General features: G+C 59.9%; 55 protein-coding genes, 2 tRNA genes and 1 pseudogene (1 of these 58 only partly in view). 23 read left to right on the top strand and 35 right to left on the bottom strand.

What is annotated here, in order from left to right; all coding sequences use genetic code 11:
* From lonB to G485_RS0107580, 8 genes are all read right to left on the bottom strand, one after another.
* On the bottom strand, positions 1-476 hold the 5' end (the start) of the coding sequence (lonB, locus tag G485_RS25540; protein ID WP_035155208.1) for an ATP-dependent protease LonB. The gene continues 1,309 nt to the left of window position 1, outside the view; the window shows 476 of its 1,785 coding nt (coding positions 1-476); its start codon is at positions 474-476; the stop codon falls past the left edge of the window.
* Between the two features lie 254 nt (positions 477-730).
* On the bottom strand, positions 731-1,012 hold the full coding sequence (locus tag G485_RS0107610; protein WP_027092074.1) for a TetR/AcrR family transcriptional regulator: 282 nt from the start codon (positions 1,010-1,012) through the stop codon (positions 731-733).
* 246 nt (positions 1,013-1,258) lie between these two features.
* Positions 1,259-1,750, bottom strand: a complete 492-nt coding sequence (locus G485_RS0107605) for a PCYCGC motif-containing (lipo)protein (protein WP_027092073.1) — start codon at positions 1,748-1,750, stop codon at positions 1,259-1,261.
* Positions 1,751-1,769: 19 nt separating this feature from the next.
* Positions 1,770-2,867 carry a flavodoxin-dependent (E)-4-hydroxy-3-methylbut-2-enyl-diphosphate synthase gene (gene ispG / locus G485_RS0107600; RefSeq protein ID WP_027092072.1) on the bottom strand — a complete coding sequence of 366 codons (1,098 nt, stop codon included), beginning with the start codon at positions 2,865-2,867 and terminating at the stop codon, positions 1,770-1,772.
* A 121-nt stretch (positions 2,868-2,988) separates the two neighbouring features.
* Positions 2,989-4,248 (bottom strand): ATP-dependent protease ATP-binding subunit ClpX, encoded by a 1,260-nt coding sequence (gene clpX / locus G485_RS0107595; RefSeq protein WP_027092071.1) that lies wholly within the window; start codon positions 4,246-4,248, stop codon positions 2,989-2,991.
* 11 nt (positions 4,249-4,259) lie between these two features.
* On the bottom strand, positions 4,260-4,850 hold the full coding sequence (gene clpP, locus G485_RS0107590) for an ATP-dependent Clp endopeptidase proteolytic subunit ClpP (RefSeq protein WP_027092070.1): 591 nt from the start codon (positions 4,848-4,850) through the stop codon (positions 4,260-4,262).
* A 186-nt stretch (positions 4,851-5,036) separates the two neighbouring features.
* Entirely contained in the window at positions 5,037-6,329 is a 1,293-nt protein-coding gene (tig, locus tag G485_RS0107585; protein WP_027092069.1) for a trigger factor, read from the bottom strand.
* Between the two features lie 111 nt (positions 6,330-6,440).
* Positions 6,441-7,355, bottom strand: a complete 915-nt coding sequence (locus G485_RS0107580) for a hypothetical protein (RefSeq protein ID WP_027092068.1) — start codon at positions 7,353-7,355, stop codon at positions 6,441-6,443.
* Positions 7,356-7,551: 196 nt separating this feature from the next.
* On the opposite strand from G485_RS0107580, the gene G485_RS0107575 reads away from it, so the two are divergent.
* A tRNA-Gly gene (locus tag G485_RS0107575) sits at positions 7,552-7,625 on the top strand.
* A 56-nt stretch (positions 7,626-7,681) separates the two neighbouring features.
* Here G485_RS0107575 and G485_RS0107570 read toward each other — a convergent pair.
* Positions 7,682-7,885, bottom strand: coding sequence for a hypothetical protein (locus G485_RS0107570; RefSeq protein WP_027092067.1), 204 nt, complete (start codon positions 7,883-7,885; stop codon positions 7,682-7,684).
* Between the two features lie 325 nt (positions 7,886-8,210).
* On the opposite strand from G485_RS0107570, the gene G485_RS0107565 reads away from it, so the two are divergent.
* From G485_RS0107565 to G485_RS31210, 4 genes and pseudogenes are all read left to right on the top strand, one after another.
* Positions 8,211-8,287 (top strand) — tRNA-Arg (locus tag G485_RS0107565).
* 339 nt (positions 8,288-8,626) lie between these two features.
* Positions 8,627-8,851: an alpha/beta-type small acid-soluble spore protein gene (locus G485_RS0107560; RefSeq protein ID WP_027092066.1), complete on the top strand. Its 225-nt coding sequence runs from the start codon at positions 8,627-8,629 to the stop codon at positions 8,849-8,851.
* A 175-nt stretch (positions 8,852-9,026) separates the two neighbouring features.
* A pseudogene (locus G485_RS25535) lies at positions 9,027-9,320 on the top strand (EamA family transporter); the annotation flags it as partial.
* Positions 9,321-9,385: 65 nt separating this feature from the next.
* Positions 9,386-9,508 carry a YhjD/YihY/BrkB family envelope integrity protein gene (locus G485_RS31210; protein ID WP_276203343.1) on the top strand — a complete coding sequence of 41 codons (123 nt, stop codon included), beginning with the start codon at positions 9,386-9,388 and terminating at the stop codon, positions 9,506-9,508.
* Positions 9,509-9,568: 60 nt separating this feature from the next.
* On the opposite strand, the gene G485_RS29765 is transcribed toward G485_RS31210, so the two are convergent.
* From G485_RS29765 to G485_RS0107535, 3 genes are read right to left on the bottom strand one after another with little or no spacing between them, the layout of a single operon-like run.
* Positions 9,569-9,706 carry a hypothetical protein gene (locus G485_RS29765; protein WP_156922191.1) on the bottom strand — a complete coding sequence of 46 codons (138 nt, stop codon included), beginning with the start codon at positions 9,704-9,706 and terminating at the stop codon, positions 9,569-9,571.
* Complete coding sequence (locus G485_RS25530; protein WP_051318093.1) at positions 9,696-10,058, bottom strand: hypothetical protein; 363 nt, start codon at positions 10,056-10,058, stop codon at positions 9,696-9,698. The genes G485_RS29765 and G485_RS25530 overlap by 11 nt, the downstream gene beginning before the upstream one ends.
* Before the next feature lie 19 nt (positions 10,059-10,077).
* Positions 10,078-10,410 carry a hypothetical protein gene (locus G485_RS0107535; protein WP_027092065.1) on the bottom strand — a complete coding sequence of 111 codons (333 nt, stop codon included), beginning with the start codon at positions 10,408-10,410 and terminating at the stop codon, positions 10,078-10,080.
* Positions 10,411-10,634: 224 nt separating this feature from the next.
* Here G485_RS0107535 and asnB point away from each other — a divergent pair, with 224 nt between their 5' ends.
* Positions 10,635-12,488, top strand: coding sequence for an asparagine synthase (glutamine-hydrolyzing) (gene asnB / locus G485_RS0107530; RefSeq protein ID WP_027092064.1), 1,854 nt, complete (start codon positions 10,635-10,637; stop codon positions 12,486-12,488).
* Positions 12,489-12,576: 88 nt separating this feature from the next.
* Here asnB and G485_RS0107525 read toward each other — a convergent pair whose 3' ends face one another.
* Positions 12,577-13,212, bottom strand: coding sequence for an XTP/dITP diphosphatase (locus tag G485_RS0107525; RefSeq protein ID WP_027092063.1), 636 nt, complete (start codon positions 13,210-13,212; stop codon positions 12,577-12,579).
* Complete coding sequence (gene rph, locus G485_RS0107520) at positions 13,209-13,955, bottom strand: ribonuclease PH (protein ID WP_027092062.1); 747 nt, start codon at positions 13,953-13,955, stop codon at positions 13,209-13,211. The genes G485_RS0107525 and rph overlap by 4 nt, the downstream gene beginning before the upstream one ends.
* Positions 13,956-14,120: 165 nt before the next feature.
* Between rph and G485_RS0107515 the strand changes: the two genes are divergently transcribed.
* From G485_RS0107515 to G485_RS0107500, 4 genes are all read left to right on the top strand, one after another.
* On the top strand, positions 14,121-15,401 hold the full coding sequence (locus G485_RS0107515; protein ID WP_027092061.1) for an ISNCY family transposase: 1,281 nt from the start codon (positions 14,121-14,123) through the stop codon (positions 15,399-15,401).
* 235 nt (positions 15,402-15,636) lie between these two features.
* On the top strand, positions 15,637-16,968 hold the full coding sequence (locus G485_RS0107510) for a spore germination protein (protein WP_027092060.1): 1,332 nt from the start codon (positions 15,637-15,639) through the stop codon (positions 16,966-16,968).
* 48 nt (positions 16,969-17,016) lie between these two features.
* Positions 17,017-18,117, top strand: coding sequence for a hypothetical protein (locus tag G485_RS30365; RefSeq protein WP_027092059.1), 1,101 nt, complete (start codon positions 17,017-17,019; stop codon positions 18,115-18,117).
* Positions 18,118-18,131: 14 nt separating this feature from the next.
* Entirely contained in the window at positions 18,132-19,211 is a 1,080-nt protein-coding gene (locus G485_RS0107500) for a Ger(x)C family spore germination protein (RefSeq protein WP_027092058.1), read from the top strand.
* Here G485_RS0107500 and G485_RS0107495 read toward each other — a convergent pair.
* Positions 19,208-20,293: a GerMN domain-containing protein gene (locus tag G485_RS0107495; RefSeq protein WP_027092057.1), complete on the bottom strand. Its 1,086-nt coding sequence runs from the start codon at positions 20,291-20,293 to the stop codon at positions 19,208-19,210. The genes G485_RS0107500 and G485_RS0107495 overlap by 4 nt on opposite strands.
* A 207-nt stretch (positions 20,294-20,500) precedes the next feature.
* Here G485_RS0107495 and G485_RS0107490 point away from each other — a divergent pair, with 207 nt between their 5' ends.
* The gene (locus tag G485_RS0107490; RefSeq protein WP_240489093.1) at positions 20,501-20,998 is read left to right on the top strand and encodes a phosphatidylglycerophosphatase A family protein; all 498 of its coding nucleotides are present in this window, start codon (positions 20,501-20,503) and stop codon (positions 20,996-20,998) included.
* Positions 20,999-21,122: 124 nt separating this feature from the next.
* Here the strand turns inward: G485_RS0107490 and G485_RS25525 are convergent, their stop codons facing one another.
* Positions 21,123-22,106, bottom strand: coding sequence for a bile acid:sodium symporter family protein (locus G485_RS25525; RefSeq protein ID WP_205620125.1), 984 nt, complete (start codon positions 22,104-22,106; stop codon positions 21,123-21,125).
* 69 nt (positions 22,107-22,175) lie between these two features.
* Positions 22,176-23,219: an MBL fold metallo-hydrolase gene (locus G485_RS0107480; RefSeq protein WP_027092055.1), complete on the bottom strand. Its 1,044-nt coding sequence runs from the start codon at positions 23,217-23,219 to the stop codon at positions 22,176-22,178.
* Between the two features lie 252 nt (positions 23,220-23,471).
* On the opposite strand from G485_RS0107480, the gene G485_RS0107475 reads away from it, so the two are divergent.
* The 6 genes from G485_RS0107475 to G485_RS25510 are packed head-to-tail and all read left to right on the top strand — an operon-like array spanning position 23,472 to position 30,309.
* Positions 23,472-24,842, top strand: a complete 1,371-nt coding sequence (locus G485_RS0107475) for a YheC/YheD family endospore coat-associated protein (RefSeq protein ID WP_027092054.1) — start codon at positions 23,472-23,474, stop codon at positions 24,840-24,842.
* The gene (locus G485_RS25520; RefSeq protein WP_084423185.1) at positions 24,817-26,028 is read left to right on the top strand and encodes a YheC/YheD family endospore coat-associated protein; all 1,212 of its coding nucleotides are present in this window, start codon (positions 24,817-24,819) and stop codon (positions 26,026-26,028) included. The genes G485_RS0107475 and G485_RS25520 overlap by 26 nt, the downstream gene beginning before the upstream one ends.
* Positions 26,009-27,388: a YheC/YheD family protein gene (locus G485_RS0107465; RefSeq protein ID WP_027092053.1), complete on the top strand. Its 1,380-nt coding sequence runs from the start codon at positions 26,009-26,011 to the stop codon at positions 27,386-27,388. The genes G485_RS25520 and G485_RS0107465 overlap by 20 nt, the downstream gene beginning before the upstream one ends.
* Entirely contained in the window at positions 27,385-28,551 is a 1,167-nt protein-coding gene (locus G485_RS0107460; RefSeq protein WP_420805734.1) for a YheC/YheD family endospore coat-associated protein, read from the top strand. Before G485_RS0107465 ends, G485_RS0107460 begins: the two co-directional genes overlap by 4 nt.
* 4 nt (positions 28,552-28,555) lie before the next feature.
* A complete protein-coding gene (locus tag G485_RS25515; RefSeq protein ID WP_051318091.1) occupies positions 28,556-29,074 on the top strand; it encodes a GNAT family N-acetyltransferase in 519 nt (172 codons plus the stop codon).
* Positions 29,075-29,079: 5 nt separating this feature from the next.
* The gene (locus G485_RS25510; protein WP_169732300.1) at positions 29,080-30,309 is read left to right on the top strand and encodes a YheC/YheD family endospore coat-associated protein; all 1,230 of its coding nucleotides are present in this window, start codon (positions 29,080-29,082) and stop codon (positions 30,307-30,309) included.
* A gap of 156 nt (positions 30,310-30,465) precedes the next feature.
* Here G485_RS25510 and G485_RS0107445 read toward each other — a convergent pair whose 3' ends face one another.
* On the bottom strand, positions 30,466-31,143 hold the full coding sequence (locus tag G485_RS0107445) for an HAD family hydrolase (protein ID WP_027092051.1): 678 nt from the start codon (positions 31,141-31,143) through the stop codon (positions 30,466-30,468).
* A 165-nt stretch (positions 31,144-31,308) separates the two neighbouring features.
* Here G485_RS0107445 and G485_RS0107440 point away from each other — a divergent pair, with 165 nt between their 5' ends.
* Together G485_RS0107440 and G485_RS0107435 are read left to right on the top strand one after the other, a co-directional pair.
* Positions 31,309-31,740 (top strand): flagellar basal body-associated FliL family protein, encoded by a 432-nt coding sequence (locus G485_RS0107440; RefSeq protein WP_027092050.1) that lies wholly within the window; start codon positions 31,309-31,311, stop codon positions 31,738-31,740.
* Positions 31,737-32,822, top strand: a complete 1,086-nt coding sequence (locus G485_RS0107435) for a phosphodiester glycosidase family protein (RefSeq protein ID WP_027092049.1) — start codon at positions 31,737-31,739, stop codon at positions 32,820-32,822. The genes G485_RS0107440 and G485_RS0107435 overlap by 4 nt, the downstream gene beginning before the upstream one ends.
* 92 nt (positions 32,823-32,914) lie before the next feature.
* Here the strand turns inward: G485_RS0107435 and G485_RS0107430 are convergent, their stop codons facing one another.
* From G485_RS0107430 to G485_RS0107405, 6 genes are all read right to left on the bottom strand, one after another.
* The gene (locus tag G485_RS0107430; protein WP_027092048.1) at positions 32,915-33,922 is read right to left on the bottom strand and encodes a substrate-binding domain-containing protein; all 1,008 of its coding nucleotides are present in this window, start codon (positions 33,920-33,922) and stop codon (positions 32,915-32,917) included.
* Positions 33,919-35,697 (bottom strand): sensor histidine kinase, encoded by a 1,779-nt coding sequence (locus G485_RS0107425; protein WP_027092047.1) that lies wholly within the window; start codon positions 35,695-35,697, stop codon positions 33,919-33,921. Before G485_RS0107425 ends, G485_RS0107430 begins: the two co-directional genes overlap by 4 nt.
* On the bottom strand, positions 35,694-37,310 hold the full coding sequence (locus G485_RS0107420) for a response regulator (protein WP_027092046.1): 1,617 nt from the start codon (positions 37,308-37,310) through the stop codon (positions 35,694-35,696). Before G485_RS0107420 ends, G485_RS0107425 begins: the two co-directional genes overlap by 4 nt.
* Positions 37,311-37,472: 162 nt before the next feature.
* Positions 37,473-38,513 (bottom strand): ABC transporter substrate-binding protein, encoded by a 1,041-nt coding sequence (locus G485_RS0107415; RefSeq protein ID WP_027092045.1) that lies wholly within the window; start codon positions 38,511-38,513, stop codon positions 37,473-37,475.
* Positions 38,514-38,559: 46 nt separating this feature from the next.
* Positions 38,560-39,561, bottom strand: a complete 1,002-nt coding sequence (locus tag G485_RS0107410; protein WP_084423190.1) for an ABC transporter permease — start codon at positions 39,559-39,561, stop codon at positions 38,560-38,562.
* Between the two features lie 12 nt (positions 39,562-39,573).
* Positions 39,574-41,076, bottom strand: coding sequence for a sugar ABC transporter ATP-binding protein (locus tag G485_RS0107405; protein ID WP_027092043.1), 1,503 nt, complete (start codon positions 41,074-41,076; stop codon positions 39,574-39,576).
* Between the two features lie 181 nt (positions 41,077-41,257).
* Between G485_RS0107405 and G485_RS0107400 the strand changes: the two genes are divergently transcribed.
* Entirely contained in the window at positions 41,258-42,061 is an 804-nt protein-coding gene (locus tag G485_RS0107400) for a stalk domain-containing protein (protein WP_027092042.1), read from the top strand.
* A gap of 86 nt (positions 42,062-42,147) precedes the next feature.
* Here the strand turns inward: G485_RS0107400 and G485_RS0107395 are convergent, their stop codons facing one another.
* From G485_RS0107395 to moaA, 9 genes are all read right to left on the bottom strand, one after another.
* Positions 42,148-42,717, bottom strand: a complete 570-nt coding sequence (locus tag G485_RS0107395; RefSeq protein ID WP_027092041.1) for a manganese catalase family protein — start codon at positions 42,715-42,717, stop codon at positions 42,148-42,150.
* 12 nt (positions 42,718-42,729) lie between these two features.
* Positions 42,730-43,053: a spore coat protein CotJB gene (locus tag G485_RS0107390; protein WP_084423184.1), complete on the bottom strand. Its 324-nt coding sequence runs from the start codon at positions 43,051-43,053 to the stop codon at positions 42,730-42,732.
* A gap of 5 nt (positions 43,054-43,058) precedes the next feature.
* On the bottom strand, positions 43,059-43,280 hold the full coding sequence (locus tag G485_RS0107385; protein ID WP_027092039.1) for a spore coat associated protein CotJA: 222 nt from the start codon (positions 43,278-43,280) through the stop codon (positions 43,059-43,061).
* 188 nt (positions 43,281-43,468) lie between these two features.
* Complete coding sequence (locus tag G485_RS25505) at positions 43,469-44,857, bottom strand: hemolysin family protein (RefSeq protein WP_084423182.1); 1,389 nt, start codon at positions 44,855-44,857, stop codon at positions 43,469-43,471.
* A 65-nt stretch (positions 44,858-44,922) separates the two neighbouring features.
* A complete protein-coding gene (gene yfkAB, locus G485_RS0107375) occupies positions 44,923-46,083 on the bottom strand; it encodes a radical SAM/CxCxxxxC motif protein YfkAB (RefSeq protein ID WP_027092038.1) in 1,161 nt (386 codons plus the stop codon).
* Between the two features lie 124 nt (positions 46,084-46,207).
* On the bottom strand, positions 46,208-47,308 hold the full coding sequence (locus G485_RS0107370) for an HD-GYP domain-containing protein (protein ID WP_027092037.1): 1,101 nt from the start codon (positions 47,306-47,308) through the stop codon (positions 46,208-46,210).
* 161 nt (positions 47,309-47,469) lie between these two features.
* On the bottom strand, positions 47,470-48,315 hold the full coding sequence (locus G485_RS0107365; protein ID WP_027092036.1) for an undecaprenyl-diphosphate phosphatase: 846 nt from the start codon (positions 48,313-48,315) through the stop codon (positions 47,470-47,472).
* 30 nt (positions 48,316-48,345) lie between these two features.
* Positions 48,346-49,791: a bifunctional metallophosphatase/5'-nucleotidase gene (locus G485_RS0107360; RefSeq protein WP_027092035.1), complete on the bottom strand. Its 1,446-nt coding sequence runs from the start codon at positions 49,789-49,791 to the stop codon at positions 48,346-48,348.
* A gap of 107 nt (positions 49,792-49,898) precedes the next feature.
* Positions 49,899-50,903, bottom strand: coding sequence for a GTP 3',8-cyclase MoaA (gene moaA, locus G485_RS0107355; protein WP_027092034.1), 1,005 nt, complete (start codon positions 50,901-50,903; stop codon positions 49,899-49,901).
* A 128-nt stretch (positions 50,904-51,031) separates the two neighbouring features.
* On the opposite strand from moaA, the gene G485_RS0107350 reads away from it, so the two are divergent.
* The 3 genes from G485_RS0107350 to G485_RS0107340 all read left to right on the top strand — a co-directional run bounded on the left by G485_RS0107350 (position 51,032) and on the right by G485_RS0107340 (position 53,999).
* Positions 51,032-51,796: a molybdenum cofactor biosynthesis protein gene (locus G485_RS0107350; protein WP_276203342.1), complete on the top strand. Its 765-nt coding sequence runs from the start codon at positions 51,032-51,034 to the stop codon at positions 51,794-51,796.
* Entirely contained in the window at positions 51,793-52,842 is a 1,050-nt protein-coding gene (locus G485_RS0107345; protein WP_027092032.1) for a ThiF family adenylyltransferase, read from the top strand. Before G485_RS0107350 ends, G485_RS0107345 begins: the two co-directional genes overlap by 4 nt.
* Positions 52,843-52,961: 119 nt before the next feature.
* Positions 52,962-53,999 carry an HD-GYP domain-containing protein gene (locus G485_RS0107340; protein WP_027092031.1) on the top strand — a complete coding sequence of 346 codons (1,038 nt, stop codon included), beginning with the start codon at positions 52,962-52,964 and terminating at the stop codon, positions 53,997-53,999.
* A 112-nt stretch (positions 54,000-54,111) separates the two neighbouring features.
* Here the strand turns inward: G485_RS0107340 and G485_RS28270 are convergent, their stop codons facing one another.
* Both G485_RS28270 and G485_RS30360 read right to left on the bottom strand, forming a co-directional pair.
* A complete protein-coding gene (locus tag G485_RS28270) occupies positions 54,112-55,224 on the bottom strand; it encodes a C40 family peptidase (protein ID WP_051318090.1) in 1,113 nt (370 codons plus the stop codon).
* A gap of 688 nt (positions 55,225-55,912) precedes the next feature.
* The coding region (locus G485_RS30360; protein WP_169732299.1) for a hypothetical protein at positions 55,913-56,259 on the bottom strand (347 nt) is incomplete at its 5' end.

Below are 56,259 nucleotides of genomic sequence, written 5' to 3'. Positions count from 1 at the left end.
GCGCCCTGGTAGATCGGGTCGTGCACCGAGCCGATCAACGGGTCGGCGATGCCCCGCTCGTCGAACCGGGCCGTCGTGGCGTCGATCTCGGTAAATTTGGCGTCCAGCCGGAACGGCGAAGACGGATTGCGCTTCGCCTCCTCCAGAATGACGCGTGCGGCCGCCGTCTTCCCTACGCCGGGAGGGCCGTAGACGATAACGTGCTGCGGATTGCTGCTGCAGAGAGCCGCTTTCAGCGCGCGCAGCCCTTCCTTCTGGCCGACGATATCGTTCATCGAGACGGGCCGCGTCTTCTCGGCGAGCGGCTTCGTCAGCGAGATGGACCGCAGCTTACGGAGCTTATCCATCTCCTTGCGCGATTCCCGATCGACGGCGGTACGGTTATTTTTCTGATTGCGCAGAAGATTCCAGAAATATACGCCGATAACCACGGCAAAAAAAACTTGCACCAACATAAGCAAAGTGCTGAGCGTCATACGATCCATCCTTTCCGTACCGTCCCGTGTTGGCCGACCTCTGGAACGGCGCAAAAAAACCGGTACCCGGGCTCATACTTGGTAGTATTGCCCGAATACCGGCCAATATAGTCATCCGAATCTACAATTGCCGTCAAACCCGAAGCCAACCGGAGCCAATGGCGGCGGCCAAAAACAGCACTTGCATCAACGTGCGGGGAAGCAGCGGCGTGACCACTCGAATCCCCCTTATCCTATATTTGTCTTGGCGATCATCAGATAAAGCACAACCACCGGCAGCAAGGTGGCCACCGTTCCGAACACGGCCCATTGCCTGGAGGCTTTGCGGTAGGCTTCGGTTCTATTCCCGACCGAAGCAGCATTCCGAGCAGATCGTCTTTCCCTTTCACATAGTGGAAGATCGCGCCCTTGGACAAACCGGATCGTTCCATAATGTCGCTGAAGGTCGTCTTCATGCATCCCTTCTCCCGAATAAGCTGCCTGGCCGTGTCCAGCAAAAGCTGCAGCGTCTGCTCCCGTTTCAATTCGCGTCTCATGATTCCTCCTTGCCGGCGCTGCAGATGTATTCTCATAAAGACAGACCGATGGTCGGTTTGTAAACTGGGGCATATCTCTTTTTTTTCAGCCCCATCCCATTATCCCTTTCATTCAGTTGCGCCGCGTCTCTGAACGGAGGGGATAATGGGATGGCCCCCCTGAAAGCGGCTATTATCCCTGGAAGGTCATGAAAAAAACAAAAAAAGAACACCCGAAGGTGTTCCAAGTTTGGTTCGTATGGCCGGTCAGGCTTGAGGCATCGGAGTGTCTGTCGGAGCCGCATAGCCTTCCTTGTAAGTGTCGTCCACGAATTTGCGAATTTCCAGAACGGAATGGCCCTGCCGCTTCATGCTCGCCGCCTGGAGCGCGATCTGCTGGCAAACGCCGCAGCCGGTGCCGTGATCGTCCCAGATGACCGTGCCGTCTTCCCGCACGCCGGCGATGAAGCAATCCAGATTGCTCTTGTGCCCTGCCGTCTGCCCGCAACCGCAATAGCACGGGATGTAGATCAGCGTGTCTTGGAGCTTGGCCGCGGCTGCATAGGCAAGCCGAACCGTCTCCGGCAAGCCGTCCAGGAAGCCGGGCATGTCCGCAAGGGAAGCCGTCTCTTCCTGTCTATCGCCATTAGGCATAATATGTGCGGCGCTCGCATCGTCCTTGCTGTTATCCTTACCGCAAGCCGCAAGCAACACGAACAAGGCCAGGCCCGTCAGCAGCCAAAACATCCGGTTCTTCATCATCGGCTTCTCCCCAGACTTAATGCTTCCGGCCCGGAATGACGCCCGTCTCGTTGTAAACGGCGACGATGTTGTCGATCTCCTTCTTCAGCTCGCTGACGAGCTCCTTCTCGGGCACTTTGCGGATCATCTCGCCGTAGCGGAACAGCATCCCTTCGCCGCGGGCGCCCGCGATGCCGATGTCGGCCTCCCGCGCTTCGCCGGGACCGTTGACCGCGCAGCCAAGCACCGACACTTTGATCGGCACTTTCACTTTGGACAAATACTCTTCCACTTCGTTCGCAACCGCGAACAGGTCGATGTCAAGCCGCCCGCACGTCGGGCAGGAGATCAACGTCGGGGCGTCCGATATGAGGCCAAACGTCTTGAGCAGTTCGCGGGCGACCTTGATCTCCTCGACCGGATCGGCGCTGAGCGAGATCCGCATCGTGTTGCCGATGCCGGCGTTCAACAGAACGCCGAGTCCCGCCGCGCTTTTCACCGTGCCGGAGAACAGCGTCCCCGCCTCGGTAATGCCCAGATGCAAAGGATATTTAATGACTTCGGCCGCCTTCGTGTAAGCGGCGATGGCCATGGGCACGTTGGAAGCTTTCAGGGATACGATAATGTCGTGAAAATCGAGCTCTTCCAAAATGCCGATATGATAAAGCGCGCTCTCGACCATCGCTTCGGGCGTCGGATAGCCGTATTTTTCGAGCAGGTGGTTCTCCAGCGACCCGGCGTTGACGCCGATCCGGATCGGAATGCCTTTCTCCTTGCACGCCTTGACGACCGCTTCGACTTTCTCGCGGCGGCCGATGTTGCCGGGGTTGATGCGGACTTTGTCAATGCCGTTCTCGATGGCGAGCAGCGCCAACCGGTAATCGAAATGAATGTCGGCTACGAGCGGAATGGAAATTTCGCGTTTGATCGCTTTGATCGCCTCGGCCGCTTCCTTGTTGTTGACGGTCACGCGTACGAGCTGGCATCCGGCTTCTTCCAGCCGCTTGATCTCGGCTACCGTTGCCGCGACGTCCGCCGTCTTGGTCGTGCACATGCTTTGAAGTATGACCTGATTGTTCCCGCCGATCGTCAGGTTCCCCACCCGAACGGGAACGGTCTCAGTGCGCAAGTACATTTCTCCCAATCTCCCCGTATATGCCAAATCCCACCCTGCCGCCGCATAAGCCAGGCAACAGGGTGGAACCGGCAGACTTCGAAAGCCGTTCGCCGGCCCGCGGAATCGATCCGCCCGCCGCTTACGCGCTTTCTTCTTTTTTCTTGCCTTTCTTCGTGGTCAGCTCCGGAGACACTTTCTCCTTGACGACCTTCTCGGTGATGACGCAGCTGGTCACGTCGTCGCGCGAAGGCACTTCGTACATGACGTCCAGCATAATGCCTTCGATAATGGCGCGAAGGCCGCGGGCGCCCGTATTGCGCTTGATCGCCTCGCGGGCGATCTCTTCCAGAGCGCCGGTGTCGAACTCCAGCTTGACGTTGTCCATCTCGAGCAGCTTCTGGTATTGCTTGACGAGAGCGTTCTTGGGCTCCGCCAGAATTCGTACCAATGCCGGTTCGTCAAGCGGCTCGAGCGCGGAGATGACCGGCAGACGGCCGACGAACTCCGGAATGAGGCCGAATTTGAGCAGGTCTTCCGGCTGCACCAGGGACAGGTACTCGCCCGGCTTCAGCTCCTTCTGGCCTTCCAGAGCCGCGTTGAAGCCGATGACCTTCTTGCCGATCCGGCGCTTGATAATTTGCTCCAGGCCGTCGAACGCGCCGCCGCAAATGAACAGGATGTTCGTCGTGTCGATCTGGATGAACTCCTGATGCGGATGCTTGCGGCCGCCTTGCGGCGGAACGGATGCAACCGTGCCCTCCAAAATTTTGAGCAGCGCTTGCTGAACGCCTTCCCCGGACACGTCGCGGGTAATGGAAGGGTTCTCCGATTTGCGGGCGACTTTGTCGATCTCGTCGATGTAGATGATGCCGCGTTCGGCCTTCTCCACATCGTAATCCGCCGCTTGAATCAGCTTCAGCAAAATATTTTCCACGTCTTCGCCCACGTACCCCGCTTCCGTCAACGAGGTGGCGTCGGCGATCGCAAACGGAACATTCAGAATCTTCGCCATCGTCTGGGCAAGCAGCGTTTTGCCGGAACCGGTCGGACCGACCAGCAGAATGTTGCTCTTCTGAAGCTCCACGTCCTCGATCTTGCTCTGCGAATTGATGCGCTTGTAATGGTTGTATACGGCGACGGACAGCGACTTCTTCGCTTGTTCCTGGCCGATGACGTATTGGTCGAGAATGTTGCGGATATCCTTAGGCTTCGGAATATCCTTCAGATCAAGCTCTTCTTCGTGGCCCAGCTCCTCCTCCACGATCTCGGTGCAGAGCTCGATGCACTCGTCGCATATATAGACGCCGGGACCGGCGACCAATTTACGGACCTGATCTTGCGACTTGCCGCAGAAAGAACACTTCAGTTGACCTTTCTCGTCGTTAAATTTGAACCCCATGGGATCACTCCTTAACCGTTAATGGGAGAAGCGATGACCTTGTCGACCAGACCGTAGGCGCAAGCTTCCTCCGCGGTCATGAAATTGTCGCGGTCCGTGTCGCGCTCGATCTTCTCATAGGATTGACCGGTGCGCTCCACGTAAATACGGTTAAGCTTCTCCTTCGTCTTGAGAATCCAGTCGGCGTGAATCTTGATGTCGGCCGCTTGCCCCCTGACGCCTCCGAGAGGCTGGTGAATCATGATTTCGCTGTTCGGCAAAGCGAAGCGCTTGCCCTTCGCGCCCGCGGTAAGCAGCAACGAACCCATGCTTGCCGCCATGCCGACGCAAATCGTGCTGACGTCCGGCTTGATGAATTGCATCGTATCATAAATTCCCATTCCGGCCGTGACGGAACCGCCGGGGGAGTTGATGTACAGGCTGATGTCTTTCTCCGGATCATCCGCAGCCAAGAAAAGCAGTTGGGCGATGATGGAATTGGCCACATCGTCATCAATGGCGCTGCCTAGAAAAATAATGCGGTCTTTCAACAACCGGGAGTAAATATCGTACGAGCGTTCTCCCCGGTTCGTCTGTTCGACGACGATCGGTACCAAGTTCATGTGACCAACCTCTTTTCTTTATTGGACTTTTGAAGTTTCGGTAATATTCTAACACGTTCAATCCGCAATGTCATGTTGGCGGTCACCCGGTACTCCTCAATTGGGCTTCCGGCCTTATGTAGAGTGAAAAAGAAGGCACGCGGCTTGCACGTGCCTTAACCCTATGTTGGACTTTCAGCCTTGAAATTAAGCGGCTTGCTTGCTGTTGTCTTCAAGGAACTTGACGGCCTTGCGGACTTCCAAGTCGGACTTGAGCGTGCTCAGGTAACCGTTGGAAGCGAACAGGTTGCGGAGCTCGTCCGCCGAGCGGTTGTAAACTTTGGACAGGTTGTTCAGTTCTTCTTCGATGTCTTGTTCGGTTACTTCCAGGTTCTCCGCTTTGGCGATCGCTTCAAGCACCAGGTTGTTGCGAACGCGCTTGGAAGCGTCCGGTCTCAGCTGCGCGCGAAGCGCCGCTTCATCTTGACCGCTGAACTGATAGTACACGTCGAGGGTCAAGCCTTGCATGCGGATGCGGTTCTCGAATTCCTTCAGCATGTTGTCGACTTCGGTGTCGATCATCACTTCCGGAATGTCGACTTCGGCATTGGCCGCGGCCAGATCGACAAGCGCGGCCTCGCGGGCCGATTGGGCTTCTTTAGCTTTACGCTCTTTCAGCTTGCTCGCCAAATCCTGTTTGTATTCATCCAGCGTATCGAACTCGCTGATGTCCTTCGCGAACTCGTCGTCCAGCGCCGGCAGGTTCTTGCGCTTGATCTCGTGCAGCTTCACTTTGAATACAACCGGCTTGCCGGCCAGATTCTCCACGTGATAATCTTCCGGGAAGGTAACGTTGATGTCCTTCTCTTCGGCAATGTTCAAGCCGACGACTTGTTCTTCGAAGCCGGGGATGAACGATCCGGAGCCGAGCTCCAGCGAATAGCGCTCGCCCTTGCCGCCTTCGAACGGAACGCCGTTCTCGAAGCCTTCGAAGTCGATAACCGTAACGTCGCCCATTTGCGCCGGACCTTCGTCCACGACGACGAGCTCCGCATGGCGCTGTTGGAGGCGCTCCAGCTCTTGGTTGATTTCTTCTTCCGTCACTTCAGTATCGGCAAGCGGAACGTCCAGGCCCTTGTATTCGCCCAGCTTCACTTCCGGTTTAACGGTCACTTTCGCTTTGAACTTGAACGGCTGGCCTTTCCCGAATTGCTCGACGTCCACTTCCGGACGGTCGACCGGGACGATGCCGGTTTGGTCGACGGCTTCGCTGTACGCGCTCGGCAGCAAAATGTCGATGGCGTCTTGGTAGAGGCTCTCTACGCCGAAACGAGCTTCGAAAATCTTGCGCGGCACTTTGCCTTTGCGGAAGCCCGGAACGTTCACCCGGTTGACGATTTTGCGGAACGCTTTATCGAGCGCTTCCGCGACCTTCTGCTCCTCGATCTCGACCTCGAGCAGGCCGACGTTTTGCTCTATTTTTTCCCAGTTCGCTTTCATGTCAGCTATTCCCCTCCGAAACCGCTTGCCGACTTGATCGGCAGCTTAACATAAACCATTCTATTATAATCAACCTTCGCTATCATTTCAAGGGTTGTCCCCTCTGACGCATCACGCGTCAGGCTGCAGATCCCCCGCGTACAACCGGAGCCATCGGAGCGCTTGCTCGTAGCGGAACCGCAAATCCCCGGTAATGCCATACTGTTCGCGGACCGGTTCGTCGCTCGCCGGACCGTGCAGCTTCTCCACCAGAAATTGATGCAGCGCCGCGGCCCACAAATCCGCAGCTCCATCGTCGTCCTCCGTGATCCAGTCGTAGACCGGACTGCCATAAGCCACCTGGACGCATTCCTTCCACATCTCCTCGGCGAAATAGGACAGCGTCGGATCCGACACCTCCGCGGCCTGCTTCACCCTGGCCAGCACGTTCGATACGGCCGGCGGGAAGTCCTCGAACTTCATCGGCGTCGTCTCGGCCTCTACGGACAGCGTCGCGCCGCCCCGCCGGAAAAACACGGGACCGGTCGCGCCCAATTTGTTCAAGAGCTGAAACGCGCGAAACTGCACGGCCGGATGACATTCCCGTTCCGCCAGCCAAGCGCGGATACCCGGCTCGATGTCGGGATGCTCCAAATAATAAAGCTGCCCCAGCGCCAGCAATTGATCCTCGGGTTCCTCCTTCTCCCTCAGGGAAGCCAGAAGCCTGGGAATATAGTCCGCGTCCTTCCCGGAACGGTCGTACAGCCGCCGCTGCAGCGCTTCCTCGGCGTCCTCCTCATCCTCGTTCCACGGCTCGCCGGCGTCGGCTCCGTTCCCGGCATCCGGGAATGCGGCTTCCAGCCAGCCGAGCAGAGCCAGCCATTCGGTATGGTGCCGTTCGGCCTCCCCGCCGCATTGGAGCAGGAACGAGAGCAGCGATTTGGCTTCGCCGTAACGTTCCGTCTCCAGCATTCTCGTCAATTGAATCTGATAGTAGTCCAACGTCTTGGGAAACAAGACCAAGTTATCTTTGTTGGAATCATTCACGCGGTGAACCCCTTCCTGTTGGCGCGGCGGCCCTCGGTGGCCGATTCACCCGCATTATACCATGAACCCCGCGGAAAAAGGAAAAGCCCGGAAGAGGCTTCTCCGAACACACCCGGATCATCCCGGCGAAACGCCTGCCGTTCGGGGTTGATTTCCAAACGGCGTCTGTGCTATATTTCTTATTGTTATCCTACTTGCGGGTGTAGTTCAATGGTAGAACGCCAGCTTCCCAAGCTTGAGGCGTGGGTTCGATTCCCATCACCCGCTCCATCCTACGATTACGTTAAGCCTTTGCTTGCGCAAAGGTTTTTTTGTTTGTTGTCCGGTCAGGAGACGCGCCGAACGACAGGGATCGCGGCCAAGATGCGCCTCGTCGCCAGCGTCCGCAAAGCGCGCCTGCGCCAATCCAGCACCCGGGCTTTGCCGTTCCTCACCGAATAGACCGTGACGACCGTCTTCGTCGTCCGTCCCTTGCTGTCCCGGTAAACGATCTGGACGGGCCAACGTCCGATCGCACGCTCGATAACCACCCTTATCACTCTCCGACAAGAACATTTGTTCGTTCCCATTATAATCCGTTCGCGTCAAACGATCAAGTGATCCGTTTTCCAACTGTGTCAACGCCCAGTCCTTGGGCATAGGTTGAACCGTCAAAGTTTGGGGGTTATCACGATGACGTTCGGCCCGCTTGGACCCGCATCGTCCGGAAGAGTAAGACGTTCGCAAAAGGAGCCTCCCGCCGCCGGAAGGCTCCTTCTGCTTATCGCTTCAATCGATTTTCTTTGAAGGGGCGCGAAAATTTCCAAATTTGCACTTGAGTCTTTCCGCTCGAATATGATAATATAATCAAGCTGTGTCCCAGTAGCTCAGCTGGATAGAGCATACGCCTTCTAAGCGTACGGTCGGGGGTTCGAATCCCTCCTGGGACGCCATTTGATTCATTTTGAACGCGATTGACGATGACGCGAATATCCCGAAAGCCCGGCAGCATTATGGGTTTTCGGGATTTTTTGTTTGTTGGCGGAGCAGGAGGATCTTGCGGCGGATACGGTGGATCCGGAGCTATTGCTTTTGTACTTGTGCTCTTCATTTTGCTGGTCATTATCCTCGCTGCAGGAACACCACGTCCGACACTCGAGGCCGAGTGTCGGTTTCTTTATGGGCGGCGCGAATACGCGAAAGGTCGCTTCGAAGAAATTCGGCAACCCCTTGCATAGGAGGAAACCGAAGGAAGCATAATAGGTCCAGAAACGGTGGAGGTGATCAAAAACATGGCAAACGACCGCAGCTCCAATCAACTCGTCGTTCAGCAAGCGAAAGCCGCTCTGGACCAGCTAAAATTTGAAGTCGCCCAAGAGCTGGGCATTCAAATTCCGCAAGACGGTTACTACGGCAATATGGTGACTCGCGATACCGGACGCATCGGGGGGAACATCACCCGTCGCCTGGTTCTGATCGCCGAGCAGCAACTGGCGGGCCAAAGCAACTGGAGATAACCAAGCGAGAGCAGCGAGGGCCACCCCTCCTGCTCTTTTGCTTTATTCAAGGGGAGAAATCATGATATGGGGGGAGGCATTCCCTTCTCTTCGTCGAAGAAAGAGAAATCACTTTTTTCTAGAAGAGGGGGGACTCCCATGATCTAGTTGCTTTACGGGCTGCTGTCGGGCCGTCATGGCCGCACTGGTGGCGATCTTCGGCAAGATCGGGCTGAAAGACATCGACGCCAATTCGGCGACGGCTTTCCGCTCCGTCATTATGGCTTTATTTCTTCTTATCGTCGTGGCCGTCCAAGGGAAATTCAGCCAGTTGGGCGAAATTTTGTCGCACCGCAAGGCGCTGACGTTCATCGTTCTGAGCGGAAAGGCAGGGGCGCTGTCGTGGCTGTTTTATTTCCTCGCCCTGAAGTACGGGAAAGTATCGCAAGTCGGACCGATCGACAAGCTTAGCGTCGTGATCGCCGCGCTGAAATAACGGTCAAGCAGGCCGAGGCTCGTTCATAAACTTGAAAGAGAGGGTCATATACACGCAGATTGACCTGGCACGAAGCGATGCCGGGATCAGCCTTCGCCTCCGTCGGGTGGATCGTCTCCTCTCTGCTTTTCTCGTTCTACGTCAACAACTTCGGCCAAGTATCGGCGGCGAAGGGAGACTAGCCTCACGGCAAAAAAGCCCCGGGCGAAGCCGTTCGGCTCCTTCCCGGGGCTGGCCGCCGCCTAACGGTTGTGCGGCGTGGCGGGCGCGTTTTGCGCGGGATGCGGTTCGCTCTGGCTCGTCTTGATCGTCTGCTCGGCGAACTCCTCGCCGCGCTTCGCATAGGAATTGCCTTTGTTCTTCTTGAATTTATCGCCCATGGGCCGAAGCCTCCTTCAAATGGATGTCCAATTGGCGCTGCAGATCCCCATACTCGAGCAGCCGGCGGCCGAACTGCACGCGATCCTCCGCTCCGCCATGGCTCGGGCCCGCGAACATTTGCGCCGTGACGTCCTCGTATGCCGCGTGCAGGCTGTTATCGAACCAATCCGTCTCCGCGTCCGCGCCGTTCGCGATGACGCGGACGAGCTGGTAGTGTCCGTTGCCCTCTCTGCGGAAGTAGGCGAGCAAACGTGGCGCGCGGGCAGCGTCCGTCTCCACTTCGATTTCGGCGTAGCGCTGGCTGCCCCGCTCCAGCACCTGGCGGAACGACGCACGGCGTATCGTCAACATGAATGCGGCCTGCCTCCTGTCAGTCGAGAAAATGGTGATCTTCGATATGGCGTTTCGTCTCTTCCGTCCCCAGTTCGTACAGCAGGCTGTAAATGCCCTTCAAGTGGCCGGCGTACGCCTCGTTGGTCTGCTCGTCTCCTGCCGTCAGCCAGCCGGTGAAGTGAAACGCAGACGCCTCTTCGGCGCTCGCCAGCTCCTCGAACTTCTCCTGAAGCTTGTTCAGCTCCTCCTCGTTGGCGCGAATGGCGAACTCGAAAGGCGCCGCCTCCTTGTCCTCCAGAATTTGTCCCGCGCCTACGGCGACGTAATACGTTTTGCGCTCGTCCCCGATGACCCTTCCCTCCTTTTCCACGACTGCGAATCCCGGTCCGTTCTTTCCGTATTTTCTCCCGCCCGCCCGCTTTTATGTCACTTCCCGAAAGACCGCTCCCGAATTTCGCCCGGACTTTGAGTCAAAACGGCCGCCGGCGGAATATGGTGAATCCGGGGCAATTGTCTCGGTACGATTTGGTTGGAAGCAGACAAGATGACCATTCGGGGCAGCATCCGCGGCAAATTCGTAAGGAGGAAACGGCAATGTGCGGAATTACAGGTTGGGTGGATTGGCGAAACGATCTGACGACACAGGCCGACATCGTGGAGAAAATGACGGAGACGATGTCGCTTCGCGGACCGGACGCGGCGGGAACGTGGCTGTCCAGGCATTGTGCGCTCGGGCACCGGCGGCTCAGCGTCATCGATCCGCAGAACGGGGCGCAGCCGATGGTGCGACCGGCCAAATATGCCGACGATCAACGATGCGTCGTCGTTTATAACGGCGAACTATACAACGCGCTTGAGCTGCGCAAGGAACTCGAGAAGCTCGGCTACGCGTTCCGGACAACTTGCGACACGGAGGTATTGCTGCTCGCGTACGTCGAGTGGGGGCCGGAATGTCTGGGCAAATTCAACGGCATCTTCGCGTTCGCGATCTGGGATACGGAGAAAGAGCGGCTGTTCATGGCGCGGGACCGGCTGGGCGTCAAACCGCTGTTCTACCGGCGGGAGGAAGGGCGTCTGCTGTTCGGTTCCGAGCCCAAGGCGATTCTGGCCCATCCGGACGTGCCGGCGGAGATCGACCGGGAAGGCCTGGCCGAGCTGTTCATCATCGGTCCCGCGCGCACGCCCGGCCACGGCATCTGGCGCGGCATGTCGGAGCTGAAGCCGGGGCACAGCCTGATTTACGACCGCGACGGCATGCGGCAGTCGGCCTATTGGCGGCTCGAGAGCGTTCCGCATGAGGACGACGAGCCGGCGACAGCCGAGCGCGTGCGGGAGCTGCTGACCGACACGGTCGAACGGCAGCTCGTCTCCGACGTGCCGGTCGGCACGCTGCTGTCCGGAGGACTCGACTCCAGCGCGCTTACGACGCTGGCCGTCCGTTATTATGAGAGAACCGGCCAAGGCCGGGTGCAAACGTATTCCGTCGATTACGTGGATAACGACAAGTTTTTTAAAGCTCACGACTTTCAGCCGAACCCGGACGCCCCCTGGATCCGGCGGATGGTCGGCTACCTCGGCACGGATCATCATCCGGTGCAGTTCGATACGCCGGAGCTCGTAGAAGCGCTCGAAGCGGCCGCGCTGGCGAAGGATTCCCCCGGCATGGCCGACATCGACGCTTCCCTGTATTTGTTCTGCCGGGAGATCAAGAAGGGCGCGACCGTCGCCATCTCCGGGGAAGCGGCCGACGAAGTGTTCGGCGGCTACCCGTGGTTCCACCGCCGGGAGGCGCTGGAGGCGAACACATTCCCCTGGTCGCTCGCTCCCGAGCTGCGGGAGAGCGTCATGTCGGCGGAAGTGCGCGAAATCGTCCGGGCGCGCGATTACTTGGGCGACCGCTACGCCCAGGCGCTCGCGGAAGTACCGGAGCTGCCCGGCGAAGACGAGGACGCGCGGCGCATGCGGCGCATGTCTTACTTGAACATTACGCGGTTCATGCCGACGCTGCTCGACCGCAAGGACCGGATGAGCATGGCCGTCGGACTGGAGGTGCGGGTGCCGTTCTGCGATCATCGGCTCGTGCAGTACGTGTTCAACATCCCGTGGAAGCTGAAAATGGCGGGCGACCGCGAGAAAGGCATCCTGCGCAAGGCGCTGGAAGGCGTGCTGCCCCACGAAGTGCTGTACCGCAAAAAAAGCCCCTACCCGAAAACGCACAACCCGGGTTATTTGAACGCGGTTCGCGGCCTTCTGCTGGAGCGGCTGGACGATCCCTCCTGCCCGCTTCTGCCGCTTATCGACGCGGGCAAAGTGCGGGAGATCGCCGCGCAGGCGGACCCCGGCTCGCACCTGCCTTGGTTCGGACAGTTGATGTCCGCTCCACAGCTGTTCGCTTACTTGCTGCAATTCGATTTCTGGCTGCGGCATTACAAGGTGAAGTTCGTCTGAAAGGCCTGGCTAACGAACGTTTCAGAAAAAAGAAGCTTCCCGCCGCACGGATCGCGCGGACTCGGAAGCTTCTTTTTCGTGGCGTCCGTCACAGCTTCGCAAGCAGACGGCGCAGCGCAAGACCGCGATGGCTGATCCGGTTTTTCTCCTCGAGCGAAATCTCGGCCATCGACTTGCCGTATTCCGGGAGGTAGAACAGCGGATCGTAGCCGAACCCGCCGGAGCCGCTCGCGCGGTCCGCGATAAAGCCTTCCACCGTTCCTTCGGCGACCGTTTGGGCGCCGGTGGCCGGTTCGTACAGCACAAGCGAGCATACGAACCGCGCGGAGCTGAGCAGCTTGGCGCCGTCCGGCCCGGCTCCGGCACCCTCCGCCGAGGCGCCGAGCGCCGACAGTTCCCGCAGCAGCTTCGCGTTGTTTGCGGCGTCTCCCGCCCCTTCGCCGGCGTACCGCGCGGAATAAACGCCGGGAGCGCCGCCCAGCGCGTCGACGCACAAGCCGGAATCGTCGGCCAGCGCCGGCAGCCCCGTCGCCTCCGCCGCCGCCTTCGCCTTGATCAGCGCGTTCGCCTCGAACGTATCTCCGGTCTCTTCGATCTCGGGAACGCCTGCGACTTCGTTCAAATCTTTGACGCTGACGCCGAGCGCGGCGAACGCTTCCCGGAATTCCCGCGTCTTGCCCGCGTTGCGGGTCGCGATCAGGAGCGTATCCCCCCGTCCGATCATATCTCTGCGCCTCCGATCCGGGTTCCGGCTACGCCCAGAACGTCCCGCTGCAGCGCGATCAGCCTGCCGATCCCTTCCCCGGCCAGCTCCAGCATCTCGTTCAGCTCGGTCCGGGTAAACGGCGATTCCTCGCCGGTGCCCTGCACCTCTACGAAAGCGCCGGCCCCCGTCATGACGACGTTCATGTCCACCTTCGCCTTGGAATCCTCCTCGTAGTTCAAGTCCAGCAGCGTCTTCCCGTTCAGCACGCCGACGCTCACCGAAGCGAGATAGTCCGTCAGCGGATACTTTGCGAATTTCCCCGCTTCCGACAGCTTATGTACGGCCAGCGCCAAGGCGATGAACGAGCCGGTGATCGATGTCGTCCGCGTTCCCCCGTCCGCCTGCAGCACGTCGCAATCGAGCGTAATCGTCCGCTCGCCCAGCGCTTCCAGGTTCACGACCGAACGAAGCGCCCGCCCGATCAGCCGCTGGATTTCCATCGTCCGGCCGCCCAGCTTGCCCTTGATCGACTCGCGCTGATTGCGCGTCTGGGTCGCGCGCGGCAGCATGGAATATTCCGCCGTTACCCAGCCCTTGCCCTGACCTTTCAAGAACGGGGGCACCTTCTCGTCCACCGTGGCGGTGCACAACACCTTCGTGTCCCCCATCTCGATGAGCACGGACCCTTCCGCGTATTTATTCGGATGAAGCGTTGCGGCAAACGGCCGCAAGTCGCGAAGCTGCCTTCCGTCGGATCTCATGGTATGTCCTCCTGAATTTCGGTTCTCGAGTATATCCCTCCTATTCTACCAGAGAAGCGGGCGAAAAGCACCAAAGGCGGCAAGCAAGTGTCGTTGTTCTGTGATATTGTCAGGGTGTAACTGTTCCGAGAAAATGTCAGTATGGATAAGAAGGAGCAGGTTACCTTGACACGAGAAGAACTGAAGCGTGCAATGGTTCTAGACAAATGGATCAGTGGGCATCTAACGGAAACCGATGTTGCTTCTGCTTTGGGAATCTCCGTCCGTCAAGCGTATCGGCTGAAAGCCAAATACGTCCATGGAGGTGCACAAGTGTTGGCCCATCAGAATCGGGGGCGAAAACCGATTCACACGCTGTCGGACGAACTCAAGCAGCGGGTGGCGGATTTGTACCGCGGACCGTATCACGGCAGCAACGCTGTCCATTACGCCGAACTGTTGCAGGAACGGGAAAACATTAAGCTTAGCGTTTCTTCCGTCCGTCGTATCCTCATCGAACATGGTCTAAAGCTGCCACGCACCAGACGGTCTTTCGTCAAAACTCACCGGCCTCGAACTCGGAAGCCACAAGCCGGCATGCTCTGGCAAATCGATTCCTCCCCTTTTGCGTGGTTGGAGGATCGAGGTCCGTCGTTGACCTTGCATGGGATCATCGACGATGCAACAGGTGAGGTGCTGGGTGCTGTGTTTCGTCCAACCGAAACGTTTGAAGGCTATGCCTTGGCGATGATGCAGGCTCTGCGCAGCAGAGGCGTTCCGATGGCTTTGTATAGCGACCGCCATACGATCTTCCGTTCCCCTCAAGAAGCTTTGACGCTGGAACAGGAATTGGCGGGAGAAACCAAGCCCTTATCCAACTTCGGGAAGGCTGTGGCCGATCTGGGGATCACCCACATCAAGGCCTTATCACCCCAAGCCAAGGGAAGGATTGAGCGGCTATGGCAAACCTTCCAGGATCGTCTGGTGATCGAACTGCGCTTGTTAGGCGTCTGCTCCGAACAGGAAGCCAATCGGGTTCTACCATCCTTGCTAAAGAAGCACAACCGTCGCTTTGCCGTCAAACCGCAGCAAGTCGAGTCTGCTTATCGCCCGCTTCCCAACGAACTAAAGCTTGAACATGTATTTACACGCCGCGAAATACGCAAAATGGGAGGCGGACAAACCTTTTCTTGGAACGGTAAATGCTACACTCCAACACCTGTAAAGGGCTTGCCATTATGGGAACCCAAGGCTGTAATCGAAGTTCGGGAAACGATGCAAGGCGAGGTGCTGATTTGGCATAACAATCGGGCTTGGATTTGCACGGAAACCACTCGCCAAGCGAAACCCGTCGCAAATGTCGCAAATAAAAAGAGCGAGCCTGCGACGCCACGCAAGCCCGCTGCGGATCATCCCTGGAGAAAGGGATTCACCAATACGCGCTTTCAGCGTAGCATAGCTCGTTAGAGCAACGCAAGTGGCAGATGGGGTTTACCGACGACGATGGAGGCCCGCTGTAAACCCATCTTCTTCAACCACTAACCATGACATTTTCACAGAACATTTAACCTGACATTTTCATTGACGCTTGACACAAAGGCGGCAAGCAAGCCCAAAGAAGCGTCTTCCGCCTCCGGTATGATTTTCCTGAAGCTGGGCAACCTATTCGCGATTATTTCCAGGCGGGAAGGAGACGAACCCCGTGCTCGACCAAATCAAGCAACAGCTTGGCGATCCGGCCGATCTGCTGGCCAAGACGCTGGACAACGGCTATACGAAAATGGAATTCTGCTTCTTTCCGAGCATGTGCGACATTAATCAGGTGAAAGACGCCATCATGGTCCCGTTCTCCTACCGGTTCGATCCCGACGAATTCCGGCGCATGCTGAAGAGCAGCCCCGGCTTCGTGCGCGCGGACAATCCCGACGAATGGGTCGCCATGCTGCTCAAAGGCTGCACGCTGATTCAATACGAAGGCGCCGTCTACGCCATGGAAGCGATTCGCAAAATGGAGACGAAGCCCGGCAATACGGAAGTGGAGGCTTCTCTGCAAGGGCCGCAGTCGTCGTTCACCGAAGATTTGGACATGAACATGAATTTGATCCGCCTCCGCTACAATTTGCCTACGCTGGCGGTGGAGAAAATGGAAAAAGGGGACGTCTCCAAAACCCGGTTTATGATTCTGTACGACCGCGACAAAGTGGACCGCAAACCGCTCGACGAGCTGCACAAACGGCTGGAGACGATTCAGATGAAGCTGCTGCAGGCGGCCGGCCAGCTCGGGATGTACCTCGGCAATTCCCGGTTCAGCCTGTTCCCCGTCACGATCCAGACGGAGCGTCCGGACCGGGTGGCCCAATTTCTCGAGCGGGGCAAAATCGCCATCATGGTCGACGGCAGCCGATTCGCCATCGCCCTGCCCGTCCGGTTCTTCGACTTCATGCATGCGATGGACGACGATTACGAGCCGTTCTGGATGGGGCGAGTCATCATCCTGTTCCGCTATATCGGCATGCTGCTGTCCATGACGCTGCCTTCGCTCTACATTGCCGTCTCTTCCTACAATCCGGAGTTTTTCCGGGTACAGCTCGCCTTCTCCATCGACGGAAGCAGGGCGGCCGTGCCGTATCCCGCTTTCATCGAAGTGTTTATCATGCTCTTTATGATCGAGGCGCTGATCGAGGCCAGCATCCGGTTGCCCCGGTTCGTCGGTTCCACCGCCGCGACCGTCGGCGGTCTTATTCTCGGCCAGGCCGCCCAGCAGGCGGGGCTCGTCAGCAGCATCATGATCATCGTGACGTCGGTCGTCGCGATCTCGAACTTCGTCATTCCGAACAGCTCGTTCAGCTATTCGATTCGGGCTTTGAAATACTTGTTCGTCGTCGTCTCCATCTTTTACGGCATGATCGGGGTCATCGTAACGATGTTTCTCGTCATCGTTTATTTGTGCCATTTGCGCAGCTTCGGCCAGCCTTACCTGGCGCTCTTTATGCCGAGCGAAAAGGAACACCAGTCGCACAAAAAATCGGGGTGATGGTTTCTGAACCGCTACTTTTACTATCATTTCATTTACGTCGGGTTTATGAACATCATGCTGTTCGTTCCCCACATCCTGGTGAAAGACCGCTTCGACGGTGCCGTCATGAGCCTGCTCGTCGCCATCGCTTGCGGATCCGTCGTCTCGATGGTCACGATATGGTGCTATCAGCAGTTTCCGGAAATGGGCCTGCCTGAAATTTTGCATCGGTATTTTCCCGCGTGGATCGCCATCCCGCTTATCGTCCTGGCCGGCGTTGCCTGGTCGACCGCCGGGATTCTCGTCGTCTACAGCTTTACGCGGACGATGGGCATTTTCTTCAACCCCGAGACGAACGAATTCTACTTTCTGTTCATCGTCGTCTTCGCCTGCGTATTGGCCGGTTCCCGATCTTCCCGATCCGTTCAGTTCACCCTGGAAATTCTTTTTTTAATCATCGCTCCATTGGGACTGTTCATTCTGTTCAAGGCGGTGACCGATGATCAGGTTAGCTGGGACGCCATGCGGGTGGTGGCGGGCTACGTGTGGAAAGCGCCGACGTTGAAATCGGTAGCCGCGGCCTCGTTCCTCTTCAGCGGCTACCTCAACATTCAGCTCTTCAACCGGATGAATCCGTCCGGCTACAAGCTGAAGTATCGATGGAGCATCCCGCTTCTCGGGGCGTTCTTCGCCTTCTTCACCTTCTTCATCCCGATCGGCTTCCACGGAACGATGGCGGTCGAGCATTACGTGTTCCTCTGGAGCGTTACCGCGGATTCCATGGTCATGAAGTACGGGTTCGTCCAGCGGGTGCTGTTTACGTTCCTCATCCTCTTTGCGGTGCTGTCGCTCATGTTCGTCATGAACGCGTTCCACTGCTCGATGGAGTTTTTCAAATCGTGTTCGCCAAACTACAAGCCCAAACCGGAGGAAATGCCCGTACCGAGAAGCAACTGGATTCTCTGCTCCGTCTTCGGGGCGCTGTCCTTCTTGTATTCTCTGTGGGCCAACGAGCAGAGAAACACATGGGCGACGGAATGGTGGCTCGTCTCCCGATTTTTTGTGGAACTGTTCGCGATGTTCGTGATGCTGTTCGTCGTGTTGCGCGCCAGAAAAAAATCGAACGTCCGGGGCGCGAAAGGGGGCTCCGCCCATTATGGCAAATGAAGGAGGTGTCCGGCATGAGGCGAGCGTTCCTCGTCTTCCTGCTCTGTTCGCTGCTGTCAGGCTGCGGCATAAAGGATATCGACAAACGCTTTTACGTCGTCACGACGGGAGTCGACTGGAGCGGCAACCCGGAGAAGCCTTACCGGATATCGGTTAGGCTGGCCATTACGTCGGCGAAAGTCGAGAGCGGATCGTCCCAAACCCAGATTCAGACGATCGACGCCCCTTCGATCGCCGAGGGCGTGCGCCACTTGAAGTCGTTCGTGGACAAGGAGCTGGAGTTCGGCCACTGCCGCGTGTTCATTTTAGGCAAGACGCTTCTGGATCGAGGCGATCCCGAAGCGATGACCTGGTTCGTCCGCCGCCGCGACATTCAGATGGTCTCTTTCTTCGGCGTTGGCGATCCGGACGCCTTGTCGGTGTTGAAAGTAAAGCCGGTATCGGAGCGGTACCCCGGCAACGCGTTGTTCCTCACCTTCGGCAACGAAGGCTCCGAATCGCCCTACACGGTAACGACCTATTTGTTCGACCTGTTTCGGCGCCATTTCGAGCGGGGGCTCGATCCGGTTCTTCCCGTCGTCAAAAGCAAAGATCAAACTTACGAAATCGACCGTTTGCTTCTGATGGACAAAAAAAAGGCGCGTCTCATCCTGAATCCGGAAGAGACGCTGTTGTTCAATATGACGGCCAACCAAACGCCGAAGTCCGAGCTCAAGATGCCTTACGGAGAAAGGCGGATCGTGTTGACCGTCAACCATACGCAGACGAAGATGAACATCAGCCGGGACGAAATTCCCAAGATCACCCTGAACGTCATGGTGTCCGGCCTGTTGGAGGAGAGCCCCAGCGAAGTGCTGGAGAAGGATTGGCAAGGCATCGAACGGAAGCTGGCCCAACAATTCTCCAACGAGGTCGAGGACTTGCTCTACAAAATCCGCGACACCGGCGTCGATCCGTACGGCTTCGGTCTCCATTATATGTCCACTTATTTCGGCGGCGACAAAGCATACAAGCATTGGCAGTCCGTCTATCCGCAAGTCCGGTTTAAAGTCGTCACCCGAGTCAAAATAACGGGACCGGGAGTCATTCGTTAGCGGGACAGCGCGTTGATCGCCACGGGACGGTCGACGGGCTCGGTGTAGGAGCGGTTGTCGGAATCGGTAAACTCGTCGCTGCCGTTCAGCGTAATGAGGGCCTTCGGCTCGCCCGCCGTCTCGGTCAGCGTCAGGACGACGGCCTCCATCGTCTCCGCCGGCACGGTCATCTCCGGCTCCCAGCCCGGATCCTTAAGAGACACGCTGACCGTGCCGTCCGATTCGGACAGCTTGTCGACCGTCACATCCGAGGTCAGCACGGGCTGAAGCTTCCGGTCGTCCAGCGGACCTTTGATCAGCTCCTCCAGAGCGGCGCGGTTGCGGTCCGGGGTACGCGTGATCAGGCGGGTGACGGGTACGAAGTAGCCTTCTCCCTGCTCGGAACGGGCCGAGAAGTACAGCGTCACCGCCATCGACCGGCTCGCGTTCGTGCCGGCCGCTTGCTCCAGGTTGATGCCGATGTCCCGCGACAGCGTCTCGGCCAGCGGCAGCCCGGAAGCGGGAAGCTGGCGCAGAGGCTGACCGTCGACGGTAATCTTCACGTTCCGGATGCCGGGCAATTCGGTCATCGTCCAGACGATCGCTTCGACCGCCTTGCGTTCCTGCTTCGGGGGAATTTGCGGGAACGGTGAAGCGAAGTCGACCGTCGCAACGCCGCTCGACGCATCGGCGTGCACGGAATTGATTTTCGTGCCTTCCGGCAGCAGCGGAGAGAAGCCGGGCGGCAGTTGATCGGCCGGCAGCTTGCCTTGAATGAGCCAGGCGGCGGCGGTGTTCTCCGGCGATTGGGTAGTGTCGCCGCTCAGCCCCAGCGTCATCGGGGCGACGTAGCCGTTGCGGTCCAGCAAATAGACGGTCAACTCGTCCTTGCCCGCGGCAACGGTCACGCGCGAATCCGGCTTCTCCGCTTGGGCCGGCGTCTCCGCAGCTTGAAGCATCGTCTGTTCGACTTCCGCCGGCGGCGGATCGATAGCCTCCTTGCTCTGGACGCCTGCGCCCGAATTCGCGCAGCCTGCGGCCAGAGGCAGCAGCAAGACGGCGGCCAGCAGCTTCCGAACGTTTTTACGGCCTGCTAATTTCATGCCAATTCCTCCCGTATAGAGAAACGCCGTTTCCCGGCCTTCCCGATTGTAGTAATATGTATACTAGCCCCCAGGGGAATGTATGAACGGTTTGTCCCGCTGCGCGCGGAACGGCCGCAATCCGATCCGAAAGAGGTGTCGCCGTTGCCCGAACAGAACGAGTATCGGCTCAATAGCAAAGAAGTGGCCCGAGCCACGGAAGAATGGATGGCGAAAAGAGGCGTAACCAAAGGCCAGATCGGCCAGTTGGTCATGCTGCTCCAAAAGGACTTCTTCCCCGAGCTCACGCTGGACGAATGCATCGCCAACGTGGATTCCGTCCTCTCCAAACGCGAAGTGCAAAACGCTGTTCTGACCGGCATTCAATTGGATATATTGGCGGAAGAGAAGAAGCTGCTGCCCCCGCTGCAAAACATGATCGCCTTCGACGAAGGCCTTTACGGATGCGACGAAGTGCTTGCGCTGAGCATCGTCAATGTATACGGAAGCATCGGATTTACGAACTTCGGGTACATCGACAAGTTCAAGCCGGGCGTGCTGAAGAAGCTCAACGAGAAAAACGGCAAGGACGTTCACACGTTCCTCGACGACATCGTCGGAGCGATCGCCGCCGCGGCGTCCAGCCGCATCGCGCACCGCAAGCAGGCGGAACGCGAAGCGCAGGAAGAAGCGCTGGCGGCGCAGACGAAGCAAGACGCGCCCTAAGAGGCGCGCCGCTGTTCCGATCGATCTTTCGCCAAGCGATTCGCCGAAGACTTTGCGCTTGGGCAGCATTCGCTGCTATTCAGCCAAGCGGCGGCGCGGCCGTCGTTTGGCCCCTTCTCTCCTCCTACCCGGACAACCCGGCCCCCGACGCCCTCCTCTTCCTCCCGCTTCTGCCGATCCGGAAGCCGAAGGCCGCCGCGAGCAACTGCTGGAACAGCATGCCGCTGATGACCGGCAGAGATACCGCAGGCGGAAAATATTGAATCGCGAGAACTGCGCCCGCGCTCAAGTTGCGCATCCCCGAATTGAATTGAACGGCGACGGAATCTTCCCGGTTCCAGCGGAACAAGGCCGATACGCCCCATCCGATCAAGTAGCCCGTTACGGCCGTTCCCAGCGTCACGACGATAATCTTCGCCATATGGCCGTCGGCATGCCGAAGATCGGCGGAAATGGTGGAGCCGTTGACGGCCACGACCGCGAACAGTCCGATCTTGACGAGCGGGGCGAGCGGCGGGCTCCAGGCCGAGGCAACCTTGCCCTTCGTCCATTGGTTCAGAAGCATGCCGATGACGGAAGGGACGACGATCATCCACAGCAGCCCCTTCATCATGTCCCATGCTTCAATGCGAACGGTAGCTCCCATCAGAGCGTACAGACTCCCCGGGACGACCAGGGGGGACAGCAGGGTATCGATCAGAATGAGTGCAAGCGTCAGCGCGAGGTTCCCGCCATAAATCGTCACCCAGACGACGCTCACGACGCCGGTCGGAATGACGAACAGCAGCACGTAGCCTGTAATCGTATACGGATCGTCGGGGAAAAACAGCCGTCCGGCCGCCCACCCGATACAAGGCATAACAACGTGCAGAATAACGAAAATCCAAATCAGCTTCTGCGGCCTTAGCAGCACGCGGACCATCTCGCGGAAGCTGGACTTCAGACTGCCGACGAAGGTCATGACGGCAAATATCCACGGCACGAGCCATTCCAGCGGCGTCAGCCGCGAACCGCATAGCACCCCGACGCCGATCGCAGCCGGAGTGATGAGCGGCATGATTTTCTCAAGCGCGGCGTTTATTTTCGCCAACGCGGACAGCGCATTCATCGTTACACACGCCTCTTCCCGCTTAAGCTGCTTCGGAAATGCAGAAAATCGGTTGCCAGGTATCCGATGTCAGGCGCCGCAAATTACCGCAGCCTTCGAAAACCGCACGACGTCCCGCCCTTCCGGTCCCGGCCCGATCCATCGCTTGGCGGCGCCGCTTAGCTCGAGACGGACCAGATGCGCGATCGTCTCCGCCATCGCAAACCGCAGATTGTGCGGGTTGCCGCGCAATCTCGCGCCGAAGAGGCGCTCGCACAGCTCGAACGCCGTCAGCGCCCCCGCTTCTTCGATCAGCTCGAGCATCCGGAGCAGCCTCCGGTCGTGATGCTCCAGCAGCGCTGCCGCCCTCCCGGCCAAATCCGCGAACGGATCGCGGTGTCCGGGATACGCGAACACGCCGCCCAGCGGCAGCATGGCCCGCAGACTCGATAAATACGAGCCGAGCGGGTCCGGATCGGAATCCGGCATCCAGCCGATATTCGGCGTTATGTCGGGAAGCACCTGATCGCCGCACAGCGCGACGCCGCGTGCCGGATCGTAGAAGGCGATGTGGCTAGGCGCGTGCCCTTCACCGCCGATCAGCTCCCATTCGGCGCCGGCCATCCGGAATGTCTCGCCCGGCGGGGGCAGCGGCCGAACGTCCGCCGGGTGGGGCAGCACCTGCCCGAATACGCCGCTTATATGGCCGCGCAGCCCCTCGATGAGCGGCTCCGGCAATCCGTGATCGCGGAACGCCTCCACCAGCGCCTCGGAGAACAGCGGCGAGCGCCTCTCCTCTTCTCCCCACATTCGCATCGCGTAATGCCGCGCCGTCTCCGACATATAGACCGGCGCTCCCGTTCGCTCCTGCAGCCATCCCGAGAGACCGTAATGATCGGGATGATGATGGGTCAGCACGATCGCGCAAACGTCCCGCCAGCCGATGCCGAGCTCCGGCAACCGCGCCTCCCAGAACGCTTCCGTAACCGGAGAGCGAAGGCCCGGATCGATCAGCGTCCAACCCGATTCTCCCGGAAGCAAATAAGCGTTGACCCATCGGAGCGCGAACGGCAAAGGCACCCGCGCCTGGATCCATCCGTTGTCGTGACGGGTAATCGGAGCGAATTCTCGCATTTCCGTTCATCCCCCCTATCTCGTTCGGAGACGCTTCGCCTTCCCCAAACGTGTCCTGTCGCGGCTAGGCCGCAAAAAAATAGGCGCTTGTCTGCGCGTCAAGTTCCCCTTCAGTATAGCGTTTTTCCTCGAATGTGGCCAATCACCGATGGATAGATGTCCTCATATGATGGAGTATTCTCGCACGCCCCCGGGAAGGAAGCCTAAGAGGCCTGCACCAAAGAACTCGACACGGTGGAAGGAGATCGAAGCATGTCCACCCCGAAAATCGACGTCCAGGTCATCAGCTCCGGATATTTGCCCGAAGACGTCCTCATGCTGGGGGAATCCGTGATCAAGCAAGCCAAAATCCCGGTCCAGCAGCAGCTCGTTCTTCAATTCGGCTCATTCAGGCAGCACGTCTCGGTCGCGTCGGTCTCCCGTTACGAAGGCATGCGCGTCAACCAGACGCTGGCCCGCAAGATGGGGCTGCTGTCCGGCGCGCCCCTTCGGCTGCAGTACCGTTCGGCTTCGCGCACGATCGCCCTCGGCCCGCTGATCGGGGTTCTCGTCAGCCGGGACGATCCCGATCAGCCCGACAAGCCGTTCGGGGGCATCACGATGTTCTGCCGGGAATTGGCGGAAACTTGCCGCAATCAGGGCGCCTACGTGTATTTTTTTACGCCTTCGGCCATTCACTCCGATCTGAAAAACGTCGAAGGCTGGGTCTACCAGGCCGGGGGCTGGCGACGGACGACAATGCCGGCTCCCGACGTCGTCAACAACCGCCTGACGTCGCGCAAGCTGGAGAACCGTCCGATCGTGCAGCAGTTCATCGCGGAAATCAAGCGCAAGTACGGAGCGGCCGTGTTCAACGAGAAGTTTCTCGACAAATCCGAAGTGTTCGAAGCGCTCGGCCGGGATGCATCCCTGCAGCGATATTTGCCGGAATCGCATTCCTTGCGGAACTACACGATGCTCAAGAGCATGTGCTCGCGTTATCCCGTCGTGTTCCTCAAGCCGGTCCGGGGCTCGCTGGGCAAAGGAATCATCCGGCTGTCCAGGCTGGGAGCGGAAGGCTGGCAGGCTTCGTTCACGACGGTCAGCGGAACCCGCAAACAGACGTACCCGAACTTGCTCAAGTTCTTCTCCGCCATCTCCGGCAAGATGAAGACGGTCCGCTACCTGATCCAGCAAGGTTTGAACTTGATCGATTCCTCGGGCCGGCCCATCGACTTCCGGGCTCTGACGCAGAAGAACGGCTCCGGGAAGTGGATCGTCACCTCGATCGTCGGACGCACCGCGGGCAGCCAGCATTACGTCTCCAACCTGGCCCGCGGCGGCACGCTCGCGACGGTTCGGGATTCGGTGGCGAAGTCCAATTTGCCGGCCATGTTCCGAGGGGACGCCTCCGCCCGGCTCAACCGGGCGGCTCTCGAAATCGCGCGAGGGGTCGACGCGCAAATCCCGGCTCACTTCGGGGAGCTCGGCATCGATATGGCGATGGATACCGGCGGGAGAATTTGGCTGTTGGAAGTGAACTCGAAGCCTTCCAAAAACGACAATACCCCATTAAACGAAGGGAAAGTCCGCCCCTCGGTGCGGATGATGATTCAATATGCCCGTTTTGTGTCCGGATTCTAAACCGTCGTCCGCCGTTCTTGCCGCCTTCTCATCAAGACGGGCGGACCGCGAACCGCCCGAACGCTTGCAGGCGCTCGGCATCGTCGTGTGCGAGCGCGAGACGTCGCCTCCCTTCGCCGAAGCTTCGTTCATCCGCCGCCTGATCGGCGCCGGCCGAAGGTACGGCCTGGACGTCTTCGCCTTCTCGCCCGCCACGTGGAGCGAGGAGCGGGGAACCGTCCGCGCCTGGAAATGGCGATCCGGCTGGTGCCGGGAGGAACGGCCGGTCCCCTCGGTCGCCTACGACCGGGCCTGGCCCGAAAATGCCGCGCAGCGCAGACGCTACCGCTTGGGACTCGGCTGCATGGTGCAAAGCCGGGGACTGAGGCTGTTGAACGGAAGCCTCCCGGGGAAAGCCGAGGTGCATCGCGCCTTGTCCCGCTGCCCGGAGCTCGGCCGCTGGCTGCCGCCGACCGCCGTCTACCGGGGGGAAGCCTCGTTGATCGACTGGCTCGACCGCCAAGGAGGGGCCGCGTTCCTCAAGCCCTCGAACGGCTCGCAAGGCCGAAGAGTCCTTTCGATTTCCCGGGAAAACCCCGGCTCAGGTCTGGTGAGCATAGGCGGCCGGACCGCCGCCAACCGGCCTTTCCGGCTGGCGGGCGTGCGGGAGGCGGAAGCGATTCGGCGCATTCATCGCTGGATCGGCGAACGCCCTTACGTGATGCAGCCGTTGCTTGAACTGCAAGCGAAGGACGGGACGCCGTTCGACCTGCGCGTGCTGATGCAGCGCAACGGCCGCGGCCGCTGGACGACGGCGGGCATCGCCGCGCGCTGCGGAGCGTCAGGCTCCGTCACCGCCAATCTGCACGGCGGCGGCAGCCCCCGCCGTGCCGAAGCTTATCTGGAGGAGCAGTTCGGAAAGCGGCGCGCGCCGGAGCTGATCGATAGCCTTCGGGAAGCGGCCTTTGACATCGTCTTTCGGCTTGAGGAATCGTACGGGAAATTCGCGGAGCTCGGTCTCGATTTCGGAGTCGACCGGTCGGGACGCATCTGGTTTCTGGAAGCAAATGCCAAACCCGGGCGCGCCTCCATGGCGTGCGCCGGCGGTGCTGCGGCTGCAGAAGCCGCCGAGCGGCCGCTCGCTTACGCCCGATATATCCTGCTTCGAACACCTGGGAGGGTATTTCATGAGTTTGACTCTATGTAACGTCCACTTCACCCAGCAGCCGGAGAGAATTGTCTGGTTTTCCAGCCCCCTTGCGAAGCTCCTGAAGCTGAACGGACGCAAATCGATCAACGTCAAGCTCGGCCGGGATACCGTACCGGCCACGGTTCGCACGATCAACCGCAAAGGCCATCACGTATTCCTGTCGGCGGGACTCCGCCGCTCGGTCCGCGTCCCCAAGGCCGGCAACGTATATATCGCAGGCGCCGACAGCGAGGAGGTGCAGCTCGGACCGCTCATCGGCATCCTGACGGACAGCGACGTCCGATCGTCCGAAGCCCCGTTCGGGCCGCGCACCTCCTTCATTAAGCAGTTGCTTCAGCTCGGCCAGAAAAAAGCGTATTTCTTCGCCTTCACTCCCCGGGACATCAACTGGCAGCAGGAGACGGTGCACGGCTGGTTTCTCGACGGCGGCGGCGGTTGGGTCCGCAAGGTCGTGCCGCTGCCGGACGTCGTTTACAACCGGCTGCCGAGCCGGAGAGCCGAGACGGGCGTCGCCATTACGACCTTGCGCGACCGGTTCGTGAAGAAGAAGATTCCGTTCTTCAACTGGAGCTTCTTCAACAAATCGGACGTCTACACGCTGCTCGACAAGGACCCCGAAGCGCTGAGCCATTTGCCGGAATCGATCAACAACCCCGCGCCCGAGAAAATCAAGGAGATGCTCGAGAAGCACCAGTTCCTCTATTACAAACCGACGGGCGGCAGCCTCGGCAACGGCATTTACCGGCTGACGTACCATCCGCGCCGGGGGTATTTCGCCAGGTACCGGCGCAACGGCTCGAACGTGCTGCTCCGTTTCGCCAATTTCGGCAGCCTGATGAGGATGCTTCGGGCCCGGCACGGCAGCAGCCTCGGCCATTACGTGGTGCAGCAAGGCATCCGGCTGATCGATATCGACAATTGCCCGATCGACTTTCGCTTCCATATGCACAAGGACGGCAACAACAACTGGGTCGTCGCCGGCATCGGCGCCAAAAAAGCCGGACGGGGCAGCGTGACTACGCACATTAAAAACGGCGGCTCGCTCATGACGCCGGAGCAGGCGCTGAGCCGGGCGTTCGGAGAACGCTCGCAGGAAATTTTGCAGGAGGCGAAGCAGGTTGCGATCCGGCTGTCGGAGGCGATCGAGCGCAATTACGCCCATACGCTCGGCGAGCTCGGCCTCGACATCGGCATCGACCGCGACGCCAACGTCTGGATGTTCGAGGCGAATGCGAAGCCCGGAAGATCGATTTTCAAGCATCCCGCTTTGAAAGCGCAAGGGCGCGCCTCGCTCGAGTACATCCTTGACCATTGCCTCTATCTGAGCAAGTTCCGCAGAAAGGAAGAGACGTCATGATGCCGGGCATCGAGCAAGCCTTGAACCCGGATATGACCGACGTTGCTTCGAACGACAAACCGGTCGTCGCGATTCTGACCATCGACGACGACCTCCAATATTTCCGGGGCAATCGGCTGAATTTCGCCGACCTGCTCATCACGGGCGAACAGTTGGGCTTCATCGCGTACGTCCTGACCGTCAAACATTTGAAGCTCAACCGTTCGCGCCTTCTCGGATACACGTACCGGGCCAAAAGCGGGAGCTGGGTGAAAGGGTATTTTCCCCGGCCGGACATCGTCTACAATCGCATTCCCCAGCGCGAGGACGAGAGGCTGCCGCGGGTGCGGAAGAAGCTGATCTCCCTCGCCCGGCAGCCGGACATCCAGCTGTTCAACCGGCGCTTCTTCAACAAATGGTCGCTTTTCAAATGGCTCAACGAATCGAATACGACGCGATCTTACATTCCGGAGACGAGCCGGCTGACGGACTCGGCCGTGCTGGCCGGCCTGCTGAAGCGCCATTCGCTTATTTACCTGAAGCCCGTTCGCGGGAAAGCGGGTGTCGGGATCATGTCGGTGAGGGTGCAGCCCGAGAGGAATTTGCCCTACCGCCTGCAAATCCAGGAAGAGAAGGGCAGCCGCACGTACCGCTGCTCGACGTTGAGCAGACTGTGGGAGCGGGTATCGAAGCAATTGAAGGCCGCCGACGAGCCCTATATCGCCCAGCAAGGAATCTCTCTCGCTTCGGTGAACAGCCGCCCGTTCGACCTGCGCGCGCTCATTCAGAAGAACAGTTCCGGGCAGTGGGAAGTGACCGGCATCGGCGCCCGGGTCGCGGGCGACTCGAGCATTACGACGCATGTGCCCCGCGGCGGATACATCGAAGAACCGGAGAAACTGCTCGTCTTCGTGTTCGGTCAGGACAAAGCGCAGAAGGTGATGTCGAAGGTGCGGAGCACCGCGTTGGTGCTGGCCCGCCAAATCGAACGGTCGGCGAAAAGCCGAATGGGCGAAATGTCGATGGATTTGGGCGTGGATGCCACGGGACACATTTGGTTCTTCGAAGCCAACTCCAAGCCGATGAAATTCGACGAACCGCATATTCGCAAAAAGTCGCTGGAGCAAATATTCCATTACAGCGAATATTTGCATCAGAAGTCGCGGCAGCAAAAAGGGGGTTGACCCGATGAACGTCCGATTGATGTCTTCGGAGGAGTGGGAACGCAAGCGGTTCTCGCTGCTTCGTTTTATACGCAGTCACGGCGAACGCCGCATTACCCAGGCGGGCTGGCTGCGGCTCGTCGCCCTGGCCGCGGCGGAGCTGGAGCGCCCCGGAACGGCAGTGGCCGTCGCGCACACGGCGGGCGGCCAGCCGGCCGGCATCGCTTTCGCCGCCGGCTACGGCGACGACGCGTGCTTCGTCGTCGTCCACCCGGCGCTGCGCGGCCGGGGCATCTGCCGCAGCCTGCTCTCCCGCCTCGCGGACGAGTGGGGGCGGCTGACGTGCCGCGTCGCCGCCGACAACACCGCCAGTCTCGCCGCGTGCTTCGCGGCGGGGCTGGTTGCCGTCGGCCTCGAGAGCGGGCCTACGGGCAAAGCGACGCTGCGCCTCGTGCGGCAGCCGCGAACCGCCGGCGCCGCCGAAGGCCGCGAAGCCGCGTCGGGAGACGTACTCGCCGGCCTGGCGTCGCCGCTGCGGAGGTGAACCGGGTGGCGCAACCCGTACTCGGCATTTTAACGCTCTACTTGAACGACAACAAAGCGTTGGAAGAGAAAAGCGTCTATGCGAAAATGACCGCGGCCGGCGCCAAAATGGGACTGAGCGTGGTCGTCTTCACGCCGGAAGACGTGGAAGAGAGCAGCGGGCGCGTGAACGCGCTGATCTATCGCGCCGATTCACGCACTTGGAAGCGCAGGCTGATCCGAATGCCGGGCCTGATCTACGACCGCTGCCGCATTCAGCGCAGCAAGCGCTTCGAGAAGCTGCTCGCGTTCCGCAAAAAATACGCCCATCTGGCGTTTCTGAACCGTCCGCTTCGCAACAAGTGGACCGTATACCGCACGCTGGCCAAGGTGAACGCGTTCCGCAACCATCTCCCCGCCACCCGTCTCTACGCCTCCCCAAGCGACGTGACGGCCATGCTCGGCAAACATTCGCTGCTTTATCTGAAGCCGATTAACGGAACCGGAGGGCGCGGCATCCTGCGGATCGAGAAGCGCAAAAACGGGACGCTTCTGCTGCAGGGACGGAACCACGACCGCCGGATCGTCGAGCCCCGGATCGTCACGCGGACCCAGCTCTCCGAGGCGATCCGGACGTGGGTGATGCGAGGCGACCGCTATATCGTCCAGCAAGGGCTCCATATTCGGCTGCCGAGCGGGCGGGTGCACGATTACCGCATGCTCGTGCAGAAGAACGGCGCCGGCGAATGGGAGGTGACCGGCTGCGCGGGGCGCGTCGGTCCGCCGCGCAGCATTACGTCCAACTTGCACGGCGGCGGAACGGCCGCTTCGATGAACGCCCTGCTCAAGCAATGGGTCGGCAGCGAAGCCAAGATCGCCCAGATTCGCCAGACGGCGGAGGGGCTCGGTCTCTCCGTCGCCCGCTACCTGGAGTCGGCGTTCGATACGCTATGCGAGCTGGCCCTGGATCTTGCGATCGACCGCAACGGCCGCGTGTGGCTGCTGGAGGTGAATCCGAAGCCGGCCCGCGAGGTGTTCATTCAGGCCGGAGAACGCGACGTGTACAACCGGGCGATTACGCGGCCGCTGGAATACGCGCTCTGGCTGTACCGCCGCAAGCGGGACGGAAGCGGGTTCGCCGATCATCGGTCCCGCACGCCCGAACCGGCCATCGTCGGTACGAATTCGTCCTCGCTGCTGCAGGAGCATCGGGGAGCGGCGGCTCCCCCGTCCGCACGGGAAGAGAACGGCGCCTGAACGTCAGAAGAGGCTGCAAGAGCGAAAATGCCGAAGGAGTGCCTTAAGATCGGCCCCTTAATTTGCCAAAAAAGGCGACGCAGGGATAAGCTCCCTAGCGTCGCCAGCCATTTCTTCATGTTCAGCCGAATTGTCCAACAGCCTCCGCTAGTCCCGCTAGCCGAGCCGTTCGACCAGCTCCGCCAGCTCGGCGAAGCGGCCGATCACCGCGTCGGCGCCGTCCAGCTCGCCTTCGCGCCGGAAGCCCGCGTAGTCGCAGCCGACGACGAACAAGCCGTTGCCTTTGCCCGCTTCCACGTCGGACGAGCGGTCGCCGACCATCCAGGCCGAGCGGATCCCGTGCTTCCCGAGCAGAATCCGCACGAGCTCGACCTTGGTCGCGGTGCCGTATTCTCCCGCGCTGTAGAAAGCTTCGAACAAATCTGCGATCCCTCTCAGCCGGGGCACTTCCTTCACGTAATCTTCCAGGCCGTTGCTCGCGACGAAGAGCCGGATACCCTTCTCCCGGAGCTTGCGCAGCGTCTCGGGAACGTCCGGGTACAGCTCGCCGCGGCCCGCTTCCAGCTCCTCGAGCTCGTAGCGCAGCAGCAGCTCGTTCGCCCGCGCATGAGCCTCCGGCGAGCCGTCCGGCATGACGCGCTGCCAGATGTGCTCGAGCAGCATGCCGAGCGAGCCGAGCAGCCTCTCCACGGGCGGCTCCTCCGCTGTGTAGAGGCCTTCCTTCCGCAGCGTCTCGAACACCCGGCGATGGACCGTCTCCAGCAGCGTCTCGGTTTTGAACAGCGTTCCGTCCAGATCGAACAGCATCGCTTCCGGCAAGAAAGAGTTTCTCATAGCCAGCTCCTTGAAGTTATTTTCTCCCATCATAACGAATTCCCGAATCGCGAAGCAACCCTCGGCCGACAACTTACGTCAATCTTTGGGACGATTCTATCATTTGTGCTACAATGGACTCTCAGAATCGCAAAGCATTAGCAAGTCGAGGTGAAGCAGTAATCTATGAGTACTCCGATTCCCCAAATGAAGGCGCCGTCCGGTTCCGTAGAGCCGCTCGCGCGCCGAACGTCCAAGCCGTCCTTTCTTCCCTTCGTCCTGCTGTGGATCGTCCTGATCGGCGCCGGCGTCGCAGGCTCCGTCTGGTACACCGGCCATCTCAAGCAGCAGATAGAGTCCGAACTGGAGAAGCAGACCGCGCGCCAGATCGAGGCGGTTCAAGCCGATTATACGAAGCAGTTGGAAGAGTTGAAGCAAAACTATCAAGACGAAATGACGAAGCTGCAGTCCAAAGTCGAAGCTTTGAACGAGCTGCTCACGTTCAACAAAGACAATGCGAGCGACAAAACCGACAACAGCAACAAGCTGTATACGCAGATCAGCGAGCTTAAGAAGCAGCTCGACGAGTTGAAGAAGAACCTGGACGTGTTAAAATGACGACGGCTCCCAACACCGTCCAGCGGATGAACCGGACCGTACTGCTCGCATGCGCTCCGTTCATCGGCCTGATGATTTGGGTGCTCGGCGCGAACTTCTCGCTAACGATTTCCGAAGACGCCGGGCCGAGCCGGATGCCGGCCGCCGTCCCGCTCCTCGCTTCCGTCGCCGAGCCCGTCGAGGCCGGACTGGATCAGGCCACGACGACGGCCAAGGAAATATCGGTATCGATCAAAAAAGTGTCCGAGCTTTACGCCAAAACGAACGCGACGATGAGCGCGATCATGACGACGGCCAAAGCGCAGGTAAACCGGCCCGGCCTTATCTACGACCGCCGCATTACAGGCCGGCTCGGATCCCCGACGGACTCCGTCCAATCCGACAAGATTCGAGCTCAGCTATTCACCATTCGGGCGCAAAATTTCAGCGGCTATGCGCTCAAGGTCAAACTCAAAAGCGCGAGCGCGATGACGATGGCGCTCGGCCGCGACAAGCTGGGCGGGTCCGAGACGACGCTCGCGGCCGTCCGCCGGACGGGAGCCGTCGCCGGCGTCAACGCGGGCGGGTTCGCCGATTCGCGCGGGAAGCGGTATCCGCTCAGCACGACGGTCGTCGGCGGCAAATACGTCACGGGCTTTGAAGCCAGCTACAACGACCTGTTTTTCGTCGGGCTGAACGAGAATCTGGAGCTGATCGGCGGCAAATTCTCCAGCCAGGCTCAGCTCGACAAGCTGAAGCCGAAATTCGGCGCCTCGTTCGTGCCCATGCTGCGCAAGAACGGCGTCAACTTGCCGATCCCGTCCAAATGGCAGACCGATCCCTACCGGGCGCCGCGCACGGTCGTCGCCAACTACAAGGACGACCAACTGCTCTTCCTCGTCATCGACGGCCGGAACGAGAACGGCAGCTCCGGGGCGACGCTGGAGGAAGTGCAAATGCTCCTCACCCGCTTCGGGGCCATCGACGCGTACAATCTCGACGGCGGCGGATCGTCCAGCCTGGTGTTCAAGGGCCGAATCGTCAACCATCCCTCGGACGGACAGCTTAGGCCGCTCGCCACGAACTTTTTGTTTTTCCAATAATCGAATGCCTTCCTACATAAGGGCTGCCCTGGACGCGACGGCGTCTCGGAGGCGGCCCTTGCTCCTATTCTTGTTCTTGCTTAGCCGTAGGCTCAGTCCGCCCCTTCCTCCGAGCTTCCCAGAAACGGGAACAAGAGCTTCTGATTTTCCCTTCCGTACATATTCTGTTTCGTGATGACCGCCGACCCCGTGCTGATGAGCGGTTCCACCTTCTGTCCCCGGTACGCCCGCATCGCCGTCTTGATCGCCAGATACCCCATGTTGAACGGCTTCTGCACGACGATCGCCTGCAGCACCTCCCGCTCCAGGTAGTCGATCTCGTCCGTGGAGCTGTCGAAGCCGATCAGCTTGACGCGCCCCGCCGCGCCCGCTTCCTCGATCGCGCGGGCCGCGCCCACGGTCGAAGGCTCGTTGAGCGCCGCGATGCCGGCCAGGCCGGGATACTCCCGCAGCAGCGCCCGGGTCGCCTCGTAAGCCTTGTCGGGAAGGCCGTCGCTGTAAACCGTCGGAACGGTCTCGTATCTTCCGTCTTCCCGCAGGCTGGCCAACACGCCCTTCTCCCGTTCGATCGCGGGGGACGACGCCCGGATGAAGCTGACAACGCCGACCAGACCTCCGTCCGGCAGCTGCTCCTTCAGCGCGTCGCCGGCCTTCCTCCCCGCCTCGAAATTGTCGGTGGCGACCAGGCTCTCCGCATACCGGCCGTTGATGCCGGAATCGATCAGAATGAGCGGGATGCCCGCGCTTCGGATTTTGCGGGCGACGGGGACGAGCCGCTCGTAATCGGCGGCGGAGAGGACGATCGCCTTCGGGCGGAGCTCGATGGCCTGAAGGGCGAGCCGGATTTGGCTGTCGATGTCCTTCTCCCAATCGGCGCCGAACACGCGGACGTCGGTTCCGAGCTCCGCCGCCGCTGCGTCCACGCCTTGCCGGACGACCTCCCAGAATTCGATGCCGGGATCGATCGTTTTCGGGATATAGACGATCGGGCCATCGGAAGCGAGCCACTTCGCCTGGGCCCACCGGATCGCTCCGAAGGCCCCGACGGCCGCCAGCAGCAGGACGGCGAACAGGACGAATAGTCTTCCTTTTCCCCTCACGTCTCCTCCCCTCCCCGGCGGAACGGAACCCGGAGCACAACGGTCGTCCCTTCCTCCCGCTCGCTATGGAACTCCAGCCCGTACTGCGGGCCGTAATAGAGCCGAATGCGCTGATGGACGTTGCGGACGCCCACGCCTCCTCTGCCGCGCTCCCGGTCGCCCCGTTCGGACAGCATCGTCCGGACCCGCTCCGGCGGCATGCCGGCGCCGTCGTCCGCAACGATCAGCTCCAGCGTATCGCCGGCCTTCCGTCCCGAGACGACGATCGTCCCCGTCTCCGCCTTGTTCTTCATGCCGTGATAGATCGCGTTCTCCACGAGCGGCTGCAGCACGACCCGCAAAATCCGGCAATCCCGCAGCTCCGGGGGAACATCGATACGGTGGACGAACCGGTTCCGGTAGCGCATCGATTGAATCGTCAAGTAATTGCCGATATGCTCCAGCTCCACGGCGAGCGGCACCTCTTCCTCGCCCTGGCCGATGCTCGAGCGGAACAGCCGGGACAGCGCCGTCGTCATGTCGACCACTTCCGCCATCTTGTTCGTCTCCGCCATCCAGATAATCGAATCGAGCGTATTGTACAGGAAATGCGGCTGGATCTGCGCCTGCAGCGCCTTGATCTCGCTGCTGCGCTTGATTTCTTCGTCCCGCAGCTTCTGCTCCATCAGCTCCTTGATCTTGGAGATCATCAGGTTGAAGGTGCGGGCGAGCTTGCCGATCTCGTTCGTGCTGGTCACGTCGACGCGGATATCGAAGTTCCCTTTTTCCACCTGCTTCATATGCGCGTCGAGCTTCTTAAGCGGCCTAGTCATCGTAAAGGAGAGCAGCACGGAAAGGCCGAGCGCGACAACGAGACAGACGCCTCCCCACAGCGCGGAGGAGAGCTGCATGCGCGTCTTGTCGCCCGCCAGCTCCTTCGGGTAGGTGACGCCGACGATTTTCCAACCCAAATCGGTCGAGCGGATCGTGTACATCTTCGGCTCTCCGTCCTCCTTGACGTTCAACGTCGTATCCGGCGACCGAAGGATGAGCGGAATGTCCTCGGACTTCAAGTCGGTAAACATGATCTGCTGCTGGGGATGGTAGATCAGATCGCCGTACGCGTCGACAATGAACACGTAGCCCCGGCTTCCGAGCTTGATTTGCCTGCACAGATCGTTGATCAGATTGTAGTTCAAGTCGACCAGCAGCACGCCGCTCGGGTCGGACGGCCGGTCGCCGCTCAGCTCCCGGCTCAGCGAGATGACCCACCGGTACTCCTTCGGGTATAAATGCTCCACGTGCGAGGAGGACAGCACGACTCGGCCTCCGGATGCGCGGGCCTGCTTATACCAGTCCTGGACGATCAGCTCGTTGTAATCCTTGACCGCCGCGTCCGGCCGGTCCGTGAGAACGACGCCGTTCGAGCCCGCGAACAGCAAGGTGGCGATATCGGTCCGGGAAACGACGATCGAGTGGAAAAACTGTTCGATCCGCGCCGCCAGCCGCTCGTTCTCGGGCGTCTTCCGGGCGGTGGACAGAAACTTCTGCAAATCCCCGTTGCTCAGCGCGAGCGCGGAGATGCTCTCCATATTGCTGACGTACGTCCGGATGTTCGCGTTCACCTGTTCGATCAGCGCCGTCGTGTAATCGATCGAATTGTTCGTGACGAACGACGCCGACTGCCGGTACGAGCTGTAGCTGAGAAGCATCGTCGTGCCGAGGATGAGCAACGAGAAGGCAAGCGCGATGCTCGTATGAATGCTTTTGAACTGGAACGGACGTCTTCCCCTCACCCCGTCGTCCCTTCTCTCGCCGCCGCCCGGTATTCCTTCGGCGTAACCCCGACGTTCCGCTTGAAAATGACGCTGAAATATTGCGGATCTTCGTAGCCGACTTTCTCCGCGATCTCGTAGGTTTTGAGCGCGGTGCCGGCGAGCAGCTCCTTGGCCTTCGCCAGCCGGATGCCGGTCAGATGTTCGATAAACGTCTGGCCGCAATACTGCTTGAACATAGCGCTGAAATAGTTGACGCTCATGCACGCTTGCTGGGCGGCTTGCTGCAGCGACAAGTTCGGATCGGCGTAGTTCCGCTCGACGAATTCCTTCGCCGCCTGAAGGTGGGAGTCGGCGTCCGTCCGCCTGCGGCTGTCCATCTGGCGAAGGATGCGAATGCCCCATTCGGTCAGCCACTCCCGCAGGGCGTCCAGCGTCTTCAAAGTCGGAACGCGCGCGAACGGGCGGTCGGCTTCGAACGCTTCTTCCCCGTAGCCGGTCTCCTCCACCAAATTCATGACGGAGACGAGAAAACGCTGAATCGAGGCGTAGCCTTTATCGACGGAAGGAACCGATCGCCGAAGATGCTCGATCCATTCCCGAAGCGTCGACGCATAAGCCTGTTCGTTGCCGAGCTTCATGGCGGCGAGCAGCTTCCGTTCCCATTCGGCGTAACCAAGCTGGTGCAGGCCCGTTCCCCGCTCCACGTCGTGAATGGCGATGATTCGGTTCTTGCCGAGCAAAAAGCGGTAATCGAGAGCTGAAATCGCTTCCAAATAAGAGGAAGACAACGCAGATTTGCGGTCGCGCGGCCGGCCGATGCCGAACGACACGCGCACCTTCAAATATTTCTCGATGCTGTGCGCCGCTTGCGAAGCGAGCGTTTGGGCGGCGACGGAGCAATCTTCGGCGGCCCCCGCGTACAGGACGGCCGTCTTCTCGTCCTTCGTGCCGAAGACGAACCCGCCGTGCTCCTGCCCGAAAATTTCCTGCACAATGTTGGCCGCGCCGAATCGCAGGAGCTCCCGTTCCGGAGCTTGACCGCCGCCGGAGTCGCCCTTGAACTCGTCGATGTCCATGACCAGCGCGATGTAGGCCGGACCTTCCAGACGAAGGCCGAACAGGCGGAATTTGCGTTCGATCTCCTCCTCGCTCACGACGCTCGTCGCCATCCGTTCCAGAAACTTCTCCCGCAGCAGCGGCAAGCTTTCGTTCAACTGGAGCTGCAGCCGCCGCATATCCTCGCGCCGCGCCCGTTCCTCGTCGAGCTCCTGCTTCAGTCTGGCGAGCAGCCCGGCGAATTCCCGGAAGTTGATCGGCTTGAGCAAATACTCGTGAACTTTCAGCTGGATGGCTCTCTTGGCGTAATCGAAGTCCTCGTACCCGGTCAGAATGACCGTCTTCACGTCGCGGTATTTCTCCCCGATCCGCTTCGTCAGCTCAAGTCCGTCCATGAACGGCATGCAAATGTCGGTAATGACCAAATCCGGAGGACGGAGATCGGCCGCCTCAAGCGCCTCCTTGCCGTTGCCGAACGCCCCGGCGAGCTCGAAGCCGAAGGAAGCCCAATCGGTTCTCGCCATCATCCCTTCCCGCACTTCGTCTTCGTCGTCGATCAGGAACACTTTGTACATCGCCGTAATCACTCCCCCCGCCTGACTGGCTCATATCGGCACCCCTCCTGAGTGTATACCACCCCTCGGAGCTTCCGCCAGCGCCGCCCCCCCCCCGGACGGCAAAAGGGCGAACGGAGGCCCCCTTCCGGGACGCCCCTGTTCGCCGATGCCGCCGCCGGTTTATTCGTACAGAAGCGGCTTGATTTCGTCGGAATCGATATTGTTCTTGTCGTACCAGTGGAAACCCGTGTCGATCGTCTTGTCGACCGCTTCGCCCTTGTAGGCCATATAGGCGGCCTTGACGGCCCAGTAGCCGATGCCGATCGGGTCCTGCGTAACCGCGCCCGCCATCTTGCCGCTGCGGATCGCATCCATCTGCGCCTTGCCGGAATCGTAGCCGATGACGACGATGTCGTCCCGCTTCAACTCGGTGATGGCGTTGACGACGCCGACCGCGGAGCCTTCGTTCGAGCCGAAGATGCCCTTCAGGTTCGGGTGCGCCTGAATGATCGCCTTGGTCAGGTCGGTCGACTTCAGATGGTCGCCGCCGCCGTATTGCGTATCGACGATCTTGATGTCGGGATACTTCGCTTCGATCTCCTTCTTGAAGCCGTCGCGGCGGTCGACGCCGGTGCGGCTCGTCTGGTCGTGGACGACGAGGGCGATCTCGCCTTTGCCGCCGATCAGCTCCGCCATCTTGTCGGCGGCGAGCGCCGCGGCTTTCAGGTTGTCGGTGGCGGCCGTCGACACCGGAATGTCGCTGTCGACGCCCGAGTCGAAGCCCACGACGGGAATGTGAGCGGCTTGGGCTTTCTGAAGCAGCGGGATAACGGCCTTGCTGTCCAGCGCCGCCAGCGCGATCGCCTGCGGCTTCTTGTCGAGCGCGGCTTGCAGCATTTCAATTTGCTTGTCGACCTGGGTTTCCGTATCCGGCCCTTCGAACGTCACCTCGACGCCCAGTTCCTTCGCCGCTTTCTCGGAGCCTTGCTTGACCGCCTGCCAGAACTGGTGCTGGAACCCTTTGGAGATGACGGGAATGTAAATTTTGTCCGGCGCGGCGGAGGAGGCCGACGGTGAAGCCGCGCTTGCAGATGGAGCCGCTTCGCCTCCCTCCTTGCCGCCGACGTTGCCGCTGCCGTTGCCGCTTGCGCCGCACGCCCCGAGCAAAGCGGCGACGAGCGCCAGTACGGCCGCCATGGCGAAACTTTTGCTTGCTTTCATGGCTTTCTCCCCCTCTCGATCAAAATAGCGGTTTGCTCTGAACGTGTTACGCATTGCGCCGCCGGATCATGTCGGCGTAGACGGCCAGCAGCACGACGCCGCCGATGATGACGGTCTGCCATTCCTGCGGCACCGACAGGATGCGGAGGCCGTTCGTCAGCACGCTCATGATGAGCGCGCCGATGACGGTGCCGAGGATGGAGCCCCGGCCGCCGCTGAGCGACGTGCCGCCGATGACGACCGCCGCGATCGCCTCCAGCTCGTAGCCTTGGCCGAGCGCCGGCTGGGCCGAATTGAGGCGGGAAGCCATCAGAATGCCCGCGACGCCGCTGAACGCGCCGGTAATCGTGTAGATGACGATTTTCCACCGGCGGACGTTGATGCCCGACAGCCGGGCGGCTTCCTCGTTGCTGCCGAGGGCGAAGTTGTAGCGCCCGACGATCGTTTTGGACAGCAGCAGACTGGCGATAATCGCCATGCCGAAGAAAATAAACACCGCGTTCGGAATCGCGAAGCCGGGGATGATCGCTTCGATCGAGGTGCCGAGAGCGATCTTGGCGAAATCGGGCGTATCGACGAAGTAGATCGGCTTCGTGCCCGAGATGACGAGCGACAGCCCTTTGGTCATCATCATGACCGCCAGCGTCGCGATGAACGGCGGAATGTTCATGCGGGAGACGGCGAAGCCGCTGGCCGCGCCGCACAGCGCGCCCGCCGCGACGGCCCCGGCGATGCCCAGGACGATCGAGCCGCTCCCGAACGTGATGATGACGCCGGCGATGACCGAACTGAACGTCATGACGGTGCCGACCGCCAGGTCGATGCCGCCCGTGATGATGACGAAGGTCGAGCCGAGCGCAAGCACCCCGGTCACCGCCGTCGCAAGCAAAATGCCGACGATATTGTCGAATTTGAAGAAGTTCGGCGACGAAGCCGAGAAGACGACAATGAGCAAAATGAGACTGGCGAAAGCAAGCAGCTTCTGAAAAGCTCCCGTCTTCCGGAAAATCGCAAGCCGGGACAACGACGTCGGTGCGGCCATTTCCATCGATTCCACCTGTCAGGCTCCTCTCTGCGTGGCAAGCTTCATAATGTTCTCCTGCGTCGCCTCGGCTCCGCTCAGCTCGCCCGTCATTCGCCCCTCGCACATGACCAGAATCCGGTGGCTGAGCCTCAGAATTTCCGGCAACTCCGAGGAGATCATGACGATCGACTTGCCGCGGGCGGCCAGCTCTTCCAGCAGCGCGTAAATTTCCGCCTTCGCGCCGACGTCGATGCCGCGGGTCGGCTCGTCGAAGATGAGAATGTCGCAGTCCCGGACGAGCCACTTGCCGATGACGACCTTCTGCTGGTTGCCGCCCGACAGAAACTTCACTTTCTGGCGAATGCCCGGCGTTTTGATCCGCAGCGCGCCCGCCTGCTCCTCCGCCGCCCGCTCCATCGCCTTGTCCCGCATCCATCCGGTCCGCCGCCGGAAGCGGGGAAGCGACGCCATGGCGATATTGTCGCAGACGTCCATATCGATGAGCAGCCCGTACCGCTTCCGGTCCTCCGACAAATAGCCGATCCCGAGCCGGACGGCATCGTGCGGATGGCGGATTCGCGCCTTGCGCCCCCGAACGACGATCTCCCCGGCGTCGGGGCGGTCCGCGCCGAAGATCGCCCGCGCCACTTCGGTGCGCCCCGCCCCCATCAGGCCGGCGATGCCGAGAATTTCGCCCTTGCGCAGCCGGAAGCTGACGTCCTTCACGGCCGAGCCCCGGCTCAGTCCCTTCACTTCCAGAACGGTCTCCCCCGCGCCGGGGCCGGAGCCGATCTTCGTCCGTTCCTCCAGCTCCCGGCCGACCATCATCGCGATAATCCGCTCGATCGACGCGTCCGCCGCGGGCATCGTATCGACGTAACGCCCGTCCCGCATGACGGTGATCCGATCGGCGATCACCTTCAGCTCCTCCATCCGGTGCGAGATGTAGACGATGCCCACGCCGCTGCTCTTGAGCCGCCCGATGACGCGGAACAGCTCCCGAATCTCGGCGTCGGTCAGCGCGGCGGTCGGTTCGTCCATAATGAGCACCTCGGAGTGATACGACAGCGCTTTCACAATTTCGATCATCTGCTGCTTCGCCACCGTCAAATCCGCCACCTTCGTCTTCGGATCGACGTTGACGTTGAGCTGCTCCAGCCAATGCAGCGTGCGGCGCTCCAGCTCCTTGTCGTCCAGCAGCAGCCCGAACCACTTGCGCGGTTCCCTGCCGATGAACAGATTTTGCGCGACGGTCAAATCCGGAATCAAATTCAGCTCCTGGTGGATGATGCCGATGCCGAGCTGCTGCGCCGCCTTCGTATGGGGAATGTCCGTCTCGCGCCCTTTGTAGACGATGCTTCCCGCATCCTTGCGATAGACGCCCGTCAATATTTTCATCAGCGTCGATTTGCCGGCTCCGTTCTCGCCGACCAGCGCATGCACCTCCCCCGCGTTCAGCTCGAAGCGGCAATCAGACAGCGCCAGCACGCCCGGGAACCGCTTCTCGATCCCTGTCATCCGCACCAGCGGCTCGCCCATCTTCTTCACCTCTCTCCGTTAGTCTGATCCCATTGTAGAGGAGCCCCTTCGAAAAGAGAGTTGAATTATTTCAGAAAAAAATCGATTAATTTACGATCGTCAAAAGAAGCGAAAACAAAAGCCGGTCCGGGACGCGCCCGAAACCGGCCGAAGCTGCTGTATTCAATTCGCGGCGACGATATTGACGACGCGGATCTGCGCCAGCCCATCGACCGGCGCGCCGAACGCTTCCGCGACCTCCTATCCAAATCGTCGTTTCCAAATCGACGGAGCGGCCGGTTGTTCCTTCGCCAAGGTTGCCGGACTAGAGCATCTGATCGATATCCAGACGGCTTACAATCAATTATTGGGACTAAAATCCGACGGGACGGTCTGGCAGTGGAATTATACCGCTGTCCATGTCTCCAAACCCGCTCAAGTAAAAGGATTGGAGCATATCATCCGATTGGCCGGGAGCCAATCGGACTTGCACTTGGCGATTCGCAAGGACGGCAAGTTGTTCCTCTGGGGCGACAGCTTCTTTAATCGGGCAGGCGTCGGTTTGGAAGGAGGCCAAGCGGCTGCGGCTTCGGAAGCGCCCCGCGAATGGGTTCAGCCTCTCTCCTGGCAAGTGAACGGCCAAGCCGTTGCGTTCGCGGCGACTCCGACCGTCTATGAGAACGAGCTGTACGTCCCTTATGTCAGCGTGTTCGAATCGCTTGGCATCCGCTTGAGCCGGAGCGGGTCCGCTCAGGACAAGCAGCGCGGCAACGCTTCGTCTTCCGAGTGGAAGCTCGACTATCAAGGAAAGTCGATTGTTTTCAAGACATCCGATCCCGCCGAAGTGTTCGTGAACGGCAAACGGGTCCGGACCGCCGCCAAGCTTCGGTCAGCGGCGAATTCGACGCAATTCCCGCTGGAGTCTATTTGCAGGACGTTCGGAATCGCGATGGAATGGAATCGGACCACGGGTCTTGTCTCGCTTCGCAGCCAGGTTAACGGCTAACGATGCTTCGCCGGGGCATTCAAAAGGAAAGAGCCCGGCTCCGTCCCGGACTCGCTGTTCGCCGTCTTACTTGCGCTGCCCGACGATCAGAACACCTTCTTCTTCCCCTGCTCCGCCTTCAAAATCTCCACCGCTTCCTTGAAGCGCATGGAGTGCACGATCTCCCGCTCCCGGAGGAACTTCAGCGAGTCCTGAATGTCCACGTCGTCGGTGTAGTCGATGAGCCATTGATACGTTGCCCGAGCCTTCTCCTCCGCCGCGATGTCCTCGAAGAGATCTGCGATCGGATCTCCCTTGGCCTGGATATAGGTCGCCGTCCAGGGAGACCCTCCCGCGTTCTCGTAGAAGAGCGCTTTGTCGTGATTGACGAAGTGGGGGCCGAGCCCCGCCGCCTCCAACTGTTCGGGCGTCGCGTCCTTCGTCAGCTTGTAGACCATCGTGGCGATCATCTCGAGGTGCGCGAACTCTTCGGTGCCGATGTCGTTTAGCAGACCGACGACTTTGTCCGGGATCGTGTACCGCTGGTTCAAATACCGCAAAGCGGCCGACAGCTCGCCGTCCGCGCCGCCATATTGCTCCAACAGGAACCGCGCCATCCGGGGATCGCATTTGCTGACTCTGACGGGATACTGCAGCTTTTTCTCATAGATCCACATTCGCGTCCCTCCTTATACCTGCCACGGCCACGGCGGCTGATACCACTGCCAGGGATACCGGCTGTAGCTGTGGCCGAACTGCATCAGCGGGCCGTACTTGATCTCGAACGAGTGGGCCAAGTGAGCCCTCCGCTGGGCTAGTTGGTTGAACTGCTGAAGGGCGTGCATGTCGTTCGGATGCGTATCCAGATAAAGCGTCAGCTCCACGAGCGCAAAATCGACCTTCTGCAGCTGCTCCAATTCGGCGACATAGGCCGCATCGCCGGCGACGGAATGGCCGTCCCTTTCCGGCTCCCGGTTGCCGGCGCTTTCGTTTGCCTCCTTGTTCTCTTCCATCCGCTTCAGCCTCCTTTCCATTCGCGCCGCGACGGATAAGGGCTGTATAGCGCGGGCCACAACGTCCCTCTGCTAAGCGCCTCGTCCAGCGAAAATTGCGGCAAATTGGGCGGTTGAAAGGGGATGAACAGATTCGGCGCCACGACATACGATTTGACCCGTATGGGCGGACACGGGTCCCAAGGGCTCACGTACGGCTTCCATTCTCTCCATTGGCCGTCGTACAAGCGTCTTACCTCCTTCGTTCCACCTGAGTGGGCATTCTTTCCTAGTGTATGAGTCAAATATAGGCGAATGACCATCCGGGCAAAAAAAGAGACTATCCCCGGACCAGACGGGCCGTTGGGGATAGTCATCGCTGAAGAATGGGAGACGGGAATCCGGCAAAATCCGATCCGTCGGAGCCAGGCTCGTCCTAGTCCTCCGTCGGGTCGATTCGTGCGCTCGCTTCGACCGGCTCTTTGGCCGTCGCCGGGGCTCCATCCGCCGCGCCCGGCTTGGCGCGGTAAATGTGCACCCGGAGTACGCGAAGCCGCTCCGTCTGGGAAATTTCGAACACGTAGCCGCCGTAATACCATTTCTGTCCTTTGGCGATATTGCCTTCGAGATTGCGGAACAGCCATCCGCCGATCGAGTCGACCTCCTCGTCGTCGATGTCGAGACCGAACATGTCGTTAATATCCTCGATCAGCATGCGGCCTTCGACCGAGGTGATGTCGCCCTTCGTCACGACGCTCGGCAGCTCGTCGTCGAACTCGTCATGGATTTCGCCGACAATCTCCTCGAGAATCGTCTCCGCCGTCAGCATGCCCGCCGTTCCGCCGTATTCGTCGATGACGATCGCAAGCTGCGATTTCCGCTTCTGCATCAGCTTCAGCACTTTGCTGATTTCCATCGATTCCGGCACGCTCAGAATCGGCCGGAGAAATTCCCGCAGATCGTGCTCCTCGTCCGGGTCCGCGGTCAGCAGATCGGTAATGTGCACGAAGCCGATAATTTGATCCTTGTCTTCGACGGCGACCGGATAACGGGTATGCTTGGTCTCATAGACGAGCTTCATATTGTCGTGGAACGGCAAGTTGGTAAACATGCAGTCCATGTCCGTTCGCGGCAGCATGACCTCACGCGCGACCCGGTCGGAAAATTCGAATACGTTGTCGAACAGCGTCATCTCTTCCTTGTCGATGATGCCGCTCTTCGCGCTCTCGTTCATCAGAATGCGGATTTCTTCCTCGGTATGGGCCGCGTCGTGCTCGCTGGCCGGGCGGACGCCGATCGCCTTGAGCATCAAATTGGCGGCGCCGTTGAGCAGCCAAATCGCAGGCAGGAAAATCCGGTAAAACATAAGCAGCGGCCAGGAGAGCCAGAGGGATACCCCTTCCGACTTCTGGATGGCGAGCGACTTCGGCGCCAGTTCGCCGAGCACGATATGCATGAAGGTGATGACGATAAACGCGACGATGGCCGAAATCGTATGAATGACCGTCTCGTCCGTCACATGAAACTTGTGAAGCAGCGGCTCCACGATCAGATCGGCGATCGCGGGTTCGCCGGTCCAGCCGAGACCGAGCGACGCAAGCGTAATGCCGAGCTGGGTCGCGGACAAATAGACGTCCAGCTTGCGGTTCACTTTAAGCGCGTAGCGGGCTCTGGCGTTTCCTTCGTTGGCCAGCTGCGTCAAACGGCTTTGCCTTACCTTTACAAGGGCGAATTCGGCCGCGACGAAAAAACCGTTCAGGAAAACCAAAATAAGGACGACGATTAAATTCCAGACGATGGAGCCCCATAAAAATTCAGTATGCAATGTGGCAAGTGCACCCCTTCATATCGTGAATGCCCGCGCGCCGTCTTGTACCCGTATGGCCCCAATCAGATCGAAACGCGCCGGCGGGTAAAATCCACATCCTTGAAATACATGTCGGATACGAGCAGATTCGGTCCGCAGCAGTTTGCGGACGGGCAATGGCAGTTCACCTTGCCCTGAACGGGATGGTTCTGCCACCTGGCGAACACATCGTCCAGCCTCTCGTTCTTTATATTGCCGAACGGCGGAATGGACGCGAAGTCGGTCACGTACACGTCGCCGCTGAACAGATTGACGTTGACCCGGTTGCGGCCGTCGGGATCGTTGCGGACCGTCACGTTCCGTTCGTTGGCCAGCCTTCGGACGAGCGCCCGTTCCCGCGGGTCGTCCCCGCAAGCGAAAAACGGCAGCGTGCCGAACAGCATCCAAATATCCGGATTGCGATGGTCGAGCAAGGATTCGATCGTCTCTCTCATCTGATCGCGCGAGAGCATCGGAAGCCCCGCCGCGAACGAGCTCGGGTACATCGGATGCACCTCGTGCCTTTTGCAGCCCATTTCGACAATCAGGCGATGGATTTCGTTCATTTTGGCATGCGTGCGGAAGTTGATCATCGATTCGGCCGATACGAACAGGCCTTCGGAAGCCAGCCTGCTGGCATTCTCGATCATGCGCTCGTACAAGCGGGAGGAAGCCGCGCTTCCGACGGGACGGGCCGAACGGGCGAAGCCGACCGTATGGAAGTCTTCGGCGGTCGTATAGTTAAAGGAAATATGCATAACGTCCAGATACGGAGCGATCAGCTCGTAGCGCGCGTAATCCAAAGTGACGTTGGAATTGAGCTGGGAACGAATGCCCCGTTCCCGCGCATATTTGAGCAGCGGCAACAAGACGTTGCGGACCGTCTCCTCCCGGAAGGTCGGCTCGCCTCCGGTCAGGCTGATCGTCTCGAGATGTTCGACCTCGTCCAGCCGCTTCAGAATCAAATCGATCGGCAAATGCGGCGCTTCGGTCAAGGTCAGGCTGTCTCCGACCGCGCAATGCTCGCAGCGCATGTTGCACAAGTGAGTGACCGTAAATTCGACGCTCGTCAACGCATGTCGGCCGAACCTTCTCAGGGAGCGGATCGGATCCCACGGATCGTATTCGGGCGATAATGGCGTCAAATCGGCGGGCGGAGCGAAACGGGCGGACGCCGCCGCCGCCGGTGCGGTAAAGCCGTGCATGGCAAGTACTCCTGTCGTGACTGAATTTAATGTTTATTGTACTTGTCGGGTTAACATAAAGCAAACGAAAGCCCGCGGATCCGTCCGTTCCATGAGCTTTCCGCACGGCTGCTTCGCTCCGCGTTCACCGGTCGGAGCGGCCGGTTTCGACCTTCGTGATCATCACAGACAGCTGCTTGGACAAGTCTATATCGTAAGGCGTCTTCAGGTCGACGCCCGCTTCGTCGGTCAGCACCCGCACGACCGGACGATGGGCGCTGGCCGCATTGATGTCGACGACGACCGCCGTCTGGCCGGTGTTCAGCTTGACGGTAATGCCCAGCGGGTAGATGGCCACTTTGTCCCGGAACAGCTTCAGCATGGAGGTGTCGTACAGCGTGCCGCTTCCCGTATACAGCGTCTCGACCGCCCGGTGCGGCAGCATGGCGTCGCGATACACCCTATGGCTCGTCATTGCGTCGTAGGAGTCGACGATGCCGATCCATTTGGCGTATTCGTGAATTTCGTCCCCTTTCAACCCGCGGGGATAGCCCGATCCGTTCAGCCGTTCGTGATGCTGATAGGCGCAGTGAGCGACGATGAGCGGGATGTTCGGCTCGTCCTTCAGCAGGAAGAACCCCCGCTCCGTATGCCGCTTCATCTCCTCGTACTCGCGGTCCGTCAATTGGCCCGGCTTCAGGAGCACCTGCATCGAAATTTGCGTTTTCCCGACATCGTGAAGCAGCGCTCCGAGCCCGAGCGTCGTCAGTTCCTCCGAATTGTAGCCGTAAGCCATGCCGAGCAGAACTGAATACACGCACACATTCAATGAATGCATATACAAATAATGGTCGACCGTATGCAGATTCATCAGCATGATCATCGCGTCCCGGTTGCGCTGCAGATCTTCCATCACCAGATGCATGACCTGCCGCAGAGAACGGCCGACATAGGGATACGTTCCCGCGTGCCGCTTGCCGGGTTGATCCACCAGATCCCGAAAGACGGAGCGAATGCAGCTGAGCGCCTGCCTCTGCGTTTCTTCGCTCAAAATTTCCGGCATTTCAACTCCTTCGGTCCGCGGATCCTCGATGTATAAATAGCTGATCCCCTTATCGCCCAACCGCCGGATCAACGAATCGGTAAGCTCGACGCCTTCCGCCAACAGCACGATGCCATCATCCGCATAAATCCTTTTGCCCAGTTTCATTCCCGGGCGGCACATTGAAATGGGCATCATGCGCATTCCTAACGGGTCCCCCTCTTCAGCAAGTCTATAGATGTATTACTTGATACCTATTCTTAATCTAAGAGATTTGGAAGATTTGGGCAAGCGTTTGGAGGAAAAAATACGACAAAATTCGCCACGAATATGCAAAAAAGGAGGCGAAATCCGCCTCCTATCGTTTATCGCATGATGAACAAGTAGAATAGAATAGCCAACGCGAAACGGTACCACGCGAAATATTTCAGCTTGACCTTCTGCATGAATTTGAGGAAACCGACGATGACGATCCAGGCGACGACGAACGATACGATAAAGCCGGTAATGAAAAAGCCGATATCGTCCGAGTTGAAGTTGCCGATATTGTCGAGCAGCTCGTAGCCCGTCGCCACCGTCATGATCGGAATGGCGATGAAGAACGAGAAGTCGGCGGCCGCCCGGTAGCTAAGCCCGGAGAGCATGCCGGCCGCGATCGTCGAGCCGGACCGGGAGAAGCCCGGCCACAGCGACAAGCATTGCAGCAAGCCGATGATCAGCGCTTGCTTGTACGTAATATCGTCCATCGTCTCCGAGGTTCGCTTGATTTTGCCGGCGTCATACAACGCTTCGGAAATCCACATGTAGATGCCGCCTACGACCAGCGAGAGCAGCACCGGATATTGCGAGAAACCGAGCTCCTTGATCGGGTGCCGCAGCAGGAATGCGAGAGCCAGGGCGGGTACGATGGCGATGGCGACATGGATCAGATTCAGGCGCTTTCCCTTTCCCAGGTTGTCCACGCTCAGCCCTTTGACCGTCTCCTTCGAACGTCCGCCGAATATCTGGTAAATTTTCTTCCGGTAGACGAGCGCGATAGCCAATATGGCGGCAAACTGGATGACGACCTCGAACGTCTTGAGAATGTCGGGCGCTTCGCCGTAGCCCAGCAGCTTGTTCGTCAGAATCATGTGCCCCGACGACGAAACGGGAAGAAATTCGGTCAACCCTTCCACGATTCCTAGTATGACGCTATCAAACCAATGCAGCATGCTTCTCCTCCCCATTATCCATCGATCGTGTTAACCGTTGCGCTTTGCCGTGCGTCGACGCGGGCGCCTGCAATCGGCTATGGCTTCTTTGTCGTTCAGCGAGTCCGCGAGCACGTCCCGGATAAATTCCGGAAGGAGATAGCGGACGACGGTTCCCTCCTTCAAGTCCAAGTAACCGACGCCGAACGTGAACATGTCCAGCGTCCCGACGTCGTATTCGCGCTCGTCGTCCACCGGGACCCCACCGACGCTCAGCTCTGCAATCCGCTCGTACGGCGGCCTCGTCTCGTCGATCGTGACCTCCGCCCCGTCCACGCACAGCGTGCCGAGCTCGCGCCCGCGAAACCCGAACCCCTGGAATTCAAGCCCGATAAATTCCGGCAGCAGGCTCTCTTCCAGCGCCCGCCGCAACTGCTTCCCCTTCAGCCGTATCAGGCAAGGGTTGATCGGCGACGGGCAGATCGCGTGCAAATCCCGCTTCGTCACCCTGCCGGCCGGAAGCCCGGCAAGCAGCTGGCCGGCGTTCGTCAGACCGATCTCCGCGCCGGCGGCCTTCCGGATGCCGGAGGCGAGCAGCGTCCCAAGCGGAGATTCGCGGTCCGGGGCCGCTTCCAGCGGCTCATCCAGCGTGGCGATCGCCACGTCCAGGGCGGCGTTCGCTTCTTCCCTGCGCTTGTCTAACAAAGACGAGACGGCCGCGTCGGGGGCCATGCCGCCTGTCGGAAGGCAGCGCCCTTCGACCGACAGGGAGCCGTCCGGATTTCTCGCCAGCTCGACCACGCCCACGTGCCGGCCGAACTTGCCGGCCGCGCATAGCACCGTTCCCGCCACCTTCACCGGCGTCTCCAGCAGATGGTGGGTGTGGGCGCCCAGAATGACGTCGATGCCGTCGAGCGAGGCGGCGAACCGCTCGTCCTGCTTCAGGCCGAGATGCGAGAGGAGGACGACCGCGTCCGCTTCTCTCCGCAGCTTGGGCACCCACTCCTCCGCGGTCTTGAACGGATCTTCCGCACGCCAGCCCAGCAGCTCGTAGAAGTCATTGAAGGGCGCCGTCAAGCCGAGCAGGCCGATCTTCATTCCGGCTTTCTCGACGACGACGGCGGGCTTCATCCAGGAAGGTCTCCTGCCGGTGGCCGAATCCAGCAAATTCGCGCACACGATCGGGAACGGGACGCCATCGAAGAGAACGTCGAGCTGCTGCCGCGTATAGGACAACCCTTCGTTGTTGCCCATCGCCACGGCGTCGTACCCCATCGCCTCCAGGAGGCTGCGGTTCGCCATGCCCTGCGTCCCTTCCGTCTCGACGCGCACGCGGTCGAGGAAGTCGCCGCAATCGACGAGCAGCAGGCGGTCCGGCGGCACGCTTCCGCGCAGTTCCCGGACGTATCCGGCGATCCGCGCCGCCTCTTCGAAATGGCTGTGAATATCGTTCGTATGCAGCAATATCAGCGTCTCGGCGTTTGCCTTCGCGTTCATCTTCCCCTCCTGCGCCGGGAACGGACAAGCGCCCGTTCCGTTCTACCGGCCCCCTACCTCTTCCTTGATAACGTTACACGATTCGTTGTGGCCGCGCAACCGGGGCTTTAGCCGCCAATTTGGGACATTCTCCGCTCGGTAGGAACATGGGACTGGGCCTCTCCGGCCAGAAGGGCCGCCATCTCATGATTCTCGGGTTTGATGGCCATCGCCCGGTCGAGCAGCGCGTCCAGCGCCTCTCTGGAGCCGAGAGCCGGACGGACGTTCAGTTCGTCCATCCAATACAGGCAGGGCTTGATATGGCCGTCCGCCGTCAGTCTCAGCCGGTTGCAGTTCTTGCAGAAGTGATCGCTGATCGGATGGATCAGACCGAACGTGCCGGCCGCTCCGCGAATGCGCCAGTTCTCCGACGGGCCGCTCCCTTCGGGCGCTTCCGAAGCGGCTTCGAGCTCGTAGCCCTTCATCCTTGCCGTCTCCAGAACCCGGCCGAGCGGGAGGTAGTGATTGCGCCAGCCCGCGTCGTCATGCCCGATGGGCATATATTCGATGAAGCGGATGTGCAGCGGCTGTTCGACGGACATGCGCAGGAACGTCTCGATCTCGTCTTCGTTGATTCCTTTAAGTAAGACGCAATTCAGCTTGATCGGGTTCAATCCGGCTTCGGCCGCCGCCCGTACGCCTTCGAGCACCTTCTCGAGGTTGCCGCGCCTCGCGATAAACCGGAACCGCGCCGGATCGAGCGTATCGAGACTGATGTTCACCCGGTTCAATCCCGCTTCCTTCAGCTTGCGCGCCTGCGGCGCCAGCAGCAGTCCGTTGGTCGTCAGCGCAATCTCTTCGATGCCGTCGATCGAAGCGAGCCGCCCGATCAATCGGTCGAGGTCGGGGCGGATGAGCGGCTCTCCTCCCGTAATGCGCAGCTTGCGGATTCCCCGCTCCGCGGCGGCTTCCACCACTTCGGCGATCTCCGCATACGAGAGCAGCCGGTCCTGATCCATGAACTTCATGCCTTCCTCGGGCATGCAATATAAGCACCGCAGGTTGCAGCGGTCCGTAACGGATATCCGTAAATACGTATGTCGCCTTCCAAATCGATCCACCAGCTCCGGCATCCGTATCCCTCCTCGCACCCAAAGGTTCTCTGTTCTGCGTATTTAATGATACTAGAATAACATTTTCGGAAGCGATATGGTATTCTTGAACAAGGGATCAATGAACATCAGATGGAAGGAATATGGACATGAACCGTGCACATAGTTGGCGGATCGCCTTGTTTGCGGGACTTGCCGAACGATTGGAAGCCCGCTTCATCGATATGGATTACGAAGAAGACGAGCTGACCGTCGGCGAAATCAAACGGCGGCTCATGGCGCGCTATCCGGATCAGGCGGACTTGCTGTCCGTCTCCTTCATGGCGCGCAATCAGGCGTTCGCAAGCGACGAGACGGTCGTCTCGCGGAGCGACGAGCTGGCGCTGCTCCCCCCCGTATCCGGCGGGGCGGACGACGAGACGCGGGAGGCCGCCTCCGGCGCGAAGGCGAAGCGGTATGCGGTCGTCACCGGTCCGATTAACGCAGAGACGGTCCGGCAATTGGTCGCGCATCCCGACCACGGCGCTTGCCTGCTGTTCATCGGCACGACCAGGGAATGGACGAACGGTTCGCGTACGGTGCTGCTCGAATACGAAGCTTACGTTCCGATGGCGATCGGGGCGCTCGAGCGGATCGGGGAAGAGATCGCGGAGCGTTGGCCGGGAACGCTGTGCGCCATTCACCACCGGATCGGAAAGGTCGGCATCGGCGAAGCCAGCGTCGTCATCGCCGTCTCCTCGCCTCACCGGGCGGCCGGCTACGAGGCGAGCCGATATGCGATCGAGCGTTTGAAGCAAACGGTGCCGATCTGGAAAAAGGAAGTGTACGAAGACGGCTCCGAATGGAAGGGCCATCAGCTCGGGCCTTGGAATCCTCTCGCTCCGTTCGAGCTTCCGGAGGGGGGAGCTTCATGAACGGGCCGTCTGCGGAAGAACGGTATGCCCGCCAGATTCGGTTCGCGAAGATCGGAACCGCGGGACAACGGAAGCTGGGCGAAGCCTGCGTCGCGATCGTCGGCGTCGGCGCCCTCGGCTGCGTCATCGCCAATCATCTCGCCCGGGCGGGCGTCGGCCGCCTGATCCTGATCGACCGGGATATTGTCGACCGCACCAATCTTCAGCGTCAACTGCTCTACGACGAGAACGACGCGGCGGCCGGCCTGCCCAAAGCGGTCGCCGCGGCGGGCCGTCTCGCGGCGGTGAACAGCGGCATCGCGATTGAGCCTCGCGCCGTCGACCTGTCTTCGGCCAACGCGGAGACGCTGCTCGGCGCGGCCGATCTGATCGTCGACGGAACGGACAATTTCGGCGCCCGCTACTTGATCAACGAAGTCGCCGTCAAATCCGGCGTTCCCTGGATTTACGGAGCCGCGGTGGGCGCATCGGGCATGACGGCGACGATCCGGCCGGGCGTTACGCCTTGCTTGCGCTGCCTTTTCCCGAACACGCCTCCGGGCGGCTCCCTCGATACGTGCGAGACGGCGGGCGTACTGGCCCCGATCGTCGATACGATCGCCTCGATTCAAGCGATGGAAGCGATCAAGCTGCTGACGGGGCAGACCGAAGCGCTGCACGGATCGCTGCTGCAGATCGATCTATGGCACCATCAATGGCAGCCGCTGGCGTTATCGGGCGCGAAGCGGGCCGATTGCCCGGTCTGCGCGGAACGCCGGTTCGCCGCCCTGGATTCGTTCGCGGCGGAGCCGATGACGGCCGCGTTATGCGGGAGGCATACGGTGCAGGTATCGCCGGCCGAGCCCGCCAGCCTGGACCTGGAGCTTCTCGCGAATCGATGGAGCCGGCTCGGCGAGGTGGAGCTGACCCCGTACCTCCTTCGTCTTCGGCTGCCGGAGCCGGAAGGCGCCCTGTTCTCGCTGTTTCCGGACGGACGGGCGCTCGTCTCGGGTACGGACGAGCCGGTCGTGGCCAGGCGAATTTACGCTTCCCTTGTCGGAGAATGAAGGAAAAGCTTGCGTCCCTCACCAAGGATTGGTAGCATAAAGTTACCGAATGAAACCGCTTTATGGCATTTTTATGCATACGGAATTGCACGATCATCACGCGAATGTCGAGGTGCCTCATGAGAGTCCAATTAACGGATGTGCAACCTGGGGATCGATTGGCGGAAGATATTTTCACCGAACAGGGGCTTCATGTCTTATCCAGGGGAACCGTCATTCAGGAACGGGACTTGCATCGGCTTCATCAGCTTCGGATCGACGACGTCGAGATCGAGCGCCGGATCGCGGAGGAAGAGGGCACAACCGGCTTTGCTTCGCAAGCTCGCCTGCTTCCGTATTACGACGACGCGGTGGCCGGTTGCGAGCTGCTCTTCAAGCGGGCGCTGGAAGAAGGGCAGTTGCGCGGCGGCGACGTCGAGGCGAGTTTTCAACCGCTTGTGGATCAAGTCAAGACGGAGCGGGACGTCGTCTCGCTTCTGCTCATACTTAATAATCGGGACGATTATACGTATCAGCACTCCGTTCAAGTCGGCATGCTCAGCTACTATCTGGCCAAGTGGTCGGGTTGGGACGAGGAAGAGACGACTCAAGCCGGCAAAGCCGGGTTCCTGCACGATATCGGCAAATGCCGCATTCCCGATTCCATCCTGAACAAGCCCGGCAAGCTGACCGACGAGGAGTTCGACGAAGTCCGCCGCCATTCCGTCTACGGCTTCGAGATTATTCGCGCATCGTTCGGCGAAGGTGTGGCTGCAACCGCCGCGCTCCAGCATCACGAGCGGTTGAACGGCGAAGGCTATCCATACCGGCTGACGGCCGAACGAATCGAGCCGATCTCCCGGATTGTGGCCATCGCGGACGTCTACAGCGCCATGATCTCCGACCGGTCTTACCGCGACAAGCTCGATATGCTGACCGTGCTCAAGAAGCTTTATCAGCTGAGCTTCCGGGAGCTCGATCCCCATATGACCCAGACGTTCATCCGGCACATGCTGCCCAACTTCATCGGGAAGAAGGTCGAGATGGTCAACGGGGAGACAGGCATCGTCGTCATGAATCATCCTACCTTGCTGTTCCACCCGCTCGTCCGGGTCGGGGACAAATTCGTGGACTCGTCCGTCGATCGCAGCTTCGAGATCAAGCAAGTATTCCTGTAAAAGGATTCCCGGAAAGTCGTTCGGATGTTCGCCGGGAACGTTCAAAAGGCCGTCTCCGGACGGTCGGCATTCGACCTTCCGGGACAGCCTCACGGATTTTCTTATCTACGGTTCAGGAAAGCACCCGCTTGGCCGACAAAAACGTCATCTGCCAGTACGGCTTGTTGATGTCGGTAATTTGCACGCCGTCCTGCGGCTCCGGGCTGGAGTGGATCATTTTCCCGTCTCCCATATAGATGCCCACATGGCCGACAGTCGCATCGTTCTTGAAGCGGCCCGGCACGGAGAAGAACAGCAGGTCGCCCGCCTGAAGCCCGTCCTTCGCCACGGCCGTTCCGAGACGGCTCTGCTCCTCCGCCGTACGAGGCAGCTCGACTCCGTATTTGCCGAAGATAAATTGGGTGAAGGACGAGCAGTCGAACGTGCCCGTGTCCTCATACTTCCCCGTTCCGAAATCGTATTTTACGCCCAAATACTTCTGAGCATCCTGAACCACCCGGCTGCCGACGGCGCTTTGGCCGGTTTGAGCGGTTTGGCCCGCGAAGTGGCCCCGAGCTCCTTGACCGACAACATTGCCTTGACCGATAGGGCTTCCTTGGCCCGCTTGGCCGCCCGGCAAGAGGGGGCCGACGGCCTCGTTGCCGCCCCTGGATTGGGCGCGCGGCTCCCCCGCTTCCGTCCCGCGAGCGTCCCGGAACGGAAGCGCGAGATCGTCCGCTCCCGTGTCCCGGGCCGCCGGACGGGGGAAAAACGAGACTTCGCGTCCGTCCGAACGGAACGAAGCGACTTCTCCGAACAGGGCTTGCAGCGCGCTGACCGGAGCATATAGCCGATTGCTTTCCTTTACTGCCGGAGCCGGCATCCGAATCATGCGTCCGCCGCTGTGAACGGAGCTTTCCCCCGGCTTGAACGTCCATCTGGCGTCCCGATCGCCGATGCCGTACCGCCCGCCGCTTAGCCATTGCCCTCGGAAGCCGATGGCCCGGGCGATGTCATTCAGCGCGACATAGCCCGTATGATGAATCGGGACGACGGGAACGACGCTGGCCGCGCGTTTTTCCTCCGAACGAGTCGTGTCCAGGGATTTCACTTTGACCGGACCGGAATATTTTCTCAGATCGCCTTGGGTATCTCCGGGATTATTCACGCAGCCGGTTAGCGCGGCCGAGATCAGAAGAGCCGCCGATGCGCCGCCGACCCATCTTCCATAACGAACATTGCCCATCGGGTGTTGATCGCCTCCGGTAACTGGAATGAACCTCTCCCGTTAGCATGTTTCCCCGGTCTTCTAATTATGCCTTGCCCGGCGCGCTCTCCCGCCTTTCTGCAAATAACGCAAGCAGAGAACGCGAGCACGAATATATTGAATCAAGACATCCGGGAAGGTTGGTAACGATGCTCATCGAACGAAGAACATCCCCTTGGGCCGAGCTTTTGCGGCCGTCGGAACGCACATGGATTCCTCCGTTGCCTGGGATTCCGCCGCTCCCGCCACCGCCGCCCCCTCCCCCCGTAACGACTAAACTTTCCCTGGCGAATGCGGAGGGCAAACGCAAGAAAGCCCCCGCTTATCAGGGAGGGGAGGCTATTCCGTCAATGGGTATGGATTGAGGAAACCTTCGAGAATCGTATGCTAACGCAGCCTTTTGGGAATTTGCCGCACCAATCGGCCGTTCTCGTAAATGAGGATGCAAACATTTTTGACCTTGCCTCGCGTAGTGAACAGGAGCAGAAACGCTTCCTCCCTGGGTAGCGGCGAGCCGACGCGTCTTCCGTTGTAACCGAGATAGTACTCCCGCAAAGAAAGCCCTTGATCCGATCATACAACATACACTATTTTACATAAATACTGAATTTTCGCCATTTTCCACTCTTAAATGTAGGCTATCCATGATTATTTATTTCTTATCTCATCATTGTTGCTGGAACTGGAATGGCCGCCGGGTGAAGCGCAAGTCGATTTCGGTGAAGCGGATATCTTTGATGCGGACGGCGAGAAGAAAGCCTGTAAGTTCCTCTGCGTCACCTTCCCCTACAGCAACGCGGGCTACACGCAGCTGTTCGGCGGCGAGACGGCCGAGTGCGTGGTGCACGGCCTGCGCGATATTTTTCACCGGATCGGCGGTGTGCCGGGAAGACTGATCTTTGACAATGCCAGCGGCGTAGGCCGGCGAGTGAACGAAAATGTCCAGATGGCGGATCTGTTCCTTCGCTTCAAGGCCCACTATGGTTTCGAGGTCACGTTCTGCAATCCGTACGC

Origin of the sequence: Cohnella thermotolerans DSM 17683, from assembly GCF_000429825.1 — a bacterium.
In the GTDB taxonomy this organism is placed as follows: Bacteria; Bacillota; Bacilli; order Paenibacillales; family Paenibacillaceae; genus Cohnella; species Cohnella thermotolerans.
Note: the sequence above shows the minus strand (reverse complement) of the source record. Positions and strands in the feature narration are given on the sequence as shown.

What these genes read in the sequence shown, in the direction of transcription:
- G485_RS0107440 (WP_027092050.1), top strand. Translation starts at nt 31,309, where the DNA reads ATGAGTACTCCGATTCCCCAAATGAAGGCGCCGTCCGGTTCCGTAGAG.
- G485_RS0107405 (WP_027092043.1), bottom strand. Translation starts at nt 41,076, where the DNA reads ATGGGCGAGCCGCTGGTGCGGATGACAGGGATCGAGAAGCGGTTCCCG.
- G485_RS0107415 (WP_027092045.1), bottom strand. Translation starts at nt 38,513, where the DNA reads ATGAAAGCAAGCAAAAGTTTCGCCATGGCGGCCGTACTGGCGCTCGTC.
- G485_RS0107495 (WP_027092057.1), bottom strand. Translation starts at nt 20,293, where the DNA reads ATGAAATTAGCAGGCCGTAAAAACGTTCGGAAGCTGCTGGCCGCCGTC.
- G485_RS0107340 (WP_027092031.1), top strand. Translation starts at nt 52,962, where the DNA reads ATGAGAGTCCAATTAACGGATGTGCAACCTGGGGATCGATTGGCGGAA.
- G485_RS0107460 (WP_420805734.1), top strand. Translation starts at nt 27,385, where the DNA reads ATGATGCCGGGCATCGAGCAAGCCTTGAACCCGGATATGACCGACGTT.
- G485_RS25515 (WP_051318091.1), top strand. Translation starts at nt 28,556, where the DNA reads ATGAACGTCCGATTGATGTCTTCGGAGGAGTGGGAACGCAAGCGGTTC.
- G485_RS0107480 (WP_027092055.1), bottom strand. Translation starts at nt 23,219, where the DNA reads ATGCGAGAATTCGCTCCGATTACCCGTCACGACAACGGATGGATCCAG.
- G485_RS0107370 (WP_027092037.1), bottom strand. Translation starts at nt 47,308, where the DNA reads ATGCGCATGATGCCCATTTCAATGTGCCGCCCGGGAATGAAACTGGGC.
- G485_RS0107345 (WP_027092032.1), top strand. Translation starts at nt 51,793, where the DNA reads ATGAACGGGCCGTCTGCGGAAGAACGGTATGCCCGCCAGATTCGGTTC.
- ispG (WP_027092072.1), bottom strand. Translation starts at nt 2,867, where the DNA reads ATGTACTTGCGCACTGAGACCGTTCCCGTTCGGGTGGGGAACCTGACG.
- G485_RS0107490 (WP_240489093.1), top strand. Translation starts at nt 20,501, where the DNA reads ATGGCGAAAAGAGGCGTAACCAAAGGCCAGATCGGCCAGTTGGTCATG.
- G485_RS0107360 (WP_027092035.1), bottom strand. Translation starts at nt 49,791, where the DNA reads ATGAACGCGAAGGCAAACGCCGAGACGCTGATATTGCTGCATACGAAC.
- G485_RS25525 (WP_205620125.1), bottom strand. Translation starts at nt 22,106, where the DNA reads ATGAATGCGCTGTCCGCGTTGGCGAAAATAAACGCCGCGCTTGAGAAA.
- moaA (WP_027092034.1), bottom strand. Translation starts at nt 50,903, where the DNA reads ATGCCGGAGCTGGTGGATCGATTTGGAAGGCGACATACGTATTTACGG.
- G485_RS25520 (WP_084423185.1), top strand. Translation starts at nt 24,817, where the DNA reads ATGCCCGTTTTGTGTCCGGATTCTAAACCGTCGTCCGCCGTTCTTGCC.
- asnB (WP_027092064.1), top strand. Translation starts at nt 10,635, where the DNA reads ATGTGCGGAATTACAGGTTGGGTGGATTGGCGAAACGATCTGACGACA.
- G485_RS0107500 (WP_027092058.1), top strand. Translation starts at nt 18,132, where the DNA reads ATGAGGCGAGCGTTCCTCGTCTTCCTGCTCTGTTCGCTGCTGTCAGGC.
- G485_RS0107525 (WP_027092063.1), bottom strand. Translation starts at nt 13,212, where the DNA reads ATGATCGGACGGGGGGATACGCTCCTGATCGCGACCCGCAACGCGGGC.
- G485_RS0107365 (WP_027092036.1), bottom strand. Translation starts at nt 48,315, where the DNA reads ATGCTGCATTGGTTTGATAGCGTCATACTAGGAATCGTGGAAGGGTTG.
- G485_RS0107445 (WP_027092051.1), bottom strand. Translation starts at nt 31,143, where the DNA reads ATGAGAAACTCTTTCTTGCCGGAAGCGATGCTGTTCGATCTGGACGGA.
- G485_RS0107390 (WP_084423184.1), bottom strand. Translation starts at nt 43,053, where the DNA reads ATGGAAGAGAACAAGGAGGCAAACGAAAGCGCCGGCAACCGGGAGCCG.
- G485_RS28270 (WP_051318090.1), bottom strand. Translation starts at nt 55,224, where the DNA reads ATGGGCAATGTTCGTTATGGAAGATGGGTCGGCGGCGCATCGGCGGCT.
- G485_RS0107605 (WP_027092073.1), bottom strand. Translation starts at nt 1,750, where the DNA reads ATGAAGAACCGGATGTTTTGGCTGCTGACGGGCCTGGCCTTGTTCGTG.
- tig (WP_027092069.1), bottom strand. Translation starts at nt 6,329, where the DNA reads ATGAAAGCGAACTGGGAAAAAATAGAGCAAAACGTCGGCCTGCTCGAG.
- G485_RS29765 (WP_156922191.1), bottom strand. Translation starts at nt 9,706, where the DNA reads ATGGGCGATAAATTCAAGAAGAACAAAGGCAATTCCTATGCGAAGCGC.
- G485_RS0107395 (WP_027092041.1), bottom strand. Translation starts at nt 42,717, where the DNA reads ATGTGGATCTATGAGAAAAAGCTGCAGTATCCCGTCAGAGTCAGCAAA.
- G485_RS0107560 (WP_027092066.1), top strand. Translation starts at nt 8,627, where the DNA reads ATGGCAAACGACCGCAGCTCCAATCAACTCGTCGTTCAGCAAGCGAAA.
- G485_RS25530 (WP_051318093.1), bottom strand. Translation starts at nt 10,058, where the DNA reads ATGTTGACGATACGCCGTGCGTCGTTCCGCCAGGTGCTGGAGCGGGGC.
- rph (WP_027092062.1), bottom strand. Translation starts at nt 13,955, where the DNA reads ATGAGATCCGACGGAAGGCAGCTTCGCGACTTGCGGCCGTTTGCCGCA.
- clpX (WP_027092071.1), bottom strand. Translation starts at nt 4,248, where the DNA reads ATGGGGTTCAAATTTAACGACGAGAAAGGTCAACTGAAGTGTTCTTTC.
- G485_RS0107350 (WP_276203342.1), top strand. Translation starts at nt 51,032, where the DNA reads ATGAACCGTGCACATAGTTGGCGGATCGCCTTGTTTGCGGGACTTGCC.
- G485_RS0107610 (WP_027092074.1), bottom strand. Translation starts at nt 1,012, where the DNA reads ATGAGACGCGAATTGAAACGGGAGCAGACGCTGCAGCTTTTGCTGGAC.
- G485_RS30365 (WP_027092059.1), top strand. Translation starts at nt 17,017, where the DNA reads ATGAACATCATGCTGTTCGTTCCCCACATCCTGGTGAAAGACCGCTTC.
- G485_RS0107420 (WP_027092046.1), bottom strand. Translation starts at nt 37,310, where the DNA reads ATGTACAAAGTGTTCCTGATCGACGACGAAGACGAAGTGCGGGAAGGG.
- G485_RS0107465 (WP_027092053.1), top strand. Translation starts at nt 26,009, where the DNA reads ATGAGTTTGACTCTATGTAACGTCCACTTCACCCAGCAGCCGGAGAGA.
- clpP (WP_027092070.1), bottom strand. Translation starts at nt 4,850, where the DNA reads ATGAACTTGGTACCGATCGTCGTCGAACAGACGAACCGGGGAGAACGC.
- G485_RS0107410 (WP_084423190.1), bottom strand. Translation starts at nt 39,561, where the DNA reads ATGGAAATGGCCGCACCGACGTCGTTGTCCCGGCTTGCGATTTTCCGG.
- G485_RS0107475 (WP_027092054.1), top strand. Translation starts at nt 23,472, where the DNA reads ATGTCCACCCCGAAAATCGACGTCCAGGTCATCAGCTCCGGATATTTG.
- yfkAB (WP_027092038.1), bottom strand. Translation starts at nt 46,083, where the DNA reads ATGCACGGCTTTACCGCACCGGCGGCGGCGGCGTCCGCCCGTTTCGCT.
- G485_RS0107435 (WP_027092049.1), top strand. Translation starts at nt 31,737, where the DNA reads ATGACGACGGCTCCCAACACCGTCCAGCGGATGAACCGGACCGTACTG.